Consider the following 57325-nt stretch of genomic DNA (forward strand, 5'->3'; position numbering starts at 1 on the left):
TCAACAACAGGACAGATGTCTGTGCTCCAACCATTCTTGGTAGGACGTGTGCAGTGAGCGACGACGCCCCATCTCTCCAATCTTCAGCTGGAACAGGTGTATCTCAAACATCCGTTGGCGAACTTCCCAACCTGAATGGAATCCGGGCATTGGCCTGCCTCATGGTTGTTGTCGCACATGTTCCTGAGACATTCAAAGTTGACACCGTAGGAGCAACCGGGGTAGCGCTATTTTTCGTGTTGAGTGGATTCCTTATGGGCTATTTGTACGGGCACAAATCCTGGAGCACGGAGGCAGCCGGGGAATTCGCCATTGCCAGGTTTGCGCGAATTGCTCCAATTTATTGGCTCACGATTTTGGTTTGCGCCGCTTTGACACCATTGCTTGGGCAGCCAGACTTTCCTCTGCAACTGGAGGGTTGGCAGTTGATTGGTCGTCACCTGCTTTTCGGTGGAAGCAGCTTCGTTTTTTGGTCCATCTCACCAGAAGTACAGTTCTACATATTCTTTTTGTACTTGTGGTGGTCACTGAACAGCATTGCCTCACGCAGAGTTGACGATCGCACCTTCACCGTGTTAGTGCTGATTGTGGTCTGCTCAACGTTGTTACTGACTCACTCACTGTGGGCTGGTTTGAGTTTGCCTTCTAAAGCACATTTGTTTCTGGCTGGTTGTGCAGCTGGTATGGCGCCTCGGGGTCGCGTATCCAACTTCGTTCAGGGGAAAAAACTGATTGGTTTGCAGATGTGTGCAGTTGTACTGTTGGTGCTGCCCATTTTTTTGTATTCGACCCAACCGCAGCTGTATTTAGCAACTGAGGTCGGCCTGAGTATGGCTGTAGCTATCTATTTGCTTTCGTTTCCGAGCACTGTGACTGGATGGTTGCTGGGGTCGAACTTGATGCGCCGCATAGGGCAAGCCAGCTTTTCAATCTATCTGACCCACATGCTGGTCTTATATGCAGGCGGTCGACTATTGGGTTTGGATCTTCACCATTATGAGCCTTTGTGGGTGCCAATTGGGGTTCTTGCAGTTGCATTACCGATGGTGCTCTCTGCGTACGTAGAGATACCCATGCAAAGGATAACCCGCCGTTTTCTTCTCAATCAGTGGCGTTTCCATGCCCGAACACTTAAGTGGATAGTTTGACATCCTCACGTGCCTAATGGACCGGGATTCTTTCTGCCAGGGCTTCATGTCTGGCGCCGGTAGTGCGCATCTTTGAAATCGAATTTTGTGAGCCGCTTGCGGCGAAACCGCAGGGCAATTTACTGGCGGTCGTGGCTGTAGTTACAGACAAACTGGCCACACAAGACCGTTTTCACTAGGCCAATCCCCTTCCAGCGCTACGCGCTGGCCACAATTACCTCTCGGCTCTGATGGACCGGGTTTATCGGGAGTTTTGATGAATACGCTCATAGTCTCTGCACACCACGACTATCGGACTCCAAACAGGGCGAGCATTCATTTTGTTGCGAATGAATTGCTATCGCATGGGGCTGTCAATTTTTTCTCCATGCGGTATAGCCCGGCGAGTAAGTACAAGAACGATGCACGCGTGCCACTAGAGAAACAAACCAATAAAGTCGAATTGCATGGTGGAGTTCAGTGCTTCCTCTGGAAGACTCCATTTCATCCAATTGCATTTAAGCAGCGCTGGTTATGGCCGATCGAGAGGGCTCTTTTCTGGATATATGAGCGATGGTCTTGTGCCGTATTAGATGAATGGGCTGCACAGGCCGATGTTGTCATCTTTGAAAGTGGAATTGCTCCCATACTTCTCCGTCGAATAGCCCGCATCAATCCTCAGGCACGCTTAATCTACAAAGGCAATGACGGATTACGAGAAATCGGCGCCTCTGTCTATGTCCAGCGCAAGTTGGAAGAACTAATCCCCGAATTTGATGTAGTGGCTTTGGTTTCAAAAAGCATGGCTACAAGATGGGGGCATCACTCACTTAATGGTCTTGCCAACGCAAACAATGTGTTTGTTGTTCCACATGGCGTGGAAGAGCGACTTGATGACTTGGGTGACCCTTCCCCGTATGCGGAAGGCCCAAAAGATTCGCTGCATGCTGTGTCAGTCGGATCAATGTTGTTTGACCCCAGTTTCTTCACAGTTGCAGGTAAGGCATTTCCGAACATGACATTTCATGTCATTGGAAGTGGGCACGATGGGGTGGGGATCGCCAGTAAAAATGTAATTTTCTATCCGCGGATGCAGTACTCAAAAACCATTCAGTACATCAAGCATGCCGACATCGGAATCGCGCCTTACCAGGCACTGGTTTTGCCGGCATATTTAGCTGATAGTTCACTGAAAATGCTGCAATACGATTACTTCGGACTACCAACAGTATGTCCATTCGAAGTTGTTGGTTCACATAAAGGACGCTTCGGCTACAACGCGGGGAATCCCTCGTCAATTGAGCGAGCCATAAAACAGGCAATTGCGAGCCCCCATCTACGTTCGCGCTCTGTCCTTACTTGGTCCGAAGTCGCAAATCGAATTTTGCAGCCCACGCTCTATACCGACACCAAAATTAGTTAAGCAGCCAGTATGGGATATCCAGTGAACATCAACACAGAGCGTAATGCACTGTGGTCAATCATTGATAACCTGGCACAGCAATTTCTTTCGCTTTTGGTCTTTCTGATACTGGCACGGCTGATATCTCCACGCGACTTTGGCGTTATCGCGGTGCTCCATGTTCTTGTCACCTTCTTCCGCCAATCAGTGCTTGATGCCATTGTTCTTCCGATATCTCGGACAAATGAAGCTACAGATGAGCTCTACTCCTGGGGACTTGGAATATGCATGTTGGCCGCAACCCTGATGGCAGCCATCATGATTGGAGTGACTCCATGGGCTTCAGATTGGTTCGATATATCAGAGCTTCGCGATATTTTGCCTTGGATGGCGTTGGTGGTTTTGGCCTATGGTGCAAGCGCTGCGTTTGAAGCGCGCTTAATACGAAAGTTGGCCTTTCGTTCACTGGCCATTCGATCCGTAATCGCAGTGACAACAGGCGGAATTGTCGGAATTGCGTATGCTCTTGAAGTTGGAGGAGTTATGTCGCTGGTCGCACAACAGGTAGCCTCCAGTTGTGTTGCACTGATATTGCTTATTGCTCAGTCGCATTGGACACCGAATCTTCTCAAGGGAAAGAAGAACTGGAGGAGATTTTCACCAGACATCTATCGGGTCAGTGCCACAGGATTCATGGGATTCTTATCTAGTCAAGGCGATACCGTCTTGGTAAGCGTATTGCTTGGGGCTCAAGCTACAGGCTTCTACAGCTTCGCAAAACGGCTGACATCGTCAGTCTATCTCGCTTTCGGCGCAGCAGTACTTCGACTGTCAATTTCGGCCTTCGCGACAGCCCATACTGACGCAGAAGCATTAAAGAAAGCTTACCTTCGAATATTGGGTACTTCGTTCTTCTTAATGCTGCCCATGTTGCTTGGGTTAAGCGTCCTCATTGAGCCAACAATCCACGTGTTGTTTGGTGATGCGTGGTTGCCCGCAGCATCAATCGTCGTCCTGCTATCAGCTTTGTATTTGCTACTTGTTGTGAATCAAGTCAACGACTACTTGCTATATGCAATTAATGTGCGAAGCGCGCCGTTAAAGCGATCGTTGAGTCAAATTCTTCTCTCCATCATCTTTGGGTGGGCTGGCTCCCAATTTGGACTTGCATGGATGGCAGCAGGTTTCGCTTTGGCGACATTTTCAGTGTGGCCATGGAATCAGAGAACTTGCAACACGTACTTAAGTCTTCGGCTTTCAGAACTCGTTTATTGCATGCTTGCACCACTGATTGGGGCGTTCTGCATGGTGGCACTCCTTTGGCTATTCCTGCCATCCATTCAGATCCACGTGGCAGATCCTGGTACATCGCAGATAGCAAAACTAGGCGCATGGATCACATTTGGAGCCGCAATTTACGTTGCGCTGCATCGAGTGGTGATCAAGTTGTTGCCAGGGGTGCATGATGCATTTCGCGAAGTAAGGGGGCGCGAATAGATGCAGGACAAACAGCCGGGCTGCGAGAGGACGGCCAGTTCCAGGGGCTTGTGTGTTCGCGGCCTATCTGAAGGTTTGATCTGACTTTACGGCTCTCGGCTGGACTGAAAAGATGATAGGTCTTAGCCGAATGGACTAATCTGTATGTCACCGCACAGTCCCAAACTACGGAATTTTCTAAATTGCCTGCATCCACCCGATGCAGGCAATTTATGGCTCTTCTCACTCCAACGGCAAACATATCGCTTGCCGGATATTCTATCCGTTCAACCAACTCAGCTGCGTTGAGCGCATTGCTTCAAGAACGCCTAGTTGGGCATATCAAAACCGTACTTGTTTTTGCAAATGCAAATTGTGTCATGCAATGCCAGCACCTGCGAACTTGGTTGAGTGGCGAGAACGTTGTACTGGTTAATGACGGTATTGGTGTCGATATTGCCGCAATGATGGTTGTCGGCCACCGATTTGAGGAGAACCTGAACGGCACGGATTTCCTCCCTTTTTTGTTTACACAACTGGCGACACAACAAAAAGTCTATTTAGTGGGCGGAATGCCCGAGATTGCAGAGCGCGCAGGAAAATTCATCGAAGCAAAATTTGGCCACCAAGTGGTCGGCATACAAGATGGATTTTCAAGAATCGATCCGGTATTACTGCAGACCAGAATAAATTCGAGTGGCGCCGATGTTGTTCTAGTCGCCTTGGGGAATCCTCGCCAAGAGGAGTGGATCAAGGCGAATGCACCAAATTTAAATGCACCACTTGTCATCGGGGTTGGTGCGTTACTGGATTTCCTCAGTGGTACCGTTGTACGTGCTCCTGTTTGGATGAGAGCTCTGCACTTAGAGTGGCTATTCCGCCTAGGGCACGAACCTCGCCGACTGATGCGTCGTTACACCATCGATATTGGGCGGTTCCTTTCGCTATGCCTGCGGTACCCACGAGACCCATTGAAGCAAGTAAAAGCAAACGGAGTCCGACGTTGAAAGTTTCTGTTCATGGTAGTGGCTATGTTGGCCTTGTGACCGCTGCGTGCCTCGCAGATGTCGGCAATGATGTCTTATGCATGGATAGCAATGCATCGAAGATCATTGCATTGCAAGAAGGAAATATCCCCATCTATGAGCCCGGTTTAGAGGAGGTAATAGCCCGCAACGTTAAGGCCGGCCGACTGCGTTTCACCACTGACGTTCATTTTGCTGCAAACTTTGGAACTGTTCAGTTCATTGCTGTTGGTACCCCACCCGGCGAAGATGGTTCAGCAGATATGAAATATGTGATTGAGGTCGCCAAAGGAATCGGCGCCTCAATGACTGACTACAAGATTATTGTGAATAAAAGCACAGTGCCAGTCGGAACGGCTGACGCTGTTCGTTCCACCGTTGTCAATGCTTTATCGCAGAGAGTTCAAGAAATCCAGTTTAGTGTGGTCTCTAACCCGGAGTTTTTGAAAGAAGGAGCTGCCATTGACGACTTCATGCGCCCTGGTCGCATCGTGATTGGCTCGGACGATATGAATGCAACCACCACTATGCGTGCTCTGTATGCACCATTTCAAAGACATCATGATCGACTGATTGTGATGGATGTAAAGAGCGCTGAGCTCACCAAATATGCCGCGAATGCAATGCTTGCTACACGCATTAGCTTTATGAACGAATTGGCGAACCTTGCGGAGTGCGTTGGCGCTGATATTGAAGAAGTCCGCAAAGGTATTGGCAGTGACTCACGTATAGGTTTTGACTTTTTGTATGCTGGCGCCGGTTACGGCGGATCCTGCTTTCCCAAAGATGTAAGGGCGTTACTGCATACAGCGAGCAAGTTCGACGGTATTCACCTAAAAGTGTTAGCGGCAGTTGAAGACGCAAATGACCATCAAAAGCATGTGTTAGGGCGAAAAATCAAGAAACGATTCGGCGATGACTTAACTGGGCGGCACTTTGCGATATGGGGTCTTGCATTCAAGGCGAACACTGATGACATGAGACAAGCAACTAGCTTGGATGTGATTGATGACCTGACGATAGCCGGTGCGACTGTCACTGCATACGACCCAGTTGCGATGATTGAAGCCAGGCGATGTTATTCGGATATGGAAACGGTTCAAATGGCCAACAACGCGATGGATGCATTGAAAAATGCAGACGCACTGGTAATCGTTACAGATTGGAAGGAATTCAAAAGCCCAGATTTCGAGGCCATTCGAACTGCACTCAAACACCCGATGATCTTCGATGGTCGCAACCTCTACGATCCCAAAATGGTACGTTCCTTGGATATCGAATATGTGGCGATTGGCCGGTAGTCCTTTGCAGGGCTTGCGATAACCGGCACTCGAGTCACCATCGAAATTGCTCGATTGACTGCAGTGCAACACAACAGGAAACACTTATGCGCAATAGAAGACTCTATTGAGTTGCCGCTTTCAAGCCTTCAAGACTCAAGATTTGAATTTGTCCTCTTTGGTAATCGATAAGCGCAAGATCTTTCAGAAACAGCGCAGCATCAGTGATGCTGGCACGACGAACTCCCAGCATATCGGCCAAATGTGCATGCGTGAGGTTCAACTCGACGGTGCCGCTGCGCACAGCACTAAGGACAATCCAGGCTGCTAATCGTTGATGTACTTCCTGCCTTTGCGAGAAGGCCGCCATATTCGCAACCTCCTGTGAAACCCTCCACAAATAGCGCCCGAAGGTAAGAAGCATGTGGACATCATTCCTTGTCGCTTTGGCAAGTGCCTTTCCGTCCATTGCCCAAGCAGATCCACTTGTCTGAACTTGCTGGCTGAGCACTCCAGAGCCTAGGCCAAGCGCTTTCTGCAAACACGCAGCCCCTTCATGCCCGATTAAGCCAACCGCCAAGCCTGGCGAACCGAACTGAACAGGGTCTCTGACTATCAGTGCTACGGTTGCTCCACACAAAAAATAAACTTTGGATGAATCCACTTCGGGAGTGGAGAGGATCGCCCCTGCTGCAAGGTGGACTTCTGTGCAACACGAACATAGAAGAGCCTGGCTTTGAGGCAAGAGTTCTTTGACTAGTCCGTTTTGAAGAAGATTCACATAAACCGTTCAATATATGGAGCTTTAGCAGGAGTGAAGTCGACCGAGTCCGGCCAGCAGAATTTCCCTAATGATGTCGAAACGAGATAAGTGTACGAGCCACACTGCCAAGTGGACTGTTCGGTCAGCTTAGCTAGTTTAGTCGTTTGGATGATATGTACGCCAACGTACTCACGAATGGGAATTGGAACTACACTTGCTGGTGTCTAGGATGGATTCGCAAACGTCGCCGGAAGGCGTGAGCTAACACGGTGCCAAATATGCGATACGGAAATCAGCTGCTCGACATTCTTCATATAGTTTTTCACGACACGACACTGCCTTTACTTGAATGCGTGGAAGTGAAGCAAGGGATGGTGCTTGAGCTTTCGCAAACCAATTCAACAAGCATTTATTTTCCAGAGTCAGCTCGTCTTTCGCTGCAAGTTGAGGCACTGAACAGCCCGACTACCGAATTGGCTGTAGTAGGGAAATCAGGGGCTGCCGGTCTGCAGCTTCTGTTTGACTGCGAACCCAGCGTTGAAGATTACGAAAAGAGTACTGTCTCAAAAGTAATACCCCACTGTGTGGTGGTTCAGTCGGGGGCGGTCTGGCGAGCGCAAGGATCTGCACTTCAAAGTCTGGCATTGGCCGAGATCCGCGTCTTCCAGGCGCTAATGATGTGCAATGAATTTATGACAGATTTCATTGCACTGACAGCTCTTTGCAATACACACCATAGCGCGCTACAGCGACTTAGTCGCGAAATATTGCTGCGCCAAGATGAGGCAGAAATTTCTAGCCCATCGATCCCCATGCGAACGATGAAAAACGTGCATAGGATTTCGAACACTGAACTCAAAGAGTGCGCAGCACACCTCGTCGACGTTAATGCCATCGCACTGAGAGGGGGCCTGATTTATCCACTAGACCGTCCAGCGTTGATTCGTGAAAGCTGCTCGTGCTACGACGTCATCAGAGGCAACGATTCCAAGCTATTTTCTTCGCTTCTGAAAATTTAGCTAGTGCGTACGGCATCGAACAGACGCCGCAAGCTGGTCTGCTTAATCTTAGAGAACTCACAACACCTAAGGACAGACCATGAACAACCTTCAACTTCATATCGTCGCCCTGGCGATCGGCATGGCATTCGCCACGCAAGCATCTGCTGATGAGCTTTCAAAGGCGCAATACAAGACTGCGAAGGAAAGCATATCCACGACATATAAGACAGAGAAGTCAGCCTGCGAATCGATGGCAAGTAATGCAAAAGATGTATGTATCGAGGAGGCAAAGGCCAAAGAGAAAATTGCAAAGGCCGATTTAGAAGCTCGGTATTCGCCAAGCGCTAAGACCACTTACAAGGCACGAGTTGCGAAAGCCGAAGCAGAGTATGCCGTCGAGAAAGAGCGATGCGACGACTCGGCAGGTAACGCCAAAGATGTTTGTGTGAAAGAAGCGAAAGCAAAAGAGATTACTGCTATTGCAGATGCGAAAGCGGCAGAAAAAACAAGCGACGCCAAATCCACTTCAAAAGAAAAAATCTCTGACGCTCGAAAAGAGGCTACAGACGACAAAGCAAGCGCTCAATACAAGCTCGCTACCGAAAAATGCGACAGCCAGTCTGGTGCGGCCAAGGACAAGTGTGTTGCTGACGCAAAGCTGCAATACGGCAAATAGCCAACTCCCCGCGTTGTTTCATACTGCTGCACAAGCAGTCGACCGCAAAACTTTACTGAAAAGTGAGTAACAAATGAGAATACCCAATCTTTGGCTATACCGTGCTGCTTTGGCAACCGTTTTCTTAAGTCTAAGCGCTTGCGCCGGCATGACTGAACGAGAGAAAAATACGGCTATCGGCGCGGGTGCCGGGGCCGTTGGTGGAGCCATTATCTCTGGCGGAAGCCCACTCGGAACTGCCGGCGGTGCTGCCGTGGGTGCAGTGATCGGCAATCAAATTGACAAAAAATAGAACTTGGAGCTTCGCATGACATCCTTCCCCCCCTCGAGCCTGAATGACGGCATTGGCGCTAATGCAAAGCCGCTTGTAACCCAAGTGGTTGAGCATGCCGAAATGGACCTCCAACACGGCCTTCAAACTGCGCGTGACAAGTCAGAACAGCTTCTCGCGAAGGTTCGCATCGCAAACGACGCGACAGTCGCCTACATAAAGCGAGAGCCCATTAAGTCTGTTCTATTGGCAGCAGCAGCAGGAGCGGCTATTGTGAGCATCATTAGCCTATTTAGTCGTGCACGCATCTGACTCAGCGTCATGACCCCACCACTCTTGAATATGGCGATTCAGCGCCCAAATTTGCTTTTGAAACATATCGAAGGATATTCGCTTTTACTTCAAGAGGAGTGGGATATTCAAACTGATCATTGGCAACGCCTGGTCTGGTTGTACTCAGTGTTCATTTTTAGTCTTGGTTCCGGCAGTGTGTTGCTTGGAGTTGCATGCCTCATCTCGATAAGTCATTACGGACTGGAATTCCGCACTCTTTGCATCATGCTGATGATCGGTTTAGCCCCGTTTGGGCTTGCATATTTTTCCTGGGATGCAATGAAGAAATTACCAACACCAGGCTCAATGGAACGTTTGTTGAAGCAGGTACGCGCTGATATGCAGGTTCTATCCGAGAGCACCCACTCATGAACCTGGAACGGTCAAATGCAATAGAACACCTAGAGCGTTCTCGGGAAGAAATTCGCCAAACGTTTCTAATGCCTGAGAAGTCATCTGGCCAGCGCGAATCAGATACCGGTTTGCGATCGCTAGCACCTCCTTCATGGGTGGATTTACTATTGTTATTGCCTGTACCACACTGCCTAAAATCAGTTCTACAACTGTGGATGTCATCACAACCAATACGTGATGCTGTCTGCATCGCAAATAACGCCGCACATTTAAAACTTAGCCCAATCGCTCAACGACGCCCATGGACCTTGGTACTGAGTGCCGCTGTAGTTGGAGGAGTGATTGTCAAGACGCCTGCCTGGGGATGGCTATTTAATAGATCAGTGGCCTATTCTGTGCAACCTTCCAAAAGCAAAAATCACAAATTTCCATAGAAAGATGTGCAGCTAATTGCTGAGCCCCACGCCCGGCTCGCAAAATGCGAAACCCGTCCTTGTTCGCTTAGCGCGGTACATCGCGGCATCAGCACTACCTATTAAGCGTTCCGCCGTGTCGCCGTCCATGGGCCATAGCGCGATTCCGATACTCGGTGTAACCATGACTTCTTCGTCACCAACCTTACAGATTCCAGATACGTCTTCGTACAGCTTAGCTGCCAATTGGTGGAGGTCTGCATCGCTTCCAAAGCCAGTGAGCATGCATGCAAACTCGTCTCCCCCAAACCGACTGACCACATCTTCAATCCGAACCGAGTGATTAAGACGCGCAGCGACAACGCGAAGAAGTTGGTCTCCGGCTGCGTGACCATGTGTGTCATTCACCTGTTTGAACCCATCAAGATCCAAGAAGAGAACCGCCAGTTGTAGACCATTTGACTTTGCCCGATTCACCGCTTGCAAAAGACGACTTCGAAACAGCTCTCGATTTGGTAACAGGGTTAGGCTGTCATGTGTCGCACGATGATGAGCGCGCCGCTCACCACCACGTAAAGCCACCAAGCTTTCACGAACTCGCCCCAAGGAGAAACGAGTATCAAGCAACTCTTGCTGGGCAAGCTCTGCTTTTGCGATCTCCCTGCTAATCCCGTTCTGGACATGCTCCAATGCTCTTGCGCACTGAACCACACTCTGCCGAAGAGAATGTACCTCCTCAGGTAGATCCTCGGAAATCAGATTCAGTCGATCGCAGACTGCGGTCAACAAATTTTCTATTTCGGAATAGTCGCATGCATCTGTCGCGTCAGCAGATAGTTCAACTTGGACTTGGTCACTTCTACCGTCCTTGCCTTGCCAATCATTGCGATAGGTTTCGTTCACTACACCATTAGTCAGTGGCATGGCCCCCCCTGTACGACACTAGGTTGAATAGAAATTGGCGCAATCATGGCTTCTCATTCGGAATATGAGGCGGCGCACTATCGTCGCTCTGCTCATTGGGGCGCCGAAGATGCAATATGGGACGGAGAGGTGCTTTAGAGGTCGCGACAACCCCCATTGCGGGATTTTTTTTCTGAGCATTTCCGCCGCTACATACATTCCGCTCGAATCTCAACATAGCCAGTTCTTGGATTGCTTCTGGTGGAATAGTTCGCTTCAATTCAATGTCCTCTTTTGGTCTATAGCCTGACAGGAATCTCATTCTGAGCGGCGATATTCGCAAATCGCAGATGCGGAGTCTGTACGGAAGCGAACTGTTTTCTGCAATTGTTTTGCGCAGAATTGCATGCATGGCTACGTGAGGAAATTCCATGACAACTGACTCTCAAATTCGGAGCAATGTGCTTGAGGAAATTGCTTGGAATCCATGCGTTCACATTCGCAACTTGTCGGTCGTCACCGGGCAAGACAAGGGCGTTGTCACGCTGAATGGAAATGTAGATGACTACGATCAAAAGTGGTTAGCAGGCGAAACAGCGGGGCGCGCTTTCGGCGTGGCAATCGTTCAAAATGAAATTGAGGTTTGTCTGACCGAGGCAAGCAGCAGAACCGATTCGGAAATTGCACAGTCCGTTAGCCATGCATTGGCATGGCTAAGACACATTCCAAATGCCAATGTTCAGGTTAGTGTGGTCAGCGGCCGTATCTATTTGACGGGCATTTTGCGCTGGGAATTCCAGAAGCAAGCGGTCACTCGAAGCCTGCGGACACTCTCGGGCATCCGAGATTTAAGCAATGAAATTTCGATCTCGTTGCAATTGGAACCGACTCATCCATATGCGATCAGCAGCCAAGAAAGCTTTGCTTTACAGCGCCTACCGCATGCCAACTTGGAGTTACTGACCAAGCCAGCCACGGGGATCTTTCCATGAATACGGGAACCAATCGTGCAGGTTCATCACACCCAACTTGTCCCTGGAGTACTGCATCATTTGGGAAGCCACCCGACACTTCTCCCAGTGAATTGGCTTGCCTGGGGGCTCATCTTGAAATTTGTCGGCAGGCTCGCGGGCGACTCTTTCTATTGGAATGTCAGTTGGAGTCCGCAGTTGCTTTTCTTACATCTCGGGTTGTTACCAGCGCCGTCATTTTGACCGCATTCGTTGGGTCCATCATGCTGGCTCGATAACCCATGCGTACCAACGAACTCAAACGATTGGTACCTCAATCATCACATTCACTTTGCAAACTTTTAAATCCCGGGGACGGAGGGCTAGATGCACCGATTCGCTCTGAGATATTTGGCAAGCAACGGTTCTCACAACATGGCCACAGCTTAGGACTCACTCATCGAGTCACGAAGTTCGCAAAAACTTCCGAAACGTTTGCACCACGACTTCGGATCAATATTTCAAGGTTACGGAGTTCATATGAATACATAAGCGCGCAAGCCAGTGCAGGCTATGACATCAGTCCTGCGGCTGAATGGCTTATTGAGAACTTTCATTTGCTGGAAGCTCAGTTCAAGGAAGTGAGCGATGGAATTCCAAGAAGGTACTTCAATACGCTGCCTTTACTCGTCCATCCACCGCTATCTGGTCTTCCGCGTGTTTACGGCATTGCGTGGGCATTCGTGGCCCATACGGATGGAGCATTTGACGAGGATCTGCTCTGCCATTTCCTCTTGGCCTACCAAGAAGAATGCGAGCTCCAACTTAGCGAAATTTGGGCACTGCCAACAACATTGCGCGTCGTGCTCATGGAGAACATGCGTAGGCTTGCTGAGCGTGTAGCCGCAAACAAGGCTGCGCGTGAATTGGCCAATGTTGTTTGCGACCACCTCACTACATTCAGCATAGACGTTCTATCGAGCCTTCTTGAATTGCTCAACTCGCGTGGAGTTGGTCAGGTATTCCTGGCACATATGTCTCATCGTATGCACACGATCAACACCACGCACCGCCCTTATCAGAAGTGGCTAATGGATGTAATGGCAGATTTAGCGGAGGTCCAATCTCAACTGCGAGCAGGTCAAGCCGCGGACAACCTTAGCGTTAGCAATGCCGTAACTTCTCTCCGCTCAATTGGAGACACCGATTGGCCAGAGATCGTAGCCAAGACGAGTGGGCTCGTGCGCCTGCTCATGACATCAACAGTCTTTGCGTCGGAGCACACTTCCACGCGAGACAGAACGCTTCACAGCATTGAAAGAATGGCACGGAGCTCTGGTAAAAGTGAGCGCACGATTGCCACAGCTGTCCTACAGAAAATGGGGGAGGAAACATCATCAAAAGTGATGTATTCAGTGCCTAGCTATTGGCTCGAAGGTCCCGGGCGACCTGCTCTGCGTGCCAAGCTGCATTGGCCCGAGCCGCCATTTCAGGCCCACATCTCTATGCTGGTCCACAAGTTCTCACCTTATCCATTCGCAATCTATCTTTCGACTTTGTGGTCTTGCACTGCATTTGTGATTGTCTGGCTATTGCTAGCGATGGGACCGAGTGTCATTCTCACGCTGCCATCACTTGGTGAATTCGGTTCTTGGGGAATGGTGGCCTTGCTACTTGTGTGTCCTGTTTCTGAATTTGTGATAGCTCTCTTGAATAGGATGATTAGTGAATCAGTGCACCCCAAAGCACTACCACGGTTGGCTTTTTCTGATGGTCTCCCGTCAGAGCATCGGGTGATCGTAGTCATCCCGTGCATGCTGACCGACACGGTCAACATCAGCCAGTTAGCTCATCGACTTCACCTGCACTACTTGGCCAACCCACTAGAGGAAGCTCAGTTTGCGCTTCTAAGTGACTGGGGAGACGCACCAGCCAAAGAAATGCCAGGTGATGAGATACTGCTGAAGTATGCAAATGAACTCATCCAAAAGTTGAATGCCAAACATGGACGAAAGTCATCAACTTCGCCAAATTCGCCCTTAATTCCCCCCCGATTTCTCTTGCTTCATCGAGCGCGCGAATACAGCAAGAGTGAACAATTTTGGATGGGATGGGAACGCAAACGAGGAAAGCTGGAGCGGTTGATTAGCACGCTCGCTATGGGTCAAGGCGAGAGCTTCTTTGATTTCGGCGTTGACTCATTAATTTCCAGTGACACCAAATATGTCGTCACGCTTGATAGTGACACACAGTTACCTCCAGGAAAACTACTCGCACTCGTAGGGATCGCAGCTCATCCATCGAATCAACCGTGCTTGGATGCCACGGGGTTGCGTGTTGAAAGTGGCTATGCAGTCCTTCAACCTCGGATCGTTACACCATTGCCACAATCACGGTCTGTTACGCCATATCACTGGATGTACTCAGGTCAGATTGGAATGGACCCCTACAGCGCAGCATGTTCAGAGGTCTACCAAGACGCATTTGGTGAGGGGACATTCAGTGGCAAAGGTTTGATTCATGTTCATGCTGCACATCACGTTCTAGGTTCACGCCTGCCTGAATCACAAATTCTGAGCCACGATCTGCTGGAAGGTGCACTTGCAAGGTGTGCTGCGGTTACAGATGTAACACTTGTTGAAGAGTCGCCTTTCCATGCGGACGTAGCCGCCTCACGCGCACATCGCTGGATGCGCGGGGACTGGCAATTGTTGCCACTTATTCGCAATGCCAAAGCTTATGGAATTACAGGCATCAATAAGTGGAAGATGGTTGACAACTTGCGCCGAACTCTGCTGCCACTCTCGTGCATTGCGCTATTTATTCTTTCACTTGCAGGCCGGGGTTTACCGTTAGAAACTGTCCTTCTTGTGTATTTCTTAGCCTATGGAGCTGGGCCTTGGATAGCTGCCATTGCAGGCTTACTTCCAAGTCGGAGTAACCTATCCTTGCCCCACTTCTACGCCCAGGCCGTGACAGATTTCAAGCGAGCACTCAGCAGCAGCATATGGAATTTTCTTCAGTTAGGGTTTCACAGCCTGCAAAGTCTTGATGCAATAACGCGTGCGCTGTACCGTAGTGCCATCAGCCGTCGCCACTTATTGGAATGGACTACAGATGCTGCTGCACGACTCAGCGTAAAGGATAGTCTCTTCTCCTTATTTTGGCGACATCGAGCAATTCCAATCCTCGCAACAGCCACCGCCTTCGGCCTGGCATGGGCAGGAAAACAATCTGCAACTGGAATCGGAATGTGCCTGGTGTGGGGCATATCCCCGCTTGGGATCTGGTGGGTAAGTCGCACCTACAGCACTTCCAGAAGTGCCGATCTCAGCGAAGGCGACAAGGACTACTTAGCTTCAATTGCGAGAGAGACCTGGAGATTCTTTGAGAAGCATGTCACCGCAGGGGACTGCCATCTTCCACCAGACAACGTTCAGTTCATCCCATATGAACTGGTCGCGCACCGGACATCGCCCACCAATATTGGACTGTATTTACTCAGCACGGCTTGTGCCCGTGAATTTGGCTGGATTAGCACTCAGGAACTAATCATTCGGCTGCAAGCCACGCTCGCAACACTAAGGAAAATGCCCACATATAGAGGCCATTTTTTCAACTGGTATGAGACTCAGACCGGAGAGCCGTTGCTGCCTCAGTACGTTTCTACAGTGGATAGTGGAAATTTGAGTGCTCATCTGTTGTGTGTTGCCCAGGCTTGCCGAGCGTTAGCGCAAACGACTGAAATTGCTAGTTCATGGCCACAAATCTCACGTCAATCAAGCATTGCGACCTCCGAGGCAATGCGAAATTCTCGAATCCACATAGGCCAGCTTCTGTCCATGCGGAAAAAACTGACGGTTGAAGGGCGTAGGTCTCTAAGGTGCGCTATCGCTGATCACCGGCATACATTTCGCTCGGCAAACCTTGCTTTGGTACAAGATGCAGGGGAAACTTTATTGCATCTGGCCCATCAATTCGAAACCCTTGCGTGGGCTCCTGAATTCGAATTCCTCTACCACCCCCGCAGGCAATTACTGCACATCGGCTATCGAGTCCAAGAGCAGCAATTGGACTCTGGTTTTTATGACCTGTTGGCATCCGAGGCTCGCCTTACTAGCCTTGTTGCGATTGCAAAAGGAGATGTTCCGGTGACTCACTGGGCAGCATTGGGGCGCATGTTCTACGCACTTGGCAAGACCGCCGGCCTGCGCTCATGGTCCGGGTCAATGTTCGAATACCTAATGCCAAGTTTGGTCTTGGGAGAGCCGGAAGGCAGCGTACTTCGCGACGGGACATATGTTGCAGTTCAAGAGCAGATGCGATACACGGAAGCGCTGGGGATACCCTGGGGAATATCTGAGTCCGCGTACAGTGGGCGCGATCACAGCTTGGCGTATCAATATGCACCACAAGGTGTTCCGCGGTTGGCCTTGCGCAGGACACCTACCGATGAACTGGTAATTGCTCCTTACGCAACCTTTCTTGCACTGTTGCAGTCCCCACAAGAGGCTTGTGCAAATCTCAAGGCACTTCAAAATCTTGGCGCACGCCAACATTTTGGTTTCATTGAAGCCTTGGACTACACCCCCGCACGCCAGACCGAGCCAAAGCCCTTCACTGCGGTAGGTGCGTATATGGCACATCATCAGGGAATGAGCATTGCAGCGCTGTCCAATGTCTTGCTCGACGGTGTAGTGCAAAGATGGGGAACGGCACACCCCCGGATTCAGGCATACATGTCTTTACTGCATGAACGAGCGCCAAAAGAAATATCTCGGCTCTATCGACTACCAAAGGGAATTCCGGCCCAAATGCTGCGGCAACGCAGTCCGGGCCTATTGCGCCAAGTAGCTCCAGGTTGTCTAGGTGTAGAACCAACACACCTCCTGTCGAATGGACGCTACCACGTGACACTTCGCGCAAATGGCGCAGGCCACAGTAGCTGGGGGAAGACATTAATCAGTAGGACGCGCGACGACGCGCTACGCGACTCCTTTGGAAACTTCTTCTTCCTTGCCAAGTACAAAGACGGCCGAATCTCCGGCAACAGCGATGAGAATGCCGGTCCTCTTGAGCTTGTCTCGTTATCTCAGCGCCCTGCCCCCGATGAGAAGGCGGAGTACCGCTGTTCATTTCATGCGGACCGAGCCACTTTCACTGCAGATTGGGAAGAGTTGCATTGTCAAACCACTGTTTGGGTAAGCCCTGAAGATGACATCGAACTTCGGCAGATTGAACTTCACAACCTCCAAAATGACGTCATAGAGTTAGAGCTAATTTCATTTTTTGAAGTGGTGCTCACCGACGTACGTTCCGATGAATCACATCCCGCATTTGCAGGTCTCTTTGTACGAGCGCAATGGCTTTCCGAGCAGCAGTCACTTGTATACCAACGAACCCCGCGAATTGACTCGGACGTCAATGTACATGCTGCACATTTCTTAGCTCACTCAGGTGCAGAAGTACTAGACATTAGGTACTGCGTAGACCGTCAGTCATGGTTCGGGAGAAACGCAAATCGGAGCCATCCACAGTTGCATCCGGGAAGCTTGCATTTCACGGCTACACCGTCGAACTCCATGCAGGATTTAACAACCGGTCTTGATCCATGCGCGGTCTTGTCAGTAAGAGTCCGATTAGAGCCTAATGCAAAGTCCAAAATCACATTTGCGGTCGCGGCCACTGACTCAGAGTCCACATTGCATGCCGTTATCGACAAGTACCGACAAGCAACCCACATTCAGCGCTCCTCGCTTATGTCAGCCACCTTGGCTGGTATTCGCCTGCGTTCATTGCGAATCGGGAGTGAGAATTTTGCCGCGATTCAAACGATCTCCACCGCACTGCTCACAACACTCAGTTCGGTTGATCACCAGAAGTCCAAATTTTCGACATCAACAAATCCTAACGCTGATACCAAGCCTTCTGACATTGTCTGTGATCGAAGGACATTGTGGCGGTTGGGCATATCAGGCGACAAGCCGCTGATCCTTGTGAGCGTTGGCGTTCTCCAAGGATTGGGGCTTCTTCGCTCACTCACCCAAGCATTGCGCCTATGGTCATGGTCAGGCGTTAGTTGCGACATTGTTGTCATTAACAACGAGGTAAATACGTATCAGATGGGCTTAAAGCACGAAATCAATACTCTGCAGAACAAGGTGACACAGGATTGTGCGACTATGCCATTGCTAGTTGCCATGCATGTTTTCCGCAGCGAGGAGTTGAGTATTGAGGAAAGCCAAACGCTGCATCGCCTTGCTCGCATGCACCTGGCCGCCGATGGGCGACCTCTTTCTCATTCCATTCGGGACTGGTTGAATGGGCATGAACGTTACAAGCGAAGACACCGTGACAACCCGCACGAAGTTGTAGGAGTTCCCCCCCTATTGGCGAATACTTCCTTTGCACAGTTGGTGGCCACAGCGAGAAGAACTCCAATGGAAAAGCTGCACGCGGATTTTGCTGAAGGTGGGCGGGCATTCCAATTCGAAGTAAGTACCACCCACCGCCCTACACGCCCCTGGTCGAACGTGTTGGCCAATCCAAATTTTGGATCATTGATCACCGAGAGTGGAGGTGGCTATTCATGGGGAATCAATAGTCGGCTGAATCAGATTACTACGTGGTCTAACGATCCAGTTCTGGACCCACCGAGCGAATGGCTCTTGATACAAAATTTAGACACACGAGAGGTCTGGCACGTATGCCCTAGCGCCTGGGGTGATCAAAATGCCACATACCAGATTACGCACACTTTAGGTTGCACAAGCGTCAATCACAAGAGAGGTGCCCTTGAAATTGAAGTCAAATACTGGGTCCATGTGGATAGCCCACTGAAGACCATCGAATTGCGAGTTCGGAATCACTCCGTCTCACCGATCCATCTACGCTTGGTAAGCCTGCATGAATGGGTTTTGGGCTCAAGCAAAGCAGACAGGGCAACGACCTCCACTTGGAGTCAGAAACTTCACATTGGCTCACGAGTTTGCACGGTGCTCGGATGCACCCAACAGGCAGAAGAATCCGGGTTTGGTCGCGGAACCGCCTTTGTCAGTTTCACTGCAACTGAGCCATCAAGTGATTCAGAATTCAATAGTGAAAATGACTGGACATGCGACCGTCGGGAGTTCTTTGACGAGCAGGGACGTTTTATTCTCCCCGACAAACTGGGAAAATTTGCTGCGGCGGGATGTGATCCATGTGCCGCACACGCTTCGACCATTCGCATACGTGGTGGTGAGGAGAAAACTGTTTGTTTTTTGCAGGGATATGCGAAGTCCCCTGAAGAGGCGCTCGAAGAAGTTCGAGCACATGAATCAAGGGTGATGGAGGGCGTCCCTGGGTCGCGCACATCACTTGCAAAAGTGAATGCCCAGTGGGCAGAACTGAACGGAGCTCTACAAGTTTCCACGCCAGATTCGAGCTTCGACTCCATGGTAAATCACTGGCTCTTGTATCAGGCAGTCTCATGTCGTTTGTGGGCCAAAGCAGGTTTCTACCAAGCTGGAGGCGCCACAGGTTTTCGTGACCAATTGCAAGATGCGATGGCATTGGTCTGGGCATCGCCGAAATTGTTGCGCGATCAAATCCTGCTATGTGCATCGCGCCAATTTCATGAGGGCGATGTTCAGCATTGGTGGCATACCCCGTCCGGGGTGGGTGTCCGAACGCGATTTTCAGACGACCTGCTCTGGCTGCCTTACGCAGCACTCCACTATCTTCGCGCCACTGGTGATGCCACGATGATGGAGGAAGTGCTCTCATTTCTGGAGGGCTCTCAAATTCCCAACGGCCAAGAAGACCTGTACTTCACTCCCGCTGCGAGCTCGGAGGAGGCAAGCGTTTACGAGCACTGTGCACGGGCTATCGATCGCAGCTTACGCACAGGCACCCATGGTCTGCCGCTAATGGGAAGCGGAGACTGGAATGACGGAATGAATCGTGTAGGCCCCGATGGCCGTGGCGAATCTGTTTGGCTCGGCTGGTTTGTTTGCAACGTTACAAAAGGCTTTTCCAAACTGGCAAGGCAGCGCGGTGACTTTGAGCGAGCAGTGAAATGGGAAGCCGCCTTGAGTAAAGTGGAAGCATCGCTCACCACAGAGGCCTGGGATGGCTCATGGTTTAAGCGTGCTTTCTTTGACAGTGGACAAGATTTGGGTTCGAGTGAATGTATTGAATGCCGAATTGATTTAATTGCACAAGCATGGAGCGTACTTTACGGCGAATGCAGTTCATCGCCGACCCAAGACTCGTATGGTCTGAACAACGTCACGCCGACATCTATGCAAAAGGCAGATGCTTTGGATTCTATGCATCGCCATTTGTTTGACCCCAACAGCGGACTACTGCAGCTGCTTACACCGCCGTTTAAATTGAGCCAGCCCAGCCCTGGCTACATCCAAGCGTATCCGGTTGGAGTTCGAGAAAACGGCGGCCAATACAACCATGCTGGCGTGTGGGGACTGATGGCACAAGCACAAGCGCACAGAATGGCGCTACCTACCGCACTAGCTCAGCAACGTGCTGATATCCCTTATATCTACTTTACCTCTATCAGTTCAGCACACCGAGCAAAACATGAAATTTGGGGGCAAGCATATGGACTCGAACCCTACGTAATAGCTGGCGATGTCTACTCGCAGCCCCCATATGTTGGACGAGGAGGCTGGAGTTGGTATACAGGGGCAGCTGGGTGGCTATACCAAGCAGCTATTCGATCAATTTTCGGACTTGATCGAACAGCAAGCAGCTTATCGTTCTCGCCATGCCTACCCTCTCACTGGAATGAAGCATCAGTTTCTCTGCTTCACAAGAATTGCCAGCTACATTTCCGTCTCGTTAGAAAAACTGAGCCAGAGGTATTGGCGACGCTATCCCCTGGTGAATTGCTTCTGAAACCAGAATTCGAGCTCGACTTAACACGGCTCGAATCCTGCTACCGATACGTCATCCCTATCTTGAAATCTCGATAGATCGCGGGTGGCCGCTGTTTCCTTTGCCGATTGACGTACTTCAGCCATGGATAGATTCAATGTATCAAGCCATTGATACGCTCCACGGTCTGAATCGTCCCGGTTTTCCTAGGAACCACCGACCCGATGGAAATAGCGATTCTCGAACGCTAAGGGCATCACGCCACCAGGTACAAACAGACTTGATGAACACGGTTGTAGGTAGTGTCTGTGACCCATGCCCGTATGGACTGGTCAGGCGTGAACTGTCGATTCAAGTGGTTGGGGGCCACGAGAGCGAGGGCGCTCCACAGCGTTTGCCCGGGCGTCGGTGCTACCCTGCTCTGCGAGCGCAGGCCTTCCTGGCGTAGCAACCGCACACGGTGTACTGGTTCGTGGCATTGAATGAATGCGTATCGTACCCGGACAGCTTGGCAAAGTATGCTGCTGCACTTTTTCGGGATGTCACGCGCCTCGGTGACCCGTTTGAGGTCGGCCTTCAAAAGGCGTAGTTCTTCGGTCTGCGACAACTGCTCTCGGCATTGGCCTGCAGGGGGGACTGCTCCTTGATCTACTTGTACAGGCTGTGCTGACTCACGCCCAGTCAGGATGCGAATTTGGCTACGAGGTGACCCTTGTCAGCTTACTGCCCGACAGCTTCGATATTGAATTCTTCTGGATACCTTTCGTTGCTCATGGCACTTTCTATTAGGCCTCAGGCTTGAGGTTCGAAGGTGTCTATGGTTTCGGGGCCATTCAGATATACATGGCGGTTGGTACGCTGACGCACTGACATGCGGAGTCATCGCCACTAAATTGGAGCTTCACAAACGACCTTATGGAGCTCTCACCATGAAATTGATAACCGTCACTGCCGCCACTGCGGCGTCATTGTTCTTCCTAACTGCCGGGGGATGTGCTGTATCTCGTGGGCAGGAGTCTGTAGGGGCATATATCGACGACACCGCAATAACTACTGCCGTGAAAAGCCGCTTTGTCGAAAACAAACAAGTTGATGCCTCGGCCATCAGTGTTGAGACCCTCAAAGGTACCGTAATGCTTTCCGGGTTTGCAAAGAACACCACTGAAAAGACGACAGCCGAAACGCTAGCGTGGAATGTGAAAGGCGTTAAAGCTGTAAAGAACGAAATTACCGTGCGTCCCTAAATGCAGACGGATGAACTGCTGACAGTCATCCGCTGGATTTCGAGCTTCGCCGATTTCATGCCATGTGTATTTGCAGAAATCATGTAGATCGCAACAAATTTGCATTTGGAGGTACACGTGGCGAGAACAGTTATCAACTGGCACTAAACAGTGCGAATCGCAATGGTGATGATGCGGCAGTCACTTCACGCGGCCTACCTTCCAGCTAAACACGCAGGATTTCATTCATTCACCCTATTGGAGCAACAACATGCGCACCGATCGACGACTCCTGCTGACAGCCACAGTGCTCGCCAGTTTTATTCCTTCAGCAATGGCCCAACCCAAACTTCAAGAGGGCTACCTGACAGACGGATCTGGAAGATTCGTAGGCAGTGCGACACCGTCACAATGTTGGCATACAGGCAGTTGGACGCCAGCTTTGGCTCAAGAGCCCTGTGACCCGGTTATTAAAAAGAGGACTGTGGCCGCTACACCAGAACCGGAGAAAGAAACAACTTCACCGGCTCCGGCAGTGACAAGTCCCGTGGCTGTGGCAGCCATTGCACCACCAACCACATCTCGCATCAACCTTTCAACCGATACGCTGTTTGGATTCAACGACTTCACCCTGACCGACAAAGGGGAAGCCCAGCTAAACGAGTTGGTCGAAATGATCAGGGGTGCTGACTCCTATCAGATCCACATCATCGGCCATACCGACCGAATCGGCAGTACTACATATAACCAAAAACTCTCCATGCAAAGGGCCAATGCAGTACGAGACTATCTCGAAGCCAATGGGACAGATGCATCTCGGATCAAAACGTCTGGAATGGGTGAGACAGAACCCATGACCGCGCAGGGACTCTGCAAAGGAAAGGTGAGCCCTAAGCTAATCCAATGCCTTCAACCTGATCGCCGCGTAGTTGTTGAAATTGATGCAACAAGTACCAGCAATCGCTGAACCGAGGACAAACCATGAAAAATATTTCAACCCTGCAAAGCAGCTACAAAACGGTCGCATCGGTGATGCTTTCCGTGGCACTATGGGGACCGACGCATGCACATGCTCAAATCAACTCGACAAATTCAAACTTGCCGCTGACCTACATTGGCCTGAGCTTTGGCGCCACAGACCTTTCACAAAGTAGCAACGACTTCGGATTGATCCCCAACAGCAACCGCGGTCATGCAACGCAACTAAATTATGGTGTGTATGTCCCTCAGGACAATTTCGGTTTTGAGATTGGCTACATCGACTTCGGTTCAGCAAGTCGATCTGGAGGGACCACACGTGCCGAAGGAATCAACCTGAGCCTTATTGGACGATTACCTCTCAACGAAGTCTTCAATTTGCTGGGAAAGATTGGTACCACTTATGGACACACCAATGTCTCCGCTGCAGCGGGATCTGGAGCTAGCACTGGTACTGTTGACGGATTTGACTGGTCCTACGGAATTGGCGCAGAGCTCACACTCGTCCCCTCTGTTTCCGCAGTGCTTCAATACGATGAGCACTACCTAAAATTTGCCGGTGATCACAGCAACCGCGTATATGCAACCACGCTGGGGCTGCGTTATCGCTATTGACCTGTCTGTCTCCTAGCGCTGCCAACCCGCTCGCGACAAACGGGTAATCGCGGATGCGAAAAAAAGGTTCGACCATTCACAAAAGCGCCAAATCGAATCACGCATCACCAGGGCCCGATTGGAGGCCACGTCGCCGATCACTGGGAGGCACCCCAACGTTTTATTCCTTGGCGCGGTAGGCGCACATGCTATCGGTAGTTGCGCTTGAGAGTGACACGGGGGCTGTGACCACACATCTTGAATCTCAAATTTTGGCCAATGCAGTCCCCGTCACCACAGGTGGTACGACCAGACGCACCACTTTGCGCTTGAACGGCGACGAATTCCTCCACTGGCTTCCTGCATTGAAGCGTCACGCGCACATCAGCCCATCGCATATTTCCAGGGAATCGCTGCACCCGACTTCCCTCTTATGACGCCCGAATCGCGCTCAACGGTCAGCATTGGCAGATTCGGTTAGACCCCAATGTTGCAGTGCGCAATGCTGCATCGGTATGTTGTGCATCGCACCGACATGATTGGCACAGACCCATACATTGGAACCATTTCAACCACGTATCGGAGCAACGAAATGACCATGAGCCGCGATGAGTACACCGCCAAGTTAAAACTCGAACTCGACGAATTCAATATAGAGATGCAGGAGTTGGAGAGCAAGTCGAGTGAAGCAAAAGCTGATGCCCGTGCCAATTACAAGAGCGAATTGCTCAAGTTGCGCAATCAGTCCGATAAAGCAATCGCAAAGCTGGAGCAGCTGCGCGATGCAGGAGACGACTCCTGGGACCAAATGGTCAAGGAAGTGGACAAGATTCGCCATGCTTTTGTGCATTCCATCAACTATTTCAAAGCACAGTTCTGATCTGGGCATAGACCATGGATGCGGTGACTCCTACCCACTACTCGGTATTGGAGGTACCGAGCACGGCCAGTGCAACCGACATTAAAAGAAATTGGCGGAGATTGGCCAGGAAAAACCACCCGGACGTTAGCAGCTCCAATGATGCGGACTCTCGCATGACGGCGCTGAACATGGCGTACGGCGTTCTTTCCGATCCGGCCAGGCGAGCCGCATACGATTCAATACTGTCGGAATCAAAGAATCGACCGAAGCCTGGACATGTACGGAGAACCACGGCGGACTCCGGGTGGAACGAAGGTTTTGACTTCACAACATCGAAAGCAAAGGCCCGGGATCCGAATCCATTGTTTGAACAGCTTTTCACAGAAGCCATGCTGCAGCGTCACGGGCCAAAGCGAGAAGACCAACAGCCTGATCCACAAGCAACCATTGAGCTGAATCTGAGAGATGCGTATGAGGGGGGGGTAAAGACCGTTGTCGTACGCATCGCGCCAACAAGCACGACAGACAGAAGCACAGTCGAACAGCGCTACCAGGTAACCATTCCAAAGGGAGTTTTTGAAGGACAGCGGATTCGCCTTGCATGTCGTGGTGAGGCGGGCTCAGATGCCCCAGAGAGAGACTATTTGCTCTTGAGCGTGAAGTTCAAGCCAGATCGGCTCTGGCGCACAATGGGCAGAGACGTATTTGGCGGCCCCGTATTGCTCGCTCCTTGGGAAGCAGCGCTGGGCGTAAGAGCAAGAGTTAGCACGCCGACGGGTGCGGCCGAGGTGATCATTCCGCCCAATTGGAAACACGGTCGCTCACTTCGGTTGAAAGGTCGGGGGATTCCGGGGGGAACGGCCAATGCAAATGCTGGCGACTTGTATCTCGAACTCGCTGTTGTTCTTCCTGCTGCAGAGGGAGTGGCTGCGTGTGAAGCATATGCCGCTATGTCCCGCGCATTTCCGTCCTTTTCACCACGCATGTATTAGTCGATGGCGTATCCACACCGTCTACTGTCAGGTCTGCGGGCGCGCGCATCGGTGCGCTTTTACCAACATGTGGCACCCTTAGTCATGCACGGCTGGGTCAACAGTGCGTTTTGCCGACGCAAACTGGGTATGCCCCATGGCCTGGATGCGAAGCTGATTGTTTCGCTTACTTCTTATCCCGCACGCTTTGCCACTTTGCATCTGACACTCAAGTGCCTATTGATGCAGACCGTGGCTGCGGACCACACCATCCTGTGGATAGCGCATGGCGACAAGTCAGCGCTGACGCCGGAGATTCTGGGACTACAGGACGAAGGCTTGGAGATCGCCTATTGCGATGACCTGCGCTCCTACAAAAAAATCATTCCAACGCTCAGGCGATATCCAAACGACTATGTCGTAACGGCTGATGACGACTTGTACTACTGGCCCAATTGGCTTGCTGAACTGCTTGGCAGCTACAAAGGCATGCAACAAGAGGTGGTATGCCACCGGGCACATCACATAGCGCTAGGCGTGGACCATCTACCCCTATCGTATGCACAATGGGAGCACGAAACCACTAGACAGGATGATTCCACCTTGACATTCCCAACCAGTGGAGCTGGGGTGCTCTATCCACCGCATGTCTTTCACAAGGCTGTGCTCAATGCCTATGCGTTTGAATGGCTATGTCCCAATGCAGATGACGTGTGGCTGTACTGGATGATGCGAAAAAACGGCGCGATTGCACGCAAGATTGGCTCGGTGAGGCCGCTTATCTGCTGGGCAAATTCACAGAGTTCCGGACTTGTTCTGGATAACGTGCTGGCAGGTGGCAATGATCAGAAGATCTCCAAGCTGATCGCTACTTTTGGTTGGCCGGGCAACTAAGTACGCCAACGCCACAGCCCTCAACGCCTTACGCAGATAGAGTGAGTTGGTTGAGATCACCGGCATACCTCGCCGGTGGAATTCCACGCAGTACCCGGCGGCAGTGAAAGTACTCAAGGTGCGTTCAGCTGTTCGGGCGCTTGGTGGGCATTTCGAACTACTTCCGCCTGCACCGCGGACTTCAGATGCCTGCGCGCGATGCTGCTGTGAATAGCTCCTTGCTCAGCGTCATCACATTCATACAAGCGCGCTGCCTCTCGGTAGTGGCGACAAGCGCGTTCATGTAGCTCCGCGCATTGACGGTACTGCATTGCCAAGTCAAAGCGATCGACTAATGTGGGACTCGGAACAGGTTTCTGCATGTCAGCTCTCCATGGTTGAAAGCAAATGATGCAAAAAAATCATTCAAGGAACTGTCTGTTGCCGTACGGATGCAACTGCATATCGCGGGCAATATGAAGTTTTGAATGGAGATTGCAATGAACCTCGGAACCGTACTCTTGATACTCGTGGTATTGGCATTGGTGGGAGTGTTGCCATCATGGCCACACAGCTCCCAATGGGGCTATGGCCCCAGTGGAGTGATGGGGGTCGTGGTGATAATTCTGATCGTGTTGCTTCTAACGGGTCGGCTATGAGTGATTCACGAAGCAAAGCCGGCACTGGTGGCAGCTCGCGATCAGGAGCTCTGAAAGACAAGGAAACACCAAGACGGCCTTCTCGCAGTTCAGCCTTATCCAAGCCCAAAGACCCACTGGATCAGCTCCAAGGAACAAGGGCATTACCGCCATCAACCATTGCACGGACACCGATTGTTGCGGACGAAGACCATTGGTACGAACCTTGAGACAACGCGCCTCCAAGGCAGCAATTGTGTACGCCGTCGTACATACACATTTTTGGCACGCCTCTAAACTCTATCCCAAGTAGAGAACACCGGACACAGGTGCAAACAACTTAAAGGGAGGTGTGCTATCAACATTTTCGGCCCCATCGCGAGTGATTTTCGGAAAAATCATCTGCTCGATTCAATTCCGCCCATAGACCTTGCAAGAATCGTGGAGCGGCTGGAACCGGTAGATATGCCTCTGGGAATGGTGTTATACGAATCGGGAAGAACACTCAGCCACGCCTACTTTCCCATCAACAGTATTGTCTCGCTACTGTATGTCACGGAGGACGGTGCATCAGCGGAAATCGCGGTAGTGGGCAAGGAAGGTGTTGTGGGCATATCACTGTTCATGGGAGGGCAATCGACCCCCAGCCGAGCCGTTGTTCAAAGTGCGGGCAAAGGCTATCGTCTGCATGCACAACTCTTCAAGGACGAGTTCATGCGATCAGTGCCGGTAATGCGCCTCTGCCTTCGCTATACACAGGCGCTGATTACGCAAATGGCCCAGACTGCAGTCTGCAACCGTCACCATTCTTTAGACCAACAACTGTGCAGGTGGTTGCTATTGAGCCTTGACAGGCTGAACGGCAATGAACTGGTGATGACCCAGGTACTGATCGCCAATATGCTCGGGGTGCGCAGGGAAGGCGTGACCGAGGCCGCACTCAAACTACAAAAGGCTTCGCTAATTCGGTACTCACGCGGACACATTACCGTCATTGACCGACCAGGTCTGGAGGCGCGAACTTGCGAGTGCTATGGGGTCGTCAAAAAAGAATACGACCGCCTGCTACCGAAAATAGAGGCAAGTTAAGCACTCCTTCTCATCCTACAACTAGCCGAATGGATTCTGCGTTCTTCAGCGTACAGAGCCGAGATGCTCCACAAAATAGTATCGAACAGAGCCCAATACTTTCAGCCGGAAGTACGGTTCAATTTCGATGAATCAACAAGGAGTTTTCCATGAAATTCAATATCAAGTACGCCGCACTTGCGCTGACAATGGGTGGGGCCGCATTAGGGGCGCAAGCCACCGTCCTGACGCCCTACGTGCTCACAAGTAATGTGGATGTTGTCGCAGGCTCGTTCGGTGGAACGTTGCTGGATTCCGCAGTGACAGCCATCAACAACATCAGCTACAACGGTATCGCGCGCGCAGCTGTCTACCAAACGGCACAAGGCCTGGACTTCTACTACCAGTTCACAAACGACGCATCTTCGCAAAACGGCGTTGAAAGGTTCACTGGCTATGACTTCACCTCGCTGAAAAGCAGTGCTGTCGACGTGTACCAAACGGCTGCCAACTTTGGGATCTTTGCAGCAGGCACGGAAAAGTCTGATTACGCGGACCGCACCACGGTCGGTGTAATCGGGTTCAGCTTTGTTCCCAATCTGCAATCCAAGATCAACCCAGGCACCACCAGTTACACCCAGATCATACGTACCAACGCTACCCACTACACGGAGGGTAACTTCGGGCTGCTTGATGGTATCGGTGACAACGCACGCGGTTTCTCTCCATCCGCAGTACCCGAGCCAGAGAGCTATGCCCTGCTGCTTGCGGGGCTTGGAATGGTCGGTACGATCATTCGTCGTCGTAATTCATCGCAAGGGGGACATCGGGGCTCTTGGACATAAGCCGTGCAAAAGGCCCTGCCCAGTTAACCAAGCAGGGCCTCTTTCATGAAGCAAGCGCAATGCGGCGCCATTGTCGCTGTCGAATGGCCACTGCCTTGGCTCTCGGGCATGCAGTGCGTGCATCTCCCTCTTTTTGTGTTTCAACTGTTCGACCGGGCGTCTGTGCGGCATGCACTGCAGACCAATGAATATGAACTCCACTGCGGGACTGTTCCTGCACAGCCAGGTCAGACGCCTGCTTTAGGCGGCAACAACCGGTCGTATTCTTTTTTTACGACTTCATAGCATTCGCAACAGCGCCGCATCAGGCCCGGCCGATCCAACACTTGGATACGCCCGCGGGCGTACTGAATAAGACCTGCGCGCTGCAACTTGAGTGCGGCTTCTGTCACACCCTCGCGTCGCACGCCCAGCATGTTGGCGATCAGCTCCTGAGTCATCACCAACTCATTGCCACTCAAGCGGTCCATACTGAGCAATAGCCACCGGCACAGTTGTTGGTCTAAAGAATGGTGCCGATTGCAAACTGCAGTTTGGGCCATTTGGGTAATGAGCGCTTGCGTGTAGCGTAGCAAAAGGTGCATGACCGGGCCGGACTGATCGAACTCGGTTTTCATGGCCTCAGCCCTGAGGCGAAATCCTTTTCCCGCACTTTGAACCACCGCCCTGCTGGGAGTGGAGCCTCCCCCCATGAACAATGAAATACCGACCAGGCCCTCGTTGCCGACAACCCCAATTTCAGCCGAAGAACCATTCTCAAGCACATAGAGCAAGGAGACGATCGAGGTTGTGGGAAAGTAAACATGGCGCATGGTTCCGCCCGACTCGTAGAGCACCTGCCCCAATGGCATGTCCACTGGATCCATGTCCGGCAACCATCGCGAAAGACATTCTGCCGGCAATGCCGCCAGCAAATGGTTCAATTTCAGTTCGGGAACAAATTCCATTTAACCTCCGTTCGATTGGGGACTGTGACTGCACACCCATGAAAGTCTATGGACTACCACGCCCCATGACTGTACGCTACCGTACTGGTTTTGCCGTTTCGGAGGTTTGGTGCAACTTGATATTGAGTTCGTCAACCACCTGTGACCACGCCGCATCCAACAAATGAGACTCTCGGAGAAAGCTGGACTGCGCTGGCGACCAGAATCCTGCCTCGTGCAGGTGAATGTGACCAGGCATTTCTCCATGCAATGCAATGAAGCGAGAAATGCCTTGTTCGTCATCGGCCTCGCCAAGTTGGGCGAACAGACTGCTCAATTGCTTGACAATCAGTTCCATGGGCACCCCCCGGATTGATGCCGCAGTCAGCTGGCAACGCCAGTCTGGTGCTTGCGTACCCAGGTCACATATTCACCCATCCACCCTTGCATGAAGGCCAGGCTTGCAGGGCCAAACTGACCATCCGTACCAAAGAAGGCTTCATGGGCGTGCAGAAATGCCTCCGGCTGTCCCAAAGTCGGAATGTCTAGGTAAGCAAGGATGTTTCGCAAATGCTGCTGAGCCACGGCGGTTCCGACCACGCCTACCGAGATTCCAAGCAACCCCGCAGGCTTTCCTCTCCATACACTTTGGCCATAGGGACGTGAGCCGTGATCAATTGCATTTTTCAATACACCAGGAATGGATCGGTTGTACTCCGGTGTCACGAATAGCAGGCCGTCCGAGGACTTGACCTGCTTCCTCAAGCGCAAGACCGAAGCAGCCTGGTGCCCATCGTCATCTTGGTTGTAAAGCGGCAGGTCATCCATCCCCACCTGGCTAAAACTGAAGTCTGGTGGTGCCAGATGAGCAACCGCAGTGGCCAATTTGCGGTTCAATGAATCCCGGCGCAAGCTCCCGACAAAAACGGAGATGTTTAGTGTTTTCAAGTCGTATCCCCCTGGCACTTCTATTCGGGTGCCGCACTGTCCAAGAGACTGGACATATCGTCTGCGTGCTCTTCTTCGACAGCAAGAATTCTCTTGAGTAGATCACTGGTGGTGGGATCTCTGTCGGCAATGGAGTCAATGGTTTGCCTGTAACTGTGGATGGCAATTCGCTCCGCAACCAAATTCTCGCGAATCATGTCATCCAAGATGACCGCAGCGATGTACTCCACATGGCTTCTTGACGCCAAGTCCACTGGAGAGAAGTCTGGCTCGCCCCCTAATTGAACAATTCGGGCTGCAAGACTGTCCGCATGCCCCAGCTCTTCATTCGAGTGCGCCAAGAACTCCGCAGCAACACTTCGCGAGTGGATGCCCTTCGCCATAAAGTAGTGGCGGCGATACCGAAGCACGCACACCAATTCGGTGGCCAAGGCTTCGTTGAGCTGCTTGATGAGCTGGTCACGATCAGCTTTGTAGTCGGCCGTTACAGCGCCCCGCTTCAAATTCTTGCGCGCAGCCCGGCGCATGACTTTGATTTCAGTGAAATCGGTTTTTTTCGACATGATGACCTCGAAATGAAAACCGTCACTGTGCTGAAAGGAAGTCAAAAGATCAGTTCGTTAACGAACGCTTCTTGGCCTATGTACATGCAGTTGGTCTGATCGACTACCCTGCGAGTTGCAAGTCTGCACGGGCACTTGATAGCAGTACTTTGCCTGTAGTCCCCGCAACGCCGAAGACACGGTAGAAGAATTGCATGTCTGACTGGCGAGATTCGAATGGTGTTTGTGTCAGACCAAGGCTACGCATCTTGTTGTCTCTCCAACTCTTCTGACTGTTCAGGATCTTCTTGACCCTCTTGAAACTCTGGCTCAACGAGCATCGATACCGATTCAGGTTCTGACCCTGGGGCATTTCCCGCCAGAGCATCAATAGTGGTGCTGTCCACTCCTTTCGAATCGGCAGGATGGGGGCTCTTGGAGGAGGTTGATTGCATTCATTCAAACTAAGGCGCGACACGTCGCACTTCAGTTCGCCAGGACACAGACGAATCAATTTCTCTTTACTACGATCAAAGTTCGATCAATGTGCATCGGCATCCACTGAGGATTAGATATGACTGCTTACACGCACCAAGTTTCAGGTTTTTTTATAAAACGAAACGAGGCCCAATTAGCACTATCTAAACTCAACGCCCGTGGAATACCGAAGGGTCGGCTGTCAATTTATGACAACGTTGCACAGGCAAACCAGCACTCACCCTTTAGCGATAGCAAAGCAATGCTGAAGGCTCTTCTTTACAACGGAGCCATAGGTGCAGCCGTTGGCACTGCGCTGGGTGTGCTGGCAGAGATAGGGCTGGTGATCGCAAATTTCTCTCTGTTTGTTGCCAGCCCGATTCTGGCTCCGTTGGCGATGCTTGGCTGGGGCGCCAGCCTTGGAGGTGTCGTCGGGGCGGCAATTGGTTCGAAAGGCACCACCGAATCAAACGCAAAGCTCACCGAGCTGTTTCACAATGCGCTCATGAACGGTCAGGTCATACTGGTCGCCACGACATTGAACGAGGCTGAAACTGCGAACGCCAAAGCGGTAATAAAGGAGTCGGCAGGCGCCTTCAACGATACGAGCAAGCGTTAGCCAAGGGAAGTGCAGCCATGTTCATAAGCGGCATCGGCACTGCCACACCCATCGCTCGCTTCACCAAAGCAGATTGTCTGGTTGCGTTCCAAGAATCGGAGTGGTACGCGCGGCTTGATCAACGTTCGCATGCAATAGCCCGCACTGTCCTCCAGCGTGACAACGGCATTGGGGCACGGCGGATTGCCGTTGAGACCCTGGATGAAGTGTTCAGAATTGAACCGAACACCTTGTCGCAACGGTTTGTAGCGCATGCACCTTTATTGGCGTCTGATGCTGCCCAACGGGCCCTGGACCAAAGCGGCATGCCTGCGAGTGAAATTGATGCCGTCGTGGTCAGCACCTGTACTGGCTTTTTGTGCCCAGGCCTTTCCGGCCATGTGCTGGAGCGCCTTGGACTTCGCACGGATGTGCAGGCCTTTGATTTGGTGGGACAAGGCTGCGCCGCAGCGTTACCCAACATGCGTTTAGGTAGTGCCTTAATTGCATCAAACAGCTGCACGAACGTATTGTCCGTTTGCGTCGAGGTCAGTAGCGCTGCGATGTACCTTGATAACGACCCTGGCGTATTGATTAGCGCGTGCCTTTTTGGCGATGGCGCGGGTGCTGTTGTCTTGTCCCGCTACCCATCGAAAATTGGCCGACGCATCGAGTGGATTGACTGTACCTCCCATACGGAGCCGTCGCATCGTAACAAACTGATGCTTGAGCAGCGGGACGGAATGCTGCGCAACGTTCTCTCTCGCGAAGTGCCTGTACTGGCTGCCAAATATGCACAACAAGTTTTGGAGACCGTGCTGAAACGCGCCGGGCTGCGAACTGCTGATATCAGCACCTGGATCATGCATGCCGGTGGGCGTGACGTGTTGCTGGAACTGGAACGCAAGCTCCAACTCGAACCCAGTAACCTGGGTTACAGCGCAGCGACTCTGCGTGAATACGGTAACTTGTCCAGTGCCTTTGTCTACTTTGTCCTCCAAGCCGCACTGGCAGATCGGGCTGCGAATGGATGGTGGTGGTTGTCTTCGTTTGGTGCAGGGTTTAGCTGCCATGGTGCCTTGTTGAGGGTGGGCCAATGATTCCCCGGGTCGTGTCAATTGAAGTCCTCGATTGCCTTCGGCCAGACAACCCGGACGCCATGCGCGCACGCAGAGACTTGCATCGTGTCCACCGGGTCATGGGAACACGTTCCATTGTGTTGCGTGCCTTGAGGTCACTTACCGCGAACCACTCGAAGGCGATGCCTTTGCGGATTCTCGAAATCGGCGCAGGAGATGGAAGCCTCATGCTGGGGGTCGCGCAAGCTATGGTGCCCATGCGGCTAAACGTCCTACTGACCTTGTTCGATCGCCAGCCACTGGTTGAGCCAAGCACCATTGAACGTTACAAAGAAGTGGGCTGGAACACAACGCAGCAAGTAGGCGATGTTATCGACTTGGCGGCCAGCGGCTTCGGGCGGGCTGCGGCCTCTGTGAATGCGCCATGGCATCTGGTCGTTTCGAATCTGTTTTTGCACCACTTTGAAGGTGCACAACTGGATTTGATATTGAAATACATCTCTCGCCACAGCCAAGCTTTTTTTGCCTGCGAACCACGCCGTGATTGGCTGTCCCTGGCGGGTAGTCACATGATCGGTGCAATAGGGGCCAACCATGTGACGCGTCAGGATGCTGTACTCAGCGTGCACGCAGGCTTCAATGGAAATGAGCTCACTGACAGGTGGCCCAACGATAGCAATCCTTGGATACTGCAGGAATATTCCGCGGGTCTTTTCAGCCACTGCTTTCGTGCGGAATCCGCAAGGTTGCATTGATGGAACGCCACTTCGATTCAATCATCGTAGGTGCTGGTCCGGCAGGCTCTACCGCAGCCATATTGCTGGCACATGCAGGTTGGCGCGTGGCCCTGATGGAGAAGCATCTATTCCCAAGACGGAAGGTCTGTGGGGAATGTATAGCGGCCAGCAATCTCCCATTGCTGGACACTCTCGGGATCGGTGCGGCCTTTGATGCGCTCGCTGGACCGGAGCTTAGACAGGTGGCACTCATGCACGGCACATGCAGCGTGGAGGCCAAACTACCGGGGCTTGATGGCTCACACTTGCGATTCGGGCGCGCGCTGGGTCGCGGAACTCTGGACACGTTGCTGCTTGAACAAGCACGTAAGAGCGGTGTCCAGGTGTTGCAGCCATGGACTTTGCAAGGCATTGAAGGCCAACCGGGACAATGGCGTGTTCAGTGCAAAGACCTCCAAAATCAAGTTGCAACGACACTATCGGCACCCATTGCTATCGACGCCCATGGGTCGTGGGAGCGGTTCCCTTTTGAGCGATCCCAACAGCCTCTCAGGGCAAGTGACCTGTTAGCCTTTAAAGCAAATTTCGTGGGTGCCTTGCTTCCAAGGGGCCTGCTACCAGTTCTGTCTTTTGAGGGCGGCTACGGCGGCATGGTGATGGCCGACAGAGAAACCTTGACCCTGGCATGCTGCATTCGACGCGATCGGCTGGCGGCACTGCGTCGGAAATACCCAGGCATGGCTGCGGGGGGCGTAGTGGAATTGATGTTGAGGCAGTCGTGTTCTGGCGTCGATGCAGCGCTGATACATGCAAGCCGCGCCGGCGCTTGGCTGGCTGCCGGCCCACTGAGAACAGGGATCCGCATTCGCTCGGATGATGCGGTCTTTCGCATTGGCAATGCGGCGGCTGAGTCTCATCCCATCATTGGTGAAGGTATGAGCATGGCCTTTCAATCGGCATGGCTGCTGTGCACGCATCTTATTGGCACTGACACGCTGCAACGGCTACCCAACAGGGAGTGGCAACGCGCTGTAGGAAAAAGCTACGCCCAGGATTGGAATCTCGAATTTATGCAGCGGATGCACCTGGCATCGGTATTTGCGCATGTGGCAATGCGACCAGCCGCTTTCTCCTTGCTGATGCGCCTGGCAGGCGCCTGGCCCAGACTTCTGCCGCTTGGAGCGACTTTGGGTGGGAAAACACGATTCATCACAACCACTAGGAGGACAGCATGACCACAACTCTTGAGCGCTTGAGCAGTACCCTTATTAACGACTACAAGCTTGACGCCGACTTGCTTGTTCTTGCTGCGCCATTGGACACTTTAGGAATTGACTCCTTGGGCACCGCCGAGCTTTTGTTCAAAATTGAAGACGAATTCGGCGTTACCCTGCCACCTGATGTGGTCCACCTGACGACGATCGGCGACGTGGTTGGGTTTATTGATGAACTTGTTGCAAGTCAGCACAACAAAGATGTTGCGACGGCAGCTACTGCGGATGCCCCGGTATCTTCCCTATGAGGCGAGTTGCCGTTACCGGCATCGGAGTGATCTCCCCGCTGGGCAACAGTGCGGGGGAAGCATTTCAAAGTGCACGTCAAGGGCGCTCTGGAATTCGATTCCTTGAGTCACCATTCGCAAAGCAACTCGTGGCACCGATTGCAGCAACGGTGTGCTTCGACGGCGCTGCGTACTTTGAGCCTTTGAAGCTTCGCATGCTTGACCGTGTCAGTCAGTTTGGTGTCGTTGCAGCCAATCAGGCCTTGGCAGAGTCTCAATTGGATTTGACAAAGATGGACCGAGGCCGAGTCGGGGTTTTCGTCGGTACGGGTTTGGGAGGAACGCTGAGCAACGATGAAGGCTACAAGTCCCTTTATTCGGATGGGTCTGACCGCATCAAACCGTTCACTGTTTTGGCAGGCATGCACAACGCACCAGCCGCCTGGATTGGTATTGAGCACGGCTTTACCGGTCCCAACCTGACGTATTCGACCGCTTGCTCATCGTCTGCGGTTGCCATTGGCGAGGCATGGCTGCGCGTGGCCAATGGTGCCCTCGACATGGCCATCGCTGGGGGCTCTGAAGCCCCGCTTTCATTTGGATCAATAAAAGCCTGGGAAGCGTTGCACACGCTGGCCAAGATCGATAAAGAATTACCACACGCCTCCTGCAAGCCGTTCTCCAAGGATCGATCGGGCATGGTGCTGGGCGAAGGTGCCGCCATGCTGGTCCTGGAATCCAGGGACAACGCCATAGCGCGCGGAGCACGCATTCAGGGTGAACTGTTGGGATATGGACTTGCGACCGATGCCGGTCACATCACGCGTCCGAGCGTGGAGGGGCAAGTAGCGGCCATGTCAGCAGCCCTGCGCTCAGCCGCCCTTGATCCGCCCCTGTTAGATGCCATCAATGCCCATGGCACCGGAACACTGGCAAATGATGCAACGGAGACCGCTGCTATCAAGGTCATTTTCGGTGAACGTGCCTACCAAATTCCTGTCAGTGCAACCAAAGCCATGCATGGCCATTTGCTGGGAGCGGCCGGTGCACTTGAATGTGCCTTGTCACTTTTGGCCATGCAGCACGATGTGACTTTGCCGACCCTGCATCTGCTCACGTCGGACCCGGATTGCGACTTGGATTACGTGCCGAACCAAGCACGTAACCATTCTCAGGTACGCACCATGCTTTCGAATTCATTTGCCTTTGGAGGGACCAATGCTGTGCTGGTTCTTCGGGCATCTGACTAGTCATTGGTATTCAATACACTGCATGTGGGCTACCGCGCAGACGTTGGCAGCATCGTCAAATACCATCATCGCCAACTCAAGGTGATTCCCATGCCACTCGCAACTGCATCCGACAGATCAATACCCCGCTTCAAAGGCTGGCAAAGCTGGCGCCCCAATTAGGGTAGCGTCCAACCTATGAAGGAGACATCGCACACTGCGAATGGTCCAGCAGTTGAACTGACAGGTTCACCCGCGGAGAATGAGCAGATCAATCAAAACATTCTCGCCGTGCTGGATTTCTACTCACGAGAGAATGAAAAAATCAGCTACTGGCAGCGGGTAGCCGAACGAATCAGTGCGGTGATTGGTCAGCCGATGTTCCTTGGGATTATTTTGCTTGTGGTCGTAATCTGGACTCTGGGCAACATTTCACTGCGGCTCTTAGGCCTGATTGAATTTGACCCCCCTCCCTTCTTATGGTTACAGGGCATTGTTGGACTGGCTGCATTGTTGACAACGACAGTCGTTCTGATTCGACAAAACCGCTTAACGCAACTTGAGGAGCAAAGGGCACATCTGGATCTCAAGGTGACCTTGCTGACCGAGCAGAAGGCAGCCAAGATGATTGACCTGCTGGAAGAGCTCCGGCGCGATCTACCGAATGTCAAGAATCGCCATGACCCCGAAGCAGCGGTACTCCAGCAGTCTATGAATCCGGGTCTGGTTTTAGCCGCGCTGGATGAGCGGGCCGTGCCAGAGAAAGAACAAATCGTTTCGATCAGTGTTCCGGAGCCGTAATGGCTCAACGACAGACGTAGCGGTAACACCACCGGAGTTAAGGCAACGAAAGGACACGGATTTCATGCAGGGTGCTTGCACGGGGTCTTCAACCGCACACGGTGGACTGATACCATAGTGTCCAGCCCACCACCACGGTCAATGTCACTGTATGAATCCCAAAGCGTATATCGTTACCAACCTGCAACAGGCAGGTAGTAAAACCTTTGAAGCCCTCACCATCACGAACAACGCGTTGAATGAGGCCAAGAAAATATTTTCGCAACAGGTTCTTGCAGACCTTTCTGCACCTGGTAATGATGCGCTCTACCAGCAAGCCAAGGATTTGGCGGAACTGGCCCGTGCTTTGACCGAAGTGGAAAACAATCTGCGCAATGTGTATGCAATGGCATGCGAAGTTACTGGCGTCACCATAAAGCCCGTGGAACCAATAGCCATTGCAGGGGCGACACGCACAAATCTTCGCCTGGCCAAGGACAACGGGGCCGTGCTGGACGAGAAGCAGCCCAAGCAGACCAAAACATCATTGGCTGTCTGGACCTTTCTGCAAAGTCATCTCAGTAATTCCAAGCCCACCGTCATCACACAAGCGACGATAGCCGCTGGTGCAAAGATCCCGCATGGGTCAGTGGGTGCAGCCATCCAGCGGCTAAAGGCCATTGGTTGCATATCGGGAACAGCAACCGAAGGTTACTTGCGGTTGCGCTAGTTATCTGCAGGCCTTCTGGGCAGCACTGGTGGCTGCGTTCGCTGTCGAGGGTACCCTGCCAAGGTGCCAACCGACATGTGACAGATACGCCCTCTGTCAAGGCTGAACGACTGCGAATCGATTCAGATAGCGTTGGACACCCGCCAAAACCTCGTCTCGCTCGGGCGACGGCACTTCGGTTATCACGTCGGCCAGAGCCAACGAGATTGTCATCAAAGACTCCCGAATGTCCTCAAGTGAATCGGCAATTTCCTTCAGTTGGGCCACTTGGGTGGGGTCCAATGGTGCATGCTTCATACAGTGATCCTTGACAGGTCTTGTCCAGGCTACCCCCTTCGTCCACGGTAGCCAAAGAGCACGTAGGCAATGATGATGGCAAAAAGGATCAAACCGATCGATCCAATTCCCCAGCCCATGCCCATACCCCAATTTCAGAAACGAAGGGGATACTCGCTGACAAAAATTCAAATTCGCACGGTTTCAGGCGGCGTGGTGCCGTAGTAGGCGTGAACGCCCTTGGCCCAAGTTTGATCTGACATGTTGGGCCAGTTGTCTTTGTCAAATCCGGGCGCTTTTTTCAAATGCTCTTTGGACACATCCAGGGTGAAGCGCTTGTTCTCGGTGTCAAGGGTTAACGCATTCCACGGCACAGCAAACAATTTTTCGCCCATGCCGAGCACACCACCGTAGGACAGCACGGCGTAACTGATTCGACCTGCCGGCACGTCGAGCATGATCTCCTTGATGTCGCCCAGATCTTCGTCTTGCCGGTTGTACACGTCGTTTCCCATCAATGTGTCTGCGCCCATCAACCGGGGGCCAGGGCCGTTGCTGTCAGAACGCCCATACATGCCAAAAGTGTCCTGTTCTACATAGTTCATTGAAATCTCCTGTGTGAAGTGAGTGCTACGTCCCGTTGCTGTCAAGAATGTGATTTCACAATTTCCTTCTGTGCATCGCGTGCGTCTTTGACGACTTCTTTGACGTTGCCGACTCCCTGCTGGATCTTTCCCTCTACCTGTAACTTGATGCCTTTCGCTTGCTGCGACTTGCTGTCAACCAGCTTGCCGGTGGCTTCCTGCACTTTGCCGGCCATTTTTTTTGCCTGGCCCTTGACTTGGTCTTTGTTCATGAGATTTCCTTGTGGGTGAAGTAGATGAATGCATCCGCGGGCCTAGCTCAGACCCGGCCCCAGATTACCCACGGACAATCATTTTTTCTGTGCGCCATCACACGGTGTTGGCAGACTCTGTAAACCGTCCGGCTACAGCGCATCAGGCGAGGTAGCGCTTAGGTGTGTTGACGCACGGACACTGCGCAGCACTCTGCCGCAAGCTCGAGTTGCACGACCCTTGGCAGAGCTGTTCTCTGCCGTGTATTGCAAGGGCAGCCAGTCATACCTATGCCAAGAACAGCACGTCCAGAGGCACATCACACCCACCCCAAAGGCCACGCTGGCTTTAGCTTTCGACATGCACGCTGCGATGCATAACTGGGAGCGTCACCTGCTCCTGACCCTTCTGTGGCCAATCTTCTGGCTACAAGGCAAGCACGTCCGCAGGGTCACTGTGCGCATGCCTGAACCAACGGGTTCGCGTGATGGCATATGCGGTCAGGGTTCGCTGTGCCGCGTGCTTGTCGCTGGCGACTCGGGCGCAGCCGGTGTCGGCGTCGCAACCCAAGATGAGGCGCTGTGTGGTCAATTGGTCCGTCTTCTGAGCCAACACCACACGATCGAATGGTGCGTGCTGGCAATCAATGGGCTCGACTCGCCGGGCTTGGTCAAAATGCTGGAAAGTGCGCCTACCACCCACTTCGATGTGGTCATCCTATCGATGGGAGCCAACGATGTGACCTGCCTGTGCGCACCCCAACAGTGGGTGCAATGGCAAACCCAACTGGCTGAACTCGTAGCACATCGCTTCGCGCCGAACTTGCTAGTGCACAGCGCAGTACCGCCTATGCACGCCTGTATGGCCTTACCGCAGCCCCTGCGGTGGTTCATGGGTCGCTGGGCACGCGAGATGAATAGGCGTTTATCCGCCCACCTGTCCGGTCACAAAGACCGCGTCATGCACTGGCACCCAGAATCAACGACATCTACCGGAATGGCAGCAGATGGTATTCATCCGAATTCGCTCGGCTACGCTCAATGGGCCGAAGGTCTTAGCCATTTAATCCTGACTGCAGATGCTCAGTTGTTCCGACCAAATAAAGTCGAAAACAGCACCCTAGCACTGATGCGGGTTTGCGGCGTACCAAATTCGCAACAGCCGGATTTAAAGTCGAAAACACAATTTCGCGCCGCTCGCCTCAACCCGCTTTCGACCCAAAGCGCTCTATGACATCACCTGCTCGACCGGCAGCTGTGCAGCGGATGCGGTCAGTGGACGCAGCTTGTCGTATGACCGATCCTGCGCTCATTCTGGTCATCCAGTCGCCGGCCAGATCAAGCTCCGAGCGTTCGGATTGACGGTAAGCCGGCCGCTCGCTCATGACGTCCGGGGGGTAAATTCGAGGCATCGAGACCGTCTCAGATTGCCCCTTATCTGTCGTCCACCTCCATGAATTCGACCGTCCCCAAGCTGCCCAGCTTCTCTTACCCCGGCTATCGTCGTTGTATTAGCTGGGGCTTGGTTGAAAAGTTCCTGAGAGCCCCGACCTCTCTGCCGGGGCCGTGTAAGATTCCGTAAAGAGGGCGGCGTGTGTGCGCCGTACAGGGAGGTTAGGTCATGCCGTTCGGCCGTCAAGGTTGTTTGCGTAGTGGGAGCAATTCCATGCGATCGGGGAGTTTGCGGTGACCGCTCCGGGAGTGGCCCTTCCGGACGACTTTTTCAAGGAAGTCCAGCAGATCTTTCGCCAGACACCGGCGCTTCTTGTGGGTTCCGGGTTTTCTTGCGGGTACGGTCTGCCCGGCATGTGGGCACTAGGCGCCCACCTGGAGGCCAAGGTTGGCCCTGGCTTGGTGTCAGCGGAGGCGCAGGTGCTTTGGGCCAAGTCGCTGCCGGCGGTGCACGACAACCTCGAAGCTGGGCTGAACACGATCCCTCTAGGTGTGGCTGGTCGCGAGGAGATTGTCGCGGCCATCCGGAGCGAGACGGCCAAGCTCATTCTTGCGGCCACCGAGAAGGCAGAGCGCGACATCCTGGCACTTAATGCAGCCGAGCTCGCGCCAGTTCGGTTGTTGAAGATCCTCTTCTCGGGTGCACCGCAGAACTCGGAGTGCATCTCCGTCATCACGACCAACTACGACACCCTCATCGAGCTGTTCTGCGATCTCGCTGAGCTAGCACTGGATACGGGTTTCGTTGGACATCGTCGGCGCAAGCCGAGGGCTGGATCAATCTTCCAAACGCAGTACAGCCGGAGCTGGGCACCTGAGAAGCGGGGCGGGATGCAGATCGACCACAGGCCGTGCAAGACCATCCGCTTGCACAAGCCGCACGGCTCCATCAGCTGGCTGACCACCGAGCACGGGCCTATCGAGGTGCTGAACGCAGATTCGGTTGCTGCGCGCGCAATTGTGGTTCCGGGACCGTCAAAGTATCAGGATGCGCTGGTGAACGTCCTGTTCGACTCGATGCGTACAGAAATGAACAGCGTCATCACCAACGCCTCGGCGTTGCTCTGCCTTGGCTTTGGTTTCAACGACGATCACCTTCAGGGAGTTATCCGCGGTCGGCTGAATTCCGGCATGCCCATGGTTATGTTGACCCGTGGCAAGACTCCCAGCATCGAGGAGGTGCTGAAAACGTACCCCCATGTCATTGGCGTCTTCAGCGATGGCACCGGTGCCGAAATTCACTGGCGTGGGACAACCATGCATAACGCCACACCGCTTTGGCAGCTCGACGACTTTTTGAAGACATTCTTGGAGTGACGCAATAGCATGAGCATTTTCTCGTTCACAGAAGAGCAAGGCATCGGCGAGGTTCGCAGCGTCGAGACTGCGCGCATCACGGTCCGAGTGACCGATGGCCAGCGCCTCCAGAAGGCACGCGTTGGGCGTCTCGTCGCCATCCAATCCATGGGCGATGAATGGCTCATCGGCATCATCGAGCGGGTCTGGCGGCATCCCGTTGAGCTACCCACTCTTGCCGCGGCCGAGATGCCTGCGGACCAGGCGATCATCCAGCAGGAGGAGAACGGCGTGGCTATCAGCCTCGTCGGCACCTACCGTGCTCGCGACGGGCAGAAGCGGGATACCTTCTCGCGCGCAGTCTTCGCCTTGCCTGAGATCAATCGCCCGGTTTTCCCTATCGAGGAGAAGTCTCTCGAAGACTTCATGGGCATTCTCAGCGCCTCGTCGAAAGCCGATGCTGCTGCTCCGCTGAAGGTTGGCACGTACACCCTTGATGGCAAAGCGACCGCCTATATCGACGGCGACAAACTCTTCCAACGCCACGCGGCGTTGCTGGGCAGCACCGGTTCTGGAAAATCGTTCACGGTGGCTTCAATCTTGGAGCAGTCTGCCCAGCTGCCCCACACGAACATGATTGTTCTGGATCTGCACGGTGAATACTCCAGCATGAAGTTCGCGTCGCACTACCGGATTGCTGGCATCGGCGACCTAAAGGACGCGCGCGAGGGAGCGATCTTCTTGCCTTTCTGGTTGCTCACGTACGACGAGATGCAGTCCGTTTTCGTGGATCGCTCCGGCGACAACGCACCGAACCAGGCGCTCGCGTTGATGGATTCGGTGATTGAGATGAAGCGCGGCGCCATCGAGGCGCTGAAGAGGCCGGACCTGCTGGATGGCTTCACGGTGGACACGCCCGTTCCCTACCGCCTATCCGAACTGGTGCAGTCTCTCGACTCGAAGAACGAGGAAGTGATTCCTACGGGCGAAGAGTATGTAAGCGGTGCCAAGAAGGGCCAGCCGAAGACAGAGAAGGGGCCCCTCAATGGCAAGCTATCGCGGTTCCTCATCCGGCTGAAGACGAAGATGAACGACAGACGGTACGCGTTCATGTACCAGGCTCCGGCGGACTACGAGACCTACGACGCATTACATGCCCTAGCGAAGAAGCTTCTGGGAACCGGCAATGCCAAGGATGGTGTCAACCCGGGCATCAAGATCATCGACTTCTCGGAGGTCCCGTCAGACATTCTTCCTGTGGTCATTGGTCTGGTGGCCCGCCTCGTTTATCAAGTTCAGTTCTGGAGCGACCCGGGGCCAGCCGGCGATGAGCGACATCCAGTGGTCATCGTCTGCGATGAAGCACACCTATACCTGCCAAGCTCGGCCGCATCCACCGGGCCGCTCGAGAGGCGGGCGCTTGAGAACTTTGAGCGCATCGCCAAGGAAGGTCGCAAGTACGGCGTCGGCTTGCTGGTGGTGAGTCAGCGTCCCTCGGACGTCAGTACAACTATCCTCAGCCAGTGCAGCAACATCATCAGCCTGCGCTTATCAAACAAGACTGACCAGGGCGTGGTGAAGCAGCTTCTACCAGAGAGTTTGGAGGGGCTAATGGAGGTGTTGCCGACGTTGGATGTAGGCGAGGCGGTCGTGGTCGGTGACGCGACGCTCCTACCAACGCGAATTCGGATGAACAAGCCAGTCCACGAGCCTCGCAGCGCGACGATCGCCTTTTGGTCCCGGTGGGCGAAGCCGAAGAAAGAAGTGGACTTGGTGGCCGCCGTCGAGAACATGCGTCGGCAGTCGCGAACTGCCTGACAGCCTACAAGGGCCTCCTCGTTCGGCAAGTTAGGCTCCAGCTGCCAACCAACGATGACGGCGCGCCGCGCTGAACTCACAACAAAACCGAGACCATCTGATCGGAGAAAGGGAGAGGAACATGTTCGGCACCATCGACAAGAGCAAGGGACTTCTGTTCGTCACCCACGATCTCGACCAGTCCATAAAGGCGACCATGCGGAAGATGCAGCAGGAGGTCGAGGGGTTGGAAGAGAACCGGTTGCTCAACACCCCGCCTGAAGACCTGAAGCGGTACATGGTTGAGAGGCACGGCATCACGCCGATAACGCTGCTGCGCGACAAGTGGTATGCCGACTATCAGGATGCGGCGGTTGATGTACGGCACGACCCCATGCGATGGATTGATGACCGGAGCCGCCCGGTCATGGTGGCGGGCGAGCGTGTCGAGGTTCGCATCCCCTTCGAGGGCGAGAGTGAGCTGTTCTACGCAAAGGCCAACACCTTTTCGCTCAACCCGCCCCGCGCCGTCATTGAGAAGAACGAGATCGTCCTGCGATACGAAACCCCTGCTGACCAGCCCCGCGACATCCGCGCGCTGGTTGATCAGACCCTTAAGGAGATCGAGCAGCATCTGGGATGGCAGCGCCCGATGATCGACGCGCACAACCAGAGCCTCCCACAGGCTGCGGAGCAAGCGATCCACAAGCGGCGCGAGCGCCTGCTGGCACAGTCACAGCGCGCGGAGGCACTCGGCATCCCGATCCGGCGGCGCGCTGACGCACCGAAGACCTACGCGCTCCCTACGGTGAAGCGCAAGGCGGTTCCGACCTTGCCACCGGCGACGACGGCGCAGTTCAAGCCCGAACCGGCGCTCACCATGGAGCTGTACGAGCACATCCTGAAAGTGGTGCAAGACATGGCGCTCGTCATGGAGCGCAGCCCCGGTGCTTTCAAGGCGATGAACGAGGAAGCTCTGCGCCAGCACTTCCTCGTGCAGCTCAACGGCCAGTTTGAGGGCAAGGCGACGGGCGAGACCTTCAACATGGCGGGCAAGACCGACATCCTCCTTCGCGAGGGCGACTGCAACGTCTTCATCGCCGAGTGCAAGTTCTGGAAGGGGCCGAAAGCCTTCGGCGAGGCCATCGACCAGCTGCTTGGCTACACCACGTGGCGCGATAGCAAGACAGCGATCCTCGTTTTCAATCGTGGCACCGAGACCTCAACGGTTCTCTCCGGCATCGACGCTGTTGCCAAGGCGCACGGTAACTTTAAGCGCGTCGTGACGTGGCCGCATGAGAGCGGCTTCCGGTACGTCCTTCATAGCTGCGGCGACAAGAACCGCGAGTTGGTCCTGACTGTGCTCGTGTTTCACGTGCCGAAATAGCGAAACGGTGATGCCTTACGGACGAGCGTATGGCAACGGCGAATGGCAGGTTCTGACGTCAGCTGCTGTTCGATGCCGAATCCTGATCGGCAGCAATCAGCCTGTAGGCGAAGTCAGCCATCTGAGGGCGGCAGTGCAGCGATTCCTGCAGGTCAACAGAGTCGCGGGCGACCGTTTTCGGCTAGGAGTGGGCGTTGACGAATGGCCGTTTCCCGAACGTCGCGGATCTACATCGAAGTAGTAGACCGCGACCGACCTGGTCAAAGCTCGCGTGAGACAATCGGCATGCACCAGTTATGGTGATGCCCCAACACTCGACTACCAGTGACCATTCCCGCGTTTTTCACCTTCGGCTACGAAAGTTTGACTATCGACGGTTTCATCACCCGTCTGAAGGACGCGCGCGTGAACCTTATCGTGGACGTGCGCGAGTTGCCTCTCTCACGCAAAAAGGGGTTCTCGAAAAGCGCGTTCCGCGAACATTTGGCTGCAGCAGGCATCGGCTATGAGCATCGGCCGGCCCTGGGTTGCCCCAAGCCCGTGCGCGACAAATACCGCGAAAACGGCGATTGGGCTGACTACACCCGTGGTTTTCTAGCCCATTTGGATACCGTGAAAACCGAGGTGCGAAACTTGGCCACCACAGCCCGTGACCACCGGGCCTGCCTAGTATGTTTCGAGGCTGATTTTTCTGCCTGCCACCGCACATACGTGGCCCGCGCCGTGCGAGCTGCTGGTGGGCCCCCGGTGCACCACCTGACGGCTAAAACAGTGTTTGCTGACGCACCAGCGTCTCTGGCACCTTAGGTGGGTACAGCACGCTCACGATCAACCATTGCCCCGGAAAACGGTGTATGGTGCCCATGAGGAACATGACATCCAGCTCGCTGAACTGGGTGACAAACTTGTGCCGCATCGTTTCTTGCCAGTCAGCGCGGCGGTGAACGTTCCAGTAGAGCGCTCCGGCTTCCCAGTCCACCAGCTTGTGTTTGAACGGCTTCACACCCTCCGGGGTCTGGCACTCGTAGCGGTAGTGGAAGTCGTAAGGAAGTTTCTTGAGCGTCTTGAGGGTCCGCTGATCTTCCTCCGCGTCGAATAGGCTACCCTGCTGCTGCTCTTGCAACAACTTTGCCAGTTCATCCTCAGTCCAGCCTGGAGAGTCCACAGCCTTGATGTCCAGCCCCAGCAAGCGGCTTGGCCTCACCAGCCCCAGGGTCGTCCCAGTCGCCTGACGTGAAGCCTCCAACGCATCGAACGAATCGAACACCGGTACACCCTTGATCGCCTCGCGTCGGGTGATCCAGTGGTCACGCGTAGGAAGTGGATCGCCCGCCACCTCAATCGTGTCCACCGAAACGCGGTGACTCTCGGGCCGGGAGTCGTCCTGCGCGCGGCGAACCCGGGCTGTGATCCACTGCCACTTCTTGAATTGCTGGTCGTCCTCAACCAGTCGGAACGGCACCGGAAACAGCCGGATCAAGCGCCCGTCGTCGGTCATGCCAGCGACGCAGGAGGTTTCGACATACCGCGCGCTCGGCGACGGGTAGGTCTTGCACAGAATAAGGATGCGTTGGTGGTCTGATGCCACGTTAGTTTCTCCCTGAAAGGACTGCTTCAATACAGCCGACTGACTTGCGCATCAAGCCGCAACACTGTCATCCGATCACACATCGCCAACGGAAATTTCATGCCACCCACCTGCTTGTTAGAGAGACAAGGGACTCTGCTCAAGGGAACCACTCAATCACTAGGTGGATGATGCGAGCTAGGCGACTCCAGTTTAAGCCTGAAGTCGTCCCTGCAGCGGGGGCTGTCTTCCGCAGGTCGACAGGTTCACGGTCAGGGACCCGAAGCCGCCATCGGCATGCCTGGCGTCGCGCCGAATGCGAGGACTGCTGTGGGGGTGAAGCAGAAGTCCCTGGTGAACCGGCAGCGGCCCGCTTGGTGTCAGGACAGCGCATACGCGCTCAGCCCGCTCGCGGTTCTTAATGGATTCGGTAGTGGTCATCGCGGTGCTCAAAAAGCTTGCTGTATGAGCATCGTTGGCCATCGGCCGATCTGCGTACATCAGAGAACCGTAACGACCTCGCGGCTGCACAATTGGCCGTCCCCCCAAGAAGGCAACCATGACGGACAGCAAACAAGACGACGAGCAACCGGAAAAGTTCTACAAGTACCGGTCGATGGCCGAAGCAGGCGTCATCAAGTGGGTCGAGCGCATCGTCCTGCACAACGAACTGTACTTCGCGCCGGCGAAGACCTTCAACGATCCGTTCGACCTTCGCCCGATCTTCTCGCTCGATGCGCCGAAGGCCATGCAGGTGAAGGGGTATGAACGGCTGTCCAAGAAGTACGAACCTGGCCTGAACCGCGAGCAGCGGCGCGCCCAGGCCAAGGAGGCCGTCAAAAACTCGTTGAGCCGGAAGAACATCAAGGCAACGGAGGAAGAAATACAGACCCAGCACGCACGTGTGCTTACCGAAGACGTTGGCCTGTACTGCGTATCCACCAAGCGTGATGACATTCTGATGTGGTCGCACTATGCGGACTATCACAGGGGCATCTGTCTCGAATTCGACGGCGAGGCCAAGCTTATGGCTCATGCGCATAGGGTGCTGTATTCGCAAAAGCGCGTGCCCATCAACGCGTACTCGGACGACAAGGACGCGTCCATGACGAAAGCGCTGCTCACCAAGTCCATGCATTGGGCGTACGAAAAGGAATGGCGACTTATCAATTACGAGAAAGGGCCGGGGACGGTGAAGTTCAGGCCGGAGAACTTGACGGGCATCGTTATTGGCGCTCTGGCATCAGCAGACACCGTCGCATTGGTCAAGCAGTGGGTAAAGGCAAGGTCGCACACACTGGACATCTACCAGGCCTCGCTGAGCAAAACTGACTACGCCCTGGACATCAACAAGCGCAAGATTTGAGGCGGATTCATGCACCAGGGACGCCGATATACCTCACGCGCCTTCTGTGCCCACCAGCAGCACTCCGGCGCGCCTGGCCACCATGGTGTAGGTCCTATCGCACTCTCTAGCGTGCACCAAGCTGGGTGCAACCGGTTGCCCTGGGGACCGGCGATGCTCAACGACCGGTATTGGCGTTTACTGCAGTCCACAATCTGAAACGCGAATGACTCAGATCAGCCTGGAGCTGCCTTTGACGATTTGTCCTGGTTAGTTTGCATAAAGACTGTCATGACTGACTGTGAATCGCTCCGAGGGTTTTGGGGTATTCATCAGCAGACACGACAACCAATCCGAAACCATCGTTTTCCATGAAGTGGCAACTCCTATGCATTGAAAAACCGCCCCGCTGCAAAGTGCTCGGACCAAGCTTTGGCGCGCTTGTTGGATCGCTCCCTCTGCTGCGGGTCCTTCGCCTGCGCAGTGCAAAGGTATTTGGCCAGAGGCATGGTCCCCACCCGCAATAAATCCAGGCGATCAGCGTCCCAACAGATCTGAGCCGTTAGAGGTCCATCCATCACACCATCGCTATGGTGCTTGCAGGCGAATTCCAACAGTCCCATCTGCGTCTTGGTGGCTTGGAAATACTTGCCCTGCCATTGCTTGGCCAATTCAAACCCACGACTTCCATGGCCGTCGTCAATTCCCTCGTTGAGTCTGCGCGAGTCATGAAAAAGCGCAAAGAGCTCGATGACGTGCATGTCGGCGTCGGTACCGACAGCCAACTCCTTTCCGTTGAGCCGCACCCGGCTCCAGTGGGCGATGCCGTGGTGGCCATGCCAGTGAATGGCAAATTGGCGCTGCAACGCGTCAATCAATGCGTGATCAGAAAACAGCGATCGCATGACAGTGGCTCATTCAGTTGTTGTCTATCGCGTCGATCCCGGTCAATGCTTCCAATGCTCCCATGGCCAGTCCGACATCCCGAGTGTCCGGTACCTGGCTCTCGCGCACATTGATACGGATCAGACGAGCCCCCAAATCCCGGATCAACTTGTGGGAGAAATGCCGCACGGATGGGATCGCCGTACCGGCACCGATCTCCACAACGACCACTCTGGCCCGCTCTTGCGCCATGACCTCAAGCCAGCGATCTTCCCGCTGCGATTGCTGGGCGGTTCGGCGCTGCTCCCAATCCCAATCGCCAAACATCAGGACGTTGGGACGTGCAATCGCGCCGCAGTCTGGGCAAGTCGGCAGTTCATTGAGAAGCCGGCAACGCTCGGTATCGATGCTTGGCTCAAACCCATCAGCGTTCCAGATCTGTCCAATGCAGTTGTTCAGGCATTGCAGGTGATGGATCGATCCATGGCATTCGTGCACTGAGTCCTGCGCAAAACCTGCCGTCTGAAACTGGCCATCGACATTGCTGGTGAACACTCGCCCGCCCAAGGGCATACGCTCCATCCAGAACTTCAGAAGCGAGAAGCCAGCATGTGGGTTTACCTTTCGGTACATGTCCAGACGGTGGCCATAGAAGCCCCAGGCCAGCCGGGGATCCTGATGGAAGGTGGTGGGACTGGCGACCTGCGTGAAGCTAAGTCCGGCCGAGCCAAGTGCCGGATAGGCTTTCCAGAATCCGTCGTTACCCCGGAAGTCCGGCAACCCGGAGTCCACCCCCATCCCGGCACCCGCACCGATGACCAAGGCATCTGCTTGAGTCAGTATCTCGTGGGCTTTGAGAAGTGCATCCATTGCGTTGTGCGGTGGTCTAAGGCTGCAGGACCTTGTTCAGCAAACCCGCCAAGCGCATACCAGCGGTGTGCAGCCGTTGTCCTAGTGTGTCTCGGTAGCGTTCGATATACCCCACATCAACTAGGCGCCCTGGATAGAACCCTTCCTGATCCACGATCCGGCATGACTCTTCCGCTACTGCCTCCGGCTTCCAGTCCTTCAGCATAGCCATCGGCTTGTGTGCCTGCAGCACAGGCAAGAGTGGTCCCTCCTGCTCCTCCAAGTACTTGATCATGCCCGTGTCCCACCAAGCGTGCAGGTTCGATCCCCGCATGAACGCCTGCAGCTGATAACTGTTGCCCCCTCGGTCCTCGCCCCACCCGGCATGCAGTGGTTGGTGGATGTCACCCACCAGATGTACCAGGTACTTCAGCGCCGTCAGCCGCTTCTCGTCATTGGCCTCGAACTGCAGGATGTCACTCTGCTTTCGGATGGCCTCGACCACGCACTTGCCATCCGGGCAGTCGCGCTCAGGAACGTACTGACAATTCCCTTTGGGGAAATTCACATAGTGCCAAGGGGCAGTTGCTGGATTGCGATGCTCATCGGCCCAGGTGGAGATCGACACCAGCGTGGCACCGGGTTCCAGTGCCAGGAGTCGCTGCACCTCCTTTGCGGCGGCCGGCTGCAGCTGGCTTTGGGCGATGGCAGCAATGATCTGGTGCCCCTCGACACCCCAGGCATGCGCGTGGACGCTGGGGATGAGGGCCAGTGCAGCGGCAAGAAGCGTCGACAACAGCTTCATTGTCAACCCCACCAAAGATCGGACTTGGTGCCCCGGTCCGACACCAGCCCTAAGCAAAGTTGGGTGGAATCTGCGGAAATGACGCCGTAGTCGTGGGAACTCATGGGAGATACAGGGGTTACTTGATTGCTGTATATTTAAACAGTATTCTATGCTTTCGTGTTTGGATGGACTTTTCCCATCCTACCCATTGCTCTTACCCATGCCTGCTGTGACCTTTGCCCCCCGTGATGCCGTGGAGTTGCTCCAGGACATGCCACGTCCGTTGGGCAATGCCTCACTGGCTGGCTGCTTCCTGCCCAACTCGGTCGTAGCAGGGTTCCCCTCTCCGGCGGAAGACCTTGGCGGCAAGCGCATCGACCTTGGTGAATTGATCATCACCCACCCCCAGGCCACCTACTTCCTGCGCGTCAGCGGGCACTCCATGGTGGAGGCTGGCATCTTCGACAAGGACATCATGGTGGTGGACCGTGCCATCAAACCTCGCCATGGCCACATCGTGGTGGCCATCGTCGATGGCGACTTCACCGTCAAGCAGCTCTACCAGCGCGCCGGGCGCACCAAACTCAAGGCTGCCAACCCCATCTACCCCGACATCACCCCCAAAGATGGCCAGACCATCGAGGTCTGGGGTGTCGTGACTGCCACAGTGCGCCAGATGGTGTCCTGATGCGCCCACCTCGCAAAGCCCATCCCGAGTTCGACCCTGTGGCGCTCTACGAGTACCCACAGCATCTGCGCGAGGTCATGGACCACCTGCCCCAAGCGCCGGGGGTTTATATCTTCGAGGGCCAGGAGGGGGATCTGCCACTGTACATCGGCAAGAGCGTGAACCTGCGCCACCGTGTGCTCTCGCACCTGCGCAATGAGGAAGAAGCCCGAATGCTGCGCCAGGCGGTGCGCATCGACCATGTTCGCACCTGTGGGGAGATCGGCGCCCTGCTGCTGGAAGCCCAGCTCATCAAGCAGCGCCAACCCCTCTTCAACCAGAAACTGCGCCGCACCAAACAATTGTGCTCCTGGCAGGTGCCCGATGACGACGGATCCATGATCCCTAGTCTGGTGTTCTCCAAGGACGTGAACTTCGCCAGCACCCCACGCCTGTATGGCCTCTACAGCAGCCGCCATGCCGCGGTGCAGTCCCTGCAGTCCATCGCTGACCAACACAAGCTTTGCTATGGCCTCCTCAAGATGGAGAAACTCGCCCCCGGCAAGCCGTGCTTTCGGTCCATGCTCAAGCAATGTGCCGGTGCCTGCTGTGGCAAGGAGAGCCGTGAAGAACACGATGCCCGGCTACTGGCTGCCCTGGAAGACATTCAGGTCAACTGTTGGCCGTTCCCAGGCCCGATCGGCTTGGTGGAGCGCTGGGAAGACCAGCAGCAGATCCATGTGATTCACCAATGGTGCTACCTGGGCAGCGTTGAGACCGAAGAACAGGCCAAGGGCTTGAACCAGCAGGCCGCTGGCTTTGATGCCGATGGCTACAAGATTCTGTGCAAACCCATCCTGAGTGGCCAGCACCCTGTCATTGCCTTGTGGAATACGGAGGCCCCATGAACATGCCGAATCCCGATTTCATGTTCTCGATCGACAGCTTCAAACTGGAACGCTTCGTCGAGGCTCAAGACCGTGTCTATGCCGACGTCCTCGATGAACTGCGTGCGGGAGACAAGACCAGCCACTGGATGTGGTTCGTCTTTCCGCAGCACCGCGATCTCGGGCACAGCACCCTTGCCAAGCACTACGGCATCCGCTCCCTGCGTGAAGCCCGCGCCTACTTGGCCCATCCGGTACTGGGACAGCGCCTGCTGGAGTGCAGCCGTCTGCTGCTCGCCCATACAGACAAGTCCGCCCTGGAGATCTTGCATCACCCCGACGATCTGAAGCTGCGCTCCTGCATGACGCTGTTTGCGTTGGCTGCGCCTAACGAGCCTCTCTTCCAGAAGGTGTTGGATCGGTTCTATGGCGGTGAGCCGGATGTGATGACGGTGCAGCTAGTGCGGCGCAACTACGAGTGATGGCCGATGTATGCATTGGTCGACGGGAACAACTTCTATGTGAGTTGTGAACGGGTCTTCCGTCCGAGTCTGACTGACCGGCCCGTCGTGGTGCTGTCCAACAACGATGGCTGTGCCATTGCCCGCTCCAACGAGGCCAAGGCGCTGGGCATCAAGATGGGGGCACCCTGGTTCCAGATCAGGCACCTCGAAGACGACGCCAGACTGGTGGCCCTCTCAGCCAACTTTGAGCTCTACGGGGACATGTCCGATCGGATGATGAGCCTGGCGGCAGGACTGGGGCACCAGCAGGAGATCTATTCCATCGACGAGTCATTTGTGGACGTCAGTGGTATCCGGGGTGACTTGGTGCATCGCGCGCATCAGATCCGCAGCCGCATCCAGCAATGGGTCGGCATTCCCTGCTGCATTGGCATGGGCAATACAAAAACACTGGCCAAACTTGCGAACCACATCGCCAAGGATGCGGAACGCAAGCCCGGCAGCTACCCAGCACATCTGGCACAGGTGTGCAATCTGGAGTCTCTGTCCCAGAAAGACAAAGACGCCCTCTTTGCCCTGACTCCTGTGGAAGAGGTCTGGGGCATCGGTCGACAGATCAGCAAGCAGCTGCATGCAGGTGGCGTACATACGATCCACGATTTGCTGCAACTCGACCCGGCCACCATCAAGCGTGGATGGTCAGTGATGCTGGAGCGCACCGTACGGGAACTGCGGGGCATCCCTTGTGTCGATCTGGAAGACAGTGGCCAGGCACGTCAGCAGATCGCCTGTACACGCTCGTTTGGCAAGGCTGTTACCGACTACCGTGACCTGGAAGAAGCCGTGACGACCTTTGCGAGTCGGGCGGCAGAGAAGCTGCGACACCAGCACAGCCTGTGTGGGCAGGTTCTGGTGTTCATCCGCACCAGCCCGTTCGGAAAGACAGCCCAGTACAGCCGCAGCATGGTGGTACCCCTTCGCCGGCCAACAGACGACACCGCGCATCTGGTGCAGGCGGCATTGCTGGGCTTGCAGTCCATTTTCAAGGACGGGTATGACTACGCCAAGGCGGGAGTGATGCTGATGGAGCTGCAATCGGATCAGGTGCAGCAGATGGAGTTGCGTCTGGAAGACGAACCAGACCGTGATCGCAGCCGTCTGATGCTGGCACTGGATACCGTCAACACGCGCTATGGCAAGGGGACGATGAAGCTGGGCAGCGCGGGGGCAACCCAGCGTCCACAGAATTGGACCATGAAACAGATGCGCCGGACGCCGCGGTACACAACGGATGCGCAGGAGATGGTGTTGGTGAGGGCGTGAGCGCCCATACCTGTGCGGCTTTGGTTTTACGTAGTTTTACCGGGCGTTAAGCAAACCCTAATGTGCCCAGCGCAGTATTGCGCTTGGGTATCCACCCCCGCGCTCTCCTCCCTGGCGCGGCCAGCGCCTTGCTGGTTTGACCCGGCCACTGTGCCGGGTTTTTTCTTTATGGGACTGTGGTGTGAGGTCGATTGCTGGGAGGCCTTTACATTGATTTACCTTGCGCGCGTAAACGACTTCGACACCTCGATGGTTATAGGCTCATGGCAACATCGCCATGACCTGTAAAGACTGAAATGTTGAAACAATCGCTTATCGCTACTGCTCTGGTAATTTCCACCTTTGGTGCATTTGCCCAAGCGCCAGCGACTCCTGCAACCACTGCACCCGCTGCGACTGCTGCCACCGCTGCAGCCAAGCCTGCAGACGCTGCCAAGGAAAAGCGTGAAGAGGCCCACAAGGCCAAGGCTGAAGCCGCGAAGGCAAAGCATGAAGAGTTGAAGGCCAAACGTGAAGAAGCCAAGGCGAAGCATGCTGAAGCCAAGGCCGCTCACGATAAGGCTAAGGCTGAGAAGGCCACCAAGCCAGTGAAGGCTGCTGAGCCGGAAGTACCGGTCAAGAAGTAAGCTCAAGCAAACCGCCAAAGGGTGGTAGTCCCTCAAACAGCCGTCCTTGTCCGACGGCTGTTTTGCTTTGGAGCCTTCGGCCGCTGAATTCTAGAGAGACGTAACCGTGAACACTGACAACACTTATCCACGCAGGCTGTGCGCAATAGTGTGGATAACTGGGGGAGAACTCGCTTGAGGCACGCACTGGTGCGGGATTGCGACCTATGCTTTGTTTTTGAGCAGTCTCACTCTATACGGACGCGAAAGACTGCTGCCGATCGAGAGCGCTCTATGACATCACCTGGTCGACCGGCAGGTGTGCAGCGGTTGCTGCCATTCACGGATGCGCGGTCTGGTTACGCTATCTGTCGCAGAGCGGTCATCGGGGAGGCCGCGCTTCTGCCTACTGGACGACGTTTATAAAGTGAACAGGTGACTTAGGTGCCGCCTAGGCTCACCACACGTCGCGGATGTCTGCTGACGGCGAGGGTAAATACGGGCGACCGACCCACCTCGGACATTCGCTGATCCATAGTTTGTTCCATAAAGCTGCCGGTCGTAGACGACACAAAATACCACTTTGATTGGGGCGGTGGCAGCTAGGAACTGGTAAATACACAGACGCGGTTGCGCCCAGTGTTCTTCGCTTCATACAAAGCCTTGTCGGCCTTGTTGAGCAACGCGTCGATCGTGTCTTCTTTTGACCTTAGTGAAGACACCCCGATAGAGACTTGGAACTGCACGTTCAGATTGCCTTCCAGGGACACATTTGCGTTGCCAATAACTTGGCGCAAGCGCTCTGCCACCTCGACTGCCGTGTCTTGGTCTGTTTGGGGCAATAGCACTGCAAACTCCTCGCCCCCAAGACGTCCAAACAAGTCAATGTCGCGCAGGGTTGTGCTGCACAAACTTGCGAGCCCCTTTAGGACTTGATCACCCACTTTGTGTCCAAAACGATCGTTGATCTGCTTAAAGTGATCAATGTCGAGCATGAGGAATGACAGCGCATTCCCATACCGAATTGCACGGTGCAACTCTTTCTCCGCCTGTTCCATAAAGTGGCGGCGATTGAAAACCCCAGTGAGATAGTCGAAGTGGGCCTGCCTGCGAAGCTCTTCCTCCATAATCTTGCGCTCAGTAATGTCGGTATGGGTGCCGCACATCCGAAGGGCTTTGCCTTTGCTGTCGCGTTGCATGACGCGTGCTTGGTCAAGTATCCAGCGATGACTGCCGTTCTTGTGCAACATCCGGTACTCAGCTTTGTGCGATTCGGCCCGCCCATCGACAACATCGAATATCGACTGCCAGGCGCGCTCCCTGTCCTCGGGGTGAACGAAATCTGACCATTGCTGGGTAGTCTGCTGTATTTCCAAGTGGGTATAGCCCAACATCGTTGCCCAGCGCTCATTGCGTATCACCGTGTTAGCGGCTATGTTCCAGTCCCAAAAACCAAGATCAGATCCCTCCAGAACAAAGCGGAGTTGGGTTGCACGGTCTTCCAGTTCACGTTCAGCGTTCTTGCGGTCGGTGACAACGTCAAACAGTGCAACAAAGTAACCGATTTGCGGGCAGTAGACCGATACCGAAAACCACTGTTGCAGTCCCTCTATAAACAAGACAAACGACTCCGGGGTACCACCTTTTGCAACGCGCCCGTAGATTTCGAACAATGATGCATCGGATTCGCGCAAACCGGGGATGACTTCGCTTACCAACTTCCCTTGCACTTTCCCCAGACCGGTTTGTGTGTGAAAAGCGGGGTTCGTGTAGATGTACTCAAAGTCATCCGCTTTTCCGTCCACAAAGAGCATGCGGCAATAGGCCACACCATTGAGCATGTGCTCTAGCAGACTACCCATCTCAGCAAGAGTGAGCCCATTTTTCTGCTGAGCAAGGTTTGCGGTCAAGTCAGTAGAGGTCATGGTCTGATTCAATTAACAGGGCCGAACCCAAAGGAGCGAGACCAAGACCCAATTTGAGCAATCCAAACTCAACGTAGGCAAGCCTTTTTAGGAGAGCTGAGTTTGAGCGCATTTGCGGCGGGATGGCAACGCAGAACTCTCAGAACCTACGGACAGAGCTTGTTTACGGCATTCACCAATTGCGTAGGGATGAATGGTTTTGTCATCCAGGCCTTCGCTCCAGCAGCCTTGCCTGCTTCTTTATGCTTATCAGAACTTTCGGTCGTGAGCATGAGCACGGGCATAAATTTATACGCCGGCAAAGCCTTCACAGCTTTCACGAATTCGATGCCATTCAACACCGGCATGTTGACGTCACATACAGCCATATCCACGGTGCGACCATCAAGCATTGCCAGTGCAGCTTTTCCATCCCCGGCCTCAAGTACGGTGTGCCCAGCGGCCTGTAGTGCCATCCGAACAACCTGGCGTAGGCTAGCGGAATCATCAACAATCAGTATGGTTTTTGACATTTTTGTATGAATGACT

At 53.9% G+C, this 57325-nt stretch carries 56 protein-coding genes and 2 pseudogenes (2 of these 58 only partly in view); 42 read left to right on the forward strand and 16 right to left on the reverse strand.

Annotated features, from left to right (window positions below; all coding sequences use genetic code 11):
- The 6 genes from RQP54_RS17110 to RQP54_RS17135 all read left to right on the forward strand — a co-directional run.
- Positions 1-57, forward strand: the end of a protein-coding gene (locus tag RQP54_RS17110) for a glycoside hydrolase family 5 protein (RefSeq protein WP_315679644.1). It extends 1041 nt beyond the left edge of the window; only the last 57 of its 1098 coding nucleotides appear in the window; its start codon lies off the left edge, out of view; its stop codon occupies positions 55-57.
- Positions 54-1148, forward strand: coding sequence for an acyltransferase (locus tag RQP54_RS17115; protein WP_315679645.1), 1095 nt, complete (start codon positions 54-56; stop codon positions 1146-1148). Before RQP54_RS17110 ends, RQP54_RS17115 begins: the two co-directional genes overlap by 4 nt.
- A gap of 256 nt (positions 1149-1404) precedes the next feature.
- Positions 1405-2550 (forward strand): hypothetical protein, encoded by a 1146-nt coding sequence (locus RQP54_RS17120; protein WP_315679646.1) that lies wholly within the window; start codon positions 1405-1407, stop codon positions 2548-2550.
- A 21-nt stretch (positions 2551-2571) separates the two neighbouring features.
- Positions 2572-4026 (forward strand): oligosaccharide flippase family protein, encoded by a 1455-nt coding sequence (locus tag RQP54_RS17125; RefSeq protein WP_315679647.1) that lies wholly within the window; start codon positions 2572-2574, stop codon positions 4024-4026.
- A 212-nt stretch (positions 4027-4238) separates the two neighbouring features.
- Positions 4239-5012, forward strand: a complete 774-nt coding sequence (locus RQP54_RS17130; protein WP_315679648.1) for a WecB/TagA/CpsF family glycosyltransferase — start codon at positions 4239-4241, stop codon at positions 5010-5012.
- Positions 5009-6331, forward strand: coding sequence for a UDP-glucose/GDP-mannose dehydrogenase family protein (locus RQP54_RS17135; RefSeq protein ID WP_315679649.1), 1323 nt, complete (start codon positions 5009-5011; stop codon positions 6329-6331). The genes RQP54_RS17130 and RQP54_RS17135 overlap by 4 nt, the downstream gene beginning before the upstream one ends.
- A 103-nt stretch (positions 6332-6434) precedes the next feature.
- Here the strand turns inward: RQP54_RS17135 and RQP54_RS17140 are convergent, their stop codons facing one another.
- Positions 6435-6974, reverse strand: a complete 540-nt coding sequence (locus RQP54_RS17140) for a helix-turn-helix domain-containing protein (protein WP_315679650.1) — start codon at positions 6972-6974, stop codon at positions 6435-6437.
- Between the two features lie 452 nt (positions 6975-7426).
- On the opposite strand from RQP54_RS17140, the gene RQP54_RS17145 reads away from it, so the two are divergent.
- The 5 genes from RQP54_RS17145 to RQP54_RS17165 all read left to right on the forward strand — a co-directional run bounded on the left by RQP54_RS17145 (position 7427) and on the right by RQP54_RS17165 (position 9726).
- On the forward strand, positions 7427-8092 hold the full coding sequence (locus RQP54_RS17145) for a hypothetical protein (protein ID WP_315679651.1): 666 nt from the start codon (positions 7427-7429) through the stop codon (positions 8090-8092).
- Between the two features lie 79 nt (positions 8093-8171).
- Positions 8172-8750: a hypothetical protein gene (locus RQP54_RS17150; protein ID WP_315679652.1), complete on the forward strand. Its 579-nt coding sequence runs from the start codon at positions 8172-8174 to the stop codon at positions 8748-8750.
- A gap of 73 nt (positions 8751-8823) precedes the next feature.
- On the forward strand, positions 8824-9042 hold the full coding sequence (locus RQP54_RS17155; RefSeq protein ID WP_315679653.1) for a glycine zipper 2TM domain-containing protein: 219 nt from the start codon (positions 8824-8826) through the stop codon (positions 9040-9042).
- Between the two features lie 15 nt (positions 9043-9057).
- On the forward strand, positions 9058-9333 hold the full coding sequence (locus RQP54_RS17160; RefSeq protein ID WP_315679654.1) for a hypothetical protein: 276 nt from the start codon (positions 9058-9060) through the stop codon (positions 9331-9333).
- 9 nt (positions 9334-9342) lie between these two features.
- Entirely contained in the window at positions 9343-9726 is a 384-nt protein-coding gene (locus RQP54_RS17165) for a hypothetical protein (protein ID WP_315679655.1), read from the forward strand.
- Between the two features lie 428 nt (positions 9727-10154).
- Here RQP54_RS17165 and RQP54_RS17170 read toward each other — a convergent pair whose 3' ends face one another.
- Entirely contained in the window at positions 10155-11024 is an 870-nt protein-coding gene (locus RQP54_RS17170; RefSeq protein WP_315679656.1) for a GGDEF domain-containing protein, read from the reverse strand.
- A gap of 431 nt (positions 11025-11455) precedes the next feature.
- Here RQP54_RS17170 and RQP54_RS17175 point away from each other — a divergent pair, with 431 nt between their 5' ends.
- Both RQP54_RS17175 and RQP54_RS17180 read left to right on the forward strand, forming a co-directional pair.
- Positions 11456-12016, forward strand: coding sequence for a BON domain-containing protein (locus RQP54_RS17175; protein ID WP_315679657.1), 561 nt, complete (start codon positions 11456-11458; stop codon positions 12014-12016).
- A gap of 260 nt (positions 12017-12276) precedes the next feature.
- Entirely contained in the window at positions 12277-20949 is an 8673-nt protein-coding gene (locus RQP54_RS17180; RefSeq protein WP_315679658.1) for a GH36-type glycosyl hydrolase domain-containing protein, read from the forward strand.
- 167 nt (positions 20950-21116) lie between these two features.
- Here RQP54_RS17180 and RQP54_RS19815 read toward each other — a convergent pair.
- A pseudogene (locus RQP54_RS19815) lies at positions 21117-21625 on the reverse strand (transposase); the annotation flags it as partial.
- 155 nt (positions 21626-21780) lie between these two features.
- Between RQP54_RS19815 and RQP54_RS17185 the strand changes: the two are divergent.
- The 9 genes from RQP54_RS17185 to RQP54_RS17225 all read left to right on the forward strand — a co-directional run bounded on the left by RQP54_RS17185 (position 21781) and on the right by RQP54_RS17225 (position 28903).
- A complete protein-coding gene (locus RQP54_RS17185; protein WP_315679659.1) occupies positions 21781-22095 on the forward strand; it encodes a BON domain-containing protein in 315 nt (104 codons plus the stop codon).
- A 250-nt stretch (positions 22096-22345) separates the two neighbouring features.
- Positions 22346-23041 carry an OmpA family protein gene (locus RQP54_RS17190; protein ID WP_315679660.1) on the forward strand — a complete coding sequence of 232 codons (696 nt, stop codon included), beginning with the start codon at positions 22346-22348 and terminating at the stop codon, positions 23039-23041.
- A 14-nt stretch (positions 23042-23055) separates the two neighbouring features.
- Positions 23056-23667 carry an outer membrane beta-barrel protein gene (locus RQP54_RS17195; RefSeq protein ID WP_315679661.1) on the forward strand — a complete coding sequence of 204 codons (612 nt, stop codon included), beginning with the start codon at positions 23056-23058 and terminating at the stop codon, positions 23665-23667.
- 571 nt (positions 23668-24238) lie between these two features.
- Positions 24239-24526 (forward strand): hypothetical protein, encoded by a 288-nt coding sequence (locus RQP54_RS17200; protein WP_315679662.1) that lies wholly within the window; start codon positions 24239-24241, stop codon positions 24524-24526.
- A 14-nt stretch (positions 24527-24540) separates the two neighbouring features.
- Positions 24541-25500, forward strand: coding sequence for a DnaJ C-terminal domain-containing protein (locus tag RQP54_RS17205; RefSeq protein WP_315679663.1), 960 nt, complete (start codon positions 24541-24543; stop codon positions 25498-25500).
- Between the two features lie 84 nt (positions 25501-25584).
- Entirely contained in the window at positions 25585-26373 is a 789-nt protein-coding gene (locus RQP54_RS17210; RefSeq protein ID WP_315679664.1) for a hypothetical protein, read from the forward strand.
- A 479-nt stretch (positions 26374-26852) separates the two neighbouring features.
- Positions 26853-27011 (forward strand): DUF3309 family protein, encoded by a 159-nt coding sequence (locus RQP54_RS17215; protein WP_315679665.1) that lies wholly within the window; start codon positions 26853-26855, stop codon positions 27009-27011.
- A gap of 444 nt (positions 27012-27455) precedes the next feature.
- The gene (locus RQP54_RS17220) at positions 27456-28079 is read left to right on the forward strand and encodes a Crp/Fnr family transcriptional regulator (protein WP_409997588.1); all 624 of its coding nucleotides are present in this window, start codon (positions 27456-27458) and stop codon (positions 28077-28079) included.
- 149 nt (positions 28080-28228) lie between these two features.
- Entirely contained in the window at positions 28229-28903 is a 675-nt protein-coding gene (locus RQP54_RS17225; protein WP_315679666.1) for a PEP-CTERM sorting domain-containing protein, read from the forward strand.
- A gap of 227 nt (positions 28904-29130) precedes the next feature.
- On the opposite strand, the gene RQP54_RS17230 is transcribed toward RQP54_RS17225, so the two are convergent.
- The 4 genes from RQP54_RS17230 to RQP54_RS17245 form a co-directional block, all read right to left on the reverse strand.
- Positions 29131-29850: a Crp/Fnr family transcriptional regulator gene (locus RQP54_RS17230; protein WP_315679667.1), complete on the reverse strand. Its 720-nt coding sequence runs from the start codon at positions 29848-29850 to the stop codon at positions 29131-29133.
- 76 nt (positions 29851-29926) lie between these two features.
- A complete protein-coding gene (locus RQP54_RS17235) occupies positions 29927-30187 on the reverse strand; it encodes a DUF2789 family protein (protein ID WP_315679668.1) in 261 nt (86 codons plus the stop codon).
- A 26-nt stretch (positions 30188-30213) separates the two neighbouring features.
- Positions 30214-30777 (reverse strand): NADPH-dependent FMN reductase, encoded by a 564-nt coding sequence (locus RQP54_RS17240; protein ID WP_315679669.1) that lies wholly within the window; start codon positions 30775-30777, stop codon positions 30214-30216.
- 20 nt (positions 30778-30797) lie between these two features.
- Entirely contained in the window at positions 30798-31340 is a 543-nt protein-coding gene (locus RQP54_RS17245) for a bacterioferritin (protein WP_315679670.1), read from the reverse strand.
- Positions 31341-31893: 553 nt separating this feature from the next.
- On the opposite strand from RQP54_RS17245, the gene RQP54_RS17250 reads away from it, so the two are divergent.
- From RQP54_RS17250 to RQP54_RS17290, 9 genes and pseudogenes are all read left to right on the forward strand, one after another.
- Entirely contained in the window at positions 31894-32415 is a 522-nt protein-coding gene (locus RQP54_RS17250; protein ID WP_315679671.1) for a hypothetical protein, read from the forward strand.
- 11 nt (positions 32416-32426) lie between these two features.
- Positions 32427-33038 (forward strand): annotated as a pseudogene (locus RQP54_RS17255) (stilbene synthase); the annotation flags it as partial.
- A gap of 99 nt (positions 33039-33137) precedes the next feature.
- Positions 33138-33494, forward strand: a complete 357-nt coding sequence (locus RQP54_RS17260) for a 3-oxoacyl-[acyl-carrier-protein] synthase III C-terminal domain-containing protein (RefSeq protein WP_315679742.1) — start codon at positions 33138-33140, stop codon at positions 33492-33494.
- A gap of 98 nt (positions 33495-33592) precedes the next feature.
- Complete coding sequence (locus RQP54_RS17265) at positions 33593-34228, forward strand: class I SAM-dependent methyltransferase (RefSeq protein ID WP_315679672.1); 636 nt, start codon at positions 33593-33595, stop codon at positions 34226-34228.
- Positions 34228-35445 carry an NAD(P)/FAD-dependent oxidoreductase gene (locus RQP54_RS17270; protein ID WP_315679673.1) on the forward strand — a complete coding sequence of 406 codons (1218 nt, stop codon included), beginning with the start codon at positions 34228-34230 and terminating at the stop codon, positions 35443-35445. The genes RQP54_RS17265 and RQP54_RS17270 overlap by 1 nt, the downstream gene beginning before the upstream one ends.
- Entirely contained in the window at positions 35442-35732 is a 291-nt protein-coding gene (locus RQP54_RS17275; RefSeq protein WP_315679674.1) for an acyl carrier protein, read from the forward strand. Before RQP54_RS17270 ends, RQP54_RS17275 begins: the two co-directional genes overlap by 4 nt.
- The gene (locus tag RQP54_RS17280) at positions 35729-36961 is read left to right on the forward strand and encodes a beta-ketoacyl-[acyl-carrier-protein] synthase family protein (protein ID WP_315679675.1); all 1233 of its coding nucleotides are present in this window, start codon (positions 35729-35731) and stop codon (positions 36959-36961) included. The genes RQP54_RS17275 and RQP54_RS17280 overlap by 4 nt, the downstream gene beginning before the upstream one ends.
- A 177-nt stretch (positions 36962-37138) precedes the next feature.
- Positions 37139-37741, forward strand: a complete 603-nt coding sequence (locus tag RQP54_RS17285) for a DUF1003 domain-containing protein (protein ID WP_315679676.1) — start codon at positions 37139-37141, stop codon at positions 37739-37741.
- A 151-nt stretch (positions 37742-37892) separates the two neighbouring features.
- A complete protein-coding gene (locus RQP54_RS17290; protein WP_315679677.1) occupies positions 37893-38450 on the forward strand; it encodes a hypothetical protein in 558 nt (185 codons plus the stop codon).
- A gap of 96 nt (positions 38451-38546) precedes the next feature.
- On the opposite strand, the gene RQP54_RS17295 is transcribed toward RQP54_RS17290, so the two are convergent.
- The 3 genes from RQP54_RS17295 to RQP54_RS17305 form a co-directional block, all read right to left on the reverse strand.
- Positions 38547-38747 carry a hypothetical protein gene (locus tag RQP54_RS17295; RefSeq protein ID WP_315679678.1) on the reverse strand — a complete coding sequence of 67 codons (201 nt, stop codon included), beginning with the start codon at positions 38745-38747 and terminating at the stop codon, positions 38547-38549.
- A 167-nt stretch (positions 38748-38914) separates the two neighbouring features.
- Positions 38915-39331 carry a PRC-barrel domain-containing protein gene (locus RQP54_RS17300; RefSeq protein WP_315679679.1) on the reverse strand — a complete coding sequence of 139 codons (417 nt, stop codon included), beginning with the start codon at positions 39329-39331 and terminating at the stop codon, positions 38915-38917.
- A 41-nt stretch (positions 39332-39372) separates the two neighbouring features.
- On the reverse strand, positions 39373-39582 hold the full coding sequence (locus RQP54_RS17305) for a CsbD family protein (RefSeq protein ID WP_315679680.1): 210 nt from the start codon (positions 39580-39582) through the stop codon (positions 39373-39375).
- A 442-nt stretch (positions 39583-40024) separates the two neighbouring features.
- Here RQP54_RS17305 and RQP54_RS17310 point away from each other — a divergent pair, with 442 nt between their 5' ends.
- From RQP54_RS17310 to RQP54_RS17330, 5 genes are all read left to right on the forward strand, one after another.
- Positions 40025-40795, forward strand: a complete 771-nt coding sequence (locus tag RQP54_RS17310; RefSeq protein WP_315679681.1) for an SGNH/GDSL hydrolase family protein — start codon at positions 40025-40027, stop codon at positions 40793-40795.
- 452 nt (positions 40796-41247) lie between these two features.
- The gene (locus RQP54_RS17315) at positions 41248-42330 is read left to right on the forward strand and encodes an SIR2 family protein (RefSeq protein ID WP_315679682.1); all 1083 of its coding nucleotides are present in this window, start codon (positions 41248-41250) and stop codon (positions 42328-42330) included.
- Positions 42331-42339: 9 nt separating this feature from the next.
- Positions 42340-44127, forward strand: a complete 1788-nt coding sequence (locus RQP54_RS17320) for an ATP-binding protein (protein ID WP_315679683.1) — start codon at positions 42340-42342, stop codon at positions 44125-44127.
- A 121-nt stretch (positions 44128-44248) separates the two neighbouring features.
- On the forward strand, positions 44249-45493 hold the full coding sequence (locus RQP54_RS17325; protein WP_315679684.1) for a hypothetical protein: 1245 nt from the start codon (positions 44249-44251) through the stop codon (positions 45491-45493).
- 324 nt (positions 45494-45817) lie between these two features.
- Positions 45818-46300, forward strand: a complete 483-nt coding sequence (locus tag RQP54_RS17330) for a DUF488 domain-containing protein (protein WP_315679685.1) — start codon at positions 45818-45820, stop codon at positions 46298-46300.
- Here RQP54_RS17330 and RQP54_RS17335 read toward each other — a convergent pair.
- Positions 46257-47081 (reverse strand): hypothetical protein, encoded by an 825-nt coding sequence (locus tag RQP54_RS17335; RefSeq protein WP_315679686.1) that lies wholly within the window; start codon positions 47079-47081, stop codon positions 46257-46259. The two genes, RQP54_RS17330 and RQP54_RS17335, sit on opposite strands and share 44 nt — an antisense overlap.
- A 538-nt stretch (positions 47082-47619) precedes the next feature.
- Between RQP54_RS17335 and RQP54_RS17340 the strand changes: the two genes are divergently transcribed.
- Entirely contained in the window at positions 47620-48426 is an 807-nt protein-coding gene (locus tag RQP54_RS17340) for a DUF2971 domain-containing protein (protein WP_315679687.1), read from the forward strand.
- Positions 48427-48791: 365 nt separating this feature from the next.
- On the opposite strand, the gene RQP54_RS17345 is transcribed toward RQP54_RS17340, so the two are convergent.
- Genes RQP54_RS17345 through RQP54_RS17355 form a run of 3 tightly spaced genes read right to left on the reverse strand, consistent with a single transcriptional unit; the run spans position 48792 to position 50944 of the window.
- Positions 48792-49310 (reverse strand): hypothetical protein, encoded by a 519-nt coding sequence (locus tag RQP54_RS17345; protein ID WP_315679688.1) that lies wholly within the window; start codon positions 49308-49310, stop codon positions 48792-48794.
- Between the two features lie 13 nt (positions 49311-49323).
- Positions 49324-50160 (reverse strand): SIR2 family NAD-dependent protein deacylase, encoded by an 837-nt coding sequence (locus RQP54_RS17350; protein WP_315679689.1) that lies wholly within the window; start codon positions 50158-50160, stop codon positions 49324-49326.
- 16 nt (positions 50161-50176) lie between these two features.
- Positions 50177-50944, reverse strand: coding sequence for a S1/P1 nuclease (locus RQP54_RS17355; protein ID WP_315679690.1), 768 nt, complete (start codon positions 50942-50944; stop codon positions 50177-50179).
- Positions 50945-51197: 253 nt separating this feature from the next.
- Between RQP54_RS17355 and RQP54_RS17360 the strand changes: the two genes are divergently transcribed.
- From RQP54_RS17360 to RQP54_RS17380, 5 genes are all read left to right on the forward strand, one after another.
- Positions 51198-51614 (forward strand): translesion error-prone DNA polymerase V autoproteolytic subunit, encoded by a 417-nt coding sequence (locus RQP54_RS17360; RefSeq protein WP_315679743.1) that lies wholly within the window; start codon positions 51198-51200, stop codon positions 51612-51614.
- The gene (cho, locus tag RQP54_RS17365; protein WP_315679691.1) at positions 51614-52501 is read left to right on the forward strand and encodes an excinuclease Cho; all 888 of its coding nucleotides are present in this window, start codon (positions 51614-51616) and stop codon (positions 52499-52501) included. Before RQP54_RS17360 ends, cho begins: the two co-directional genes overlap by 1 nt.
- Positions 52498-52962 (forward strand): DUF1810 domain-containing protein, encoded by a 465-nt coding sequence (locus tag RQP54_RS17370; protein ID WP_315679692.1) that lies wholly within the window; start codon positions 52498-52500, stop codon positions 52960-52962. Before cho ends, RQP54_RS17370 begins: the two co-directional genes overlap by 4 nt.
- 6 nt (positions 52963-52968) lie before the next feature.
- Positions 52969-54267: a Y-family DNA polymerase gene (locus RQP54_RS17375; protein ID WP_315679693.1), complete on the forward strand. Its 1299-nt coding sequence runs from the start codon at positions 52969-52971 to the stop codon at positions 54265-54267.
- A 296-nt stretch (positions 54268-54563) separates the two neighbouring features.
- Entirely contained in the window at positions 54564-54893 is a 330-nt protein-coding gene (locus RQP54_RS17380; protein WP_315679694.1) for a hypothetical protein, read from the forward strand.
- A gap of 581 nt (positions 54894-55474) precedes the next feature.
- On the opposite strand, the gene RQP54_RS17385 is transcribed toward RQP54_RS17380, so the two are convergent.
- Together RQP54_RS17385 and RQP54_RS17390 are read right to left on the reverse strand one after the other, a co-directional pair.
- Positions 55475-56797 (reverse strand): diguanylate cyclase, encoded by a 1323-nt coding sequence (locus RQP54_RS17385; RefSeq protein ID WP_315679695.1) that lies wholly within the window; start codon positions 56795-56797, stop codon positions 55475-55477.
- A gap of 146 nt (positions 56798-56943) precedes the next feature.
- On the reverse strand, positions 56944-57325 hold the 3' portion of the coding sequence (locus RQP54_RS17390) for a response regulator (RefSeq protein WP_315679696.1). The gene runs 128 nt beyond the window's last position; 382 of the gene's 510 nt are visible here — the last part of the coding sequence; its start codon lies off the right edge, out of view; its stop codon occupies positions 56944-56946.

The sequence above is a fragment of the Curvibacter sp. APW13 genome, assembly GCF_032337135.1.
Lineage (GTDB): Bacteria > Pseudomonadota > Gammaproteobacteria > Burkholderiales > Burkholderiaceae_C > Allorhodoferax.

Coding starts and splice junctions, on each gene's coding strand:
- RQP54_RS17120 (WP_315679646.1), top strand. CDS start 1,405: ATGAATACGCTCATAGTCTCTGCACACCACGACTATCGGACTCCAAAC.
- RQP54_RS17130 (WP_315679648.1), top strand. CDS start 4,239: ATGGCTCTTCTCACTCCAACGGCAAACATATCGCTTGCCGGATATTCT.
- RQP54_RS17150 (WP_315679652.1), top strand. CDS start 8,172: ATGAACAACCTTCAACTTCATATCGTCGCCCTGGCGATCGGCATGGCA.
- RQP54_RS17155 (WP_315679653.1), top strand. CDS start 8,824: ATGAGAATACCCAATCTTTGGCTATACCGTGCTGCTTTGGCAACCGTT.
- RQP54_RS17160 (WP_315679654.1), top strand. CDS start 9,058: ATGACATCCTTCCCCCCCTCGAGCCTGAATGACGGCATTGGCGCTAAT.
- RQP54_RS17165 (WP_315679655.1), top strand. CDS start 9,343: ATGACCCCACCACTCTTGAATATGGCGATTCAGCGCCCAAATTTGCTT.
- RQP54_RS17175 (WP_315679657.1), top strand. CDS start 11,456: ATGACAACTGACTCTCAAATTCGGAGCAATGTGCTTGAGGAAATTGCT.
- RQP54_RS17180 (WP_315679658.1), top strand. CDS start 12,277: ATGCGTACCAACGAACTCAAACGATTGGTACCTCAATCATCACATTCA.
- RQP54_RS17185 (WP_315679659.1), top strand. CDS start 21,781: ATGAAATTGATAACCGTCACTGCCGCCACTGCGGCGTCATTGTTCTTC.
- RQP54_RS17190 (WP_315679660.1), top strand. CDS start 22,346: ATGCGCACCGATCGACGACTCCTGCTGACAGCCACAGTGCTCGCCAGT.
- RQP54_RS17195 (WP_315679661.1), top strand. CDS start 23,056: ATGAAAAATATTTCAACCCTGCAAAGCAGCTACAAAACGGTCGCATCG.
- RQP54_RS17200 (WP_315679662.1), top strand. CDS start 24,239: ATGACCATGAGCCGCGATGAGTACACCGCCAAGTTAAAACTCGAACTC.
- RQP54_RS17205 (WP_315679663.1), top strand. CDS start 24,541: ATGGATGCGGTGACTCCTACCCACTACTCGGTATTGGAGGTACCGAGC.
- RQP54_RS17210 (WP_315679664.1), top strand. CDS start 25,585: ATGCACGGCTGGGTCAACAGTGCGTTTTGCCGACGCAAACTGGGTATG.
- RQP54_RS17215 (WP_315679665.1), top strand. CDS start 26,853: ATGAACCTCGGAACCGTACTCTTGATACTCGTGGTATTGGCATTGGTG.
- RQP54_RS17220 (WP_409997588.1), top strand. CDS start 27,456: ATGCCTCTGGGAATGGTGTTATACGAATCGGGAAGAACACTCAGCCAC.
- RQP54_RS17225 (WP_315679666.1), top strand. CDS start 28,229: ATGAAATTCAATATCAAGTACGCCGCACTTGCGCTGACAATGGGTGGG.
- RQP54_RS17230 (WP_315679667.1), bottom strand. CDS start 29,850: ATGGAATTTGTTCCCGAACTGAAATTGAACCATTTGCTGGCGGCATTG.
- RQP54_RS17235 (WP_315679668.1), bottom strand. CDS start 30,187: ATGGAACTGATTGTCAAGCAATTGAGCAGTCTGTTCGCCCAACTTGGC.
- RQP54_RS17245 (WP_315679670.1), bottom strand. CDS start 31,340: ATGTCGAAAAAAACCGATTTCACTGAAATCAAAGTCATGCGCCGGGCT.
- RQP54_RS17250 (WP_315679671.1), top strand. CDS start 31,894: ATGACTGCTTACACGCACCAAGTTTCAGGTTTTTTTATAAAACGAAAC.
- RQP54_RS17260 (WP_315679742.1), top strand. CDS start 33,138: ATGCTGCGCAACGTTCTCTCTCGCGAAGTGCCTGTACTGGCTGCCAAA.
- RQP54_RS17265 (WP_315679672.1), top strand. CDS start 33,593: ATGGGAACACGTTCCATTGTGTTGCGTGCCTTGAGGTCACTTACCGCG.
- RQP54_RS17270 (WP_315679673.1), top strand. CDS start 34,228: ATGGAACGCCACTTCGATTCAATCATCGTAGGTGCTGGTCCGGCAGGC.
- RQP54_RS17275 (WP_315679674.1), top strand. CDS start 35,442: ATGACCACAACTCTTGAGCGCTTGAGCAGTACCCTTATTAACGACTAC.
- RQP54_RS17280 (WP_315679675.1), top strand. CDS start 35,729: ATGAGGCGAGTTGCCGTTACCGGCATCGGAGTGATCTCCCCGCTGGGC.
- RQP54_RS17285 (WP_315679676.1), top strand. CDS start 37,139: ATGAAGGAGACATCGCACACTGCGAATGGTCCAGCAGTTGAACTGACA.
- RQP54_RS17290 (WP_315679677.1), top strand. CDS start 37,893: ATGAATCCCAAAGCGTATATCGTTACCAACCTGCAACAGGCAGGTAGT.
- RQP54_RS17295 (WP_315679678.1), bottom strand. CDS start 38,747: ATGAAGCATGCACCATTGGACCCCACCCAAGTGGCCCAACTGAAGGAA.
- RQP54_RS17300 (WP_315679679.1), bottom strand. CDS start 39,331: ATGAACTATGTAGAACAGGACACTTTTGGCATGTATGGGCGTTCTGAC.
- RQP54_RS17305 (WP_315679680.1), bottom strand. CDS start 39,582: ATGAACAAAGACCAAGTCAAGGGCCAGGCAAAAAAAATGGCCGGCAAA.
- RQP54_RS17310 (WP_315679681.1), top strand. CDS start 40,025: ATGCCTGAACCAACGGGTTCGCGTGATGGCATATGCGGTCAGGGTTCG.
- RQP54_RS17320 (WP_315679683.1), top strand. CDS start 42,340: ATGAGCATTTTCTCGTTCACAGAAGAGCAAGGCATCGGCGAGGTTCGC.
- RQP54_RS17325 (WP_315679684.1), top strand. CDS start 44,249: ATGTTCGGCACCATCGACAAGAGCAAGGGACTTCTGTTCGTCACCCAC.
- RQP54_RS17340 (WP_315679687.1), top strand. CDS start 47,620: ATGACGGACAGCAAACAAGACGACGAGCAACCGGAAAAGTTCTACAAG.
- RQP54_RS17345 (WP_315679688.1), bottom strand. CDS start 49,310: ATGCGATCGCTGTTTTCTGATCACGCATTGATTGACGCGTTGCAGCGC.
- RQP54_RS17350 (WP_315679689.1), bottom strand. CDS start 50,160: ATGGATGCACTTCTCAAAGCCCACGAGATACTGACTCAAGCAGATGCC.
- RQP54_RS17355 (WP_315679690.1), bottom strand. CDS start 50,944: ATGAAGCTGTTGTCGACGCTTCTTGCCGCTGCACTGGCCCTCATCCCC.
- RQP54_RS17360 (WP_315679743.1), top strand. CDS start 51,198: ATGCCACGTCCGTTGGGCAATGCCTCACTGGCTGGCTGCTTCCTGCCC.
- cho (WP_315679691.1), top strand. CDS start 51,614: ATGCGCCCACCTCGCAAAGCCCATCCCGAGTTCGACCCTGTGGCGCTC.
- RQP54_RS17370 (WP_315679692.1), top strand. CDS start 52,498: ATGAACATGCCGAATCCCGATTTCATGTTCTCGATCGACAGCTTCAAA.
- RQP54_RS17375 (WP_315679693.1), top strand. CDS start 52,969: ATGTATGCATTGGTCGACGGGAACAACTTCTATGTGAGTTGTGAACGG.
- RQP54_RS17380 (WP_315679694.1), top strand. CDS start 54,564: ATGTTGAAACAATCGCTTATCGCTACTGCTCTGGTAATTTCCACCTTT.
- RQP54_RS17385 (WP_315679695.1), bottom strand. CDS start 56,797: ATGACCTCTACTGACTTGACCGCAAACCTTGCTCAGCAGAAAAATGGG.